The sequence below is a fragment of the Mycobacterium sp. NGS18 genome (assembly GCF_059813185.1).
Genome location: NZ_JCALEC010000002.1, coordinates 402,733 through 459,042, shown reverse-complemented (window position 1 = coordinate 459,042; position 56,310 = coordinate 402,733). Strand labels below are relative to the sequence as shown.

Here is a 56,310-nt window from a genome sequence, read left to right as displayed (position 1 = left end):
CCGGGCCGAGAAGCGGGCCGAACGCAGCGTCGCCGGCTGGTTCCTGGCCGCCGGCGGCTTCGGGCTCGCCCTGCTGCTGATCTTCCTGTTCTGGCCGTGGGAATACGCCCCGGTGGAGTCCCCGGAGGGGTTCGCCTACTCGTTGGCCACTCCGCTGTACGGGCTGACCTTCGGGCTCTCGGTGCTGCTGATCGGCGTCGGCGCGGTGATGTTCGTCAAGAAGTTCATCCCCGAAGAGATCACCATCCAGCAACGCCACGACGGCAGCTCCGCCGAGCTGGACCGTAAAACGGTGGGCGCCCAGCTGACCGACGCATTCGAGGGCTCCACGATCGGGCGGCGCAAGCTGCTCGGCGCATCGCTGGGCATCGGCTTCGGCGCGTTTGGCCTGGGCACCTTGGTGGCCGGGGCCGGCGGCCTCATCAAGAACCCCTGGAAGCCGGTCGTCGACACCGCCGAGGGCAAAAAGGCCATGCTGTGGACCTCGGGCTGGACCCCGCGCTATCACGGCGAGACGATCTACCTGGCCCGGGCGACGGGCCACAGCACCAACTCCCCCTTCGTCAAGATGCGCCCCGAGGACCTCGACGCCGGCGGCATGGAGACCGTCTTCCCGTGGCGGGAGTCCGACGGCGACGGCACCACCGAGGAATCGCGCGAAAAGCTCAACGAGATCATGATGGGCGTACGCAATCCGGTGATGCTGATCCGCATCCGGCCCGACGACATGCCCAAGGTGGTCAAGCGAGCGGGCCAGGAGAGCTTCAACTTCGGCGACTTCTTCGCCTACACGAAGATCTGCTCGCACCTGGGTTGCCCGTCGTCCCTGTTCGAGCAGCAGACCTACCGGATTCTGTGCCCGTGCCACCAATCGCAGTTCGACGCACTGCACTTCGCCAAGCCGGTCTTCGGCCCGGCGGCGCGCGCACTGGCACAGCTGCCGGTCACCATTGACGCCAACGGCTATCTGGTCGCCAACGGCGACTTCGTCGAACCTGTCGGACCGGCCTTCTGGGAGCGCACCTCATGAGCCCTGCAATCGGCGACCTGCTCGCCCGTCAAGCAGACGACATCGACACCCGTTACCACCCGGCGGCCGCGCTGCGACGCCAGTTCAACAAGGTCTTCCCCACGCACTGGTCGTTCCTGCTCGGTGAGATCGCGTTGTACAGCTTCATCATTCTGCTGCTGTCCGGCGTCTACCTGACGCTGTTCTTCGACCCGTCGATGGCCGAGGTCATCTACGAGGGCGTCTACCAGCCGCTCAACGGTGTGCAGATGTCGCGGGCCTACGAGACGGCACTGAACATCTCCTTCGAGGTGCGCGGCGGCCTGTTCGTCCGGCAGCTGCACCACTGGGCGGCGCTGATGTTCGCCGCGTCGATCATGGTGCACCTGGCGCGCATCTTCTTCACCGGTGCGTTCCGCCGGCCGCGCGAGGCGAACTGGGTGATCGGGTCGCTGCTGCTGATCCTGGCCATGTTCGAGGGATACTTCGGCTATTCGCTGCCCGACGACCTGCTGTCCGGCATCGGTATCCGGGCCGCGCTCTCGTCGATCACGCTGGGCATGCCGGTCATCGGCACCTGGCTGCACTGGGCGCTGTTCGGTGGCGACTTCCCGGGCACCATCTTGATCCCCCGGCTCTACGCCCTGCACATTCTGCTGCTCCCGGGCATCATCCTGGCCCTGATCGGCGTGCACCTGGCGCTGGTGTGGTTCCAGAAGCACACCCAGTTCCCCGGACCCGGACGCACCGAGAGCAACGTCGTCGGGGTGCGCGTACTGCCGATCTTCGCGATCAAGTCCGGTGCGTTCTTCGCGATCATCACCGGCATCCTCGGCCTGATGGGCGGCTTGCTGCAGATCAACGCGATCTGGAACCTGGGCCCCTACCGGCCTTCGCAGGTGTCGGCGGGCAGCCAGCCGGACTTCTACATGATGTGGACCGAGGGGCTGGCCCGGTTGTGGCCGGCGTGGGAGTTCTACTTCTGGGGTCACACCGTGCCCGGCCCCGTCGGGGTCGCGCTGATCATGGGTCTGGTCTTCATCCTGCTGACCATCTACCCGTTCCTGGAGAAGCGGTTCACCGGGGACTACGCGCACCACAACCTGCTGCAGCGTCCCCGGGACGCACCGGTCCGCACCGCGATCGGCGCCATGGCGATCAGCTTCTACATGGTGCTGACCCTGGCTGCGATGAACGACATCATCGCCTGGAAGTTCCACATCTCGTTGAATGCGACGACCTGGATCGGCCGCATCGGGATGGTGGTACTGCCGCCGATCATCTTCTTCGTCACCTACCGGTGGTGCATCGGGCTGCAGCGCAGTGACCGTGACGTGCTTGAGCACGGTATCGAAACCGGCATCATCAAGCGGCTGCCGCACGGTGCCTACATCGAGCTGCACCAGCCGCTGGGCCCGGTCGACGAACACGGCCACCCGATTCCGCTGGAATACGCCGGCGCAGCACTGCCCAAGAAGATGAACACGCTCGGTTCGGGCGGTGCTCCCGGCCGGGGCAGCTTCCTGACGGCCGACCCGGTCGACGAGGACGCCGCGCTCAACGAGGCCGCACACGCCAGCGAGCGGCGTGCGCTGACCGCGCTTGCCGAGCGTCAAGACGGTAACGGCAACGGCCAGCAGCACTAGGCCACAGCCGCCGACGGGCAGCCTGCGCGCTTTGCTGCGCGGGCTGCCCGTTTTGGTTGGATGCGCGCCGGAGTTCGATCCGGTGCGGGCGCCCGACGATCCGGTGAAGTTGTTCACCGCGTGGCTGCTGCATGCCGTCGACAGCGGAGTCACCGAACCGCACGCGATGACGGTGTCGACCGTGTCCGGGTCGCGGCCGTCGGCGCGGATATTGATCCTCAAGGACGTCGATAGCGCCGGGTGGCATTTCGCGGTCAGCTCGGCGAGCCGCAAAGGTGCCGAGCTCGCCCGCAATCCTGCTGTGGCACTGACGTTTTACTGGCCCGCAGTGGGCCGCCAGGTCCGGGTGGAGGGCATCGCGCAGGCCGACCCGCCGCAGGTGGCCGCCGACGACTTCCTGGCCCGCTCCGAGGGCGCCCGGACGATGGCACTGACCGGGCGCCAGAGCGAGCCCTACTGCGATGCCGCGGAGATCAGTGCGGCGTTGGCGAAGGCTCGTCTGGAACTCGAGCGGTCCCCCGCCCTGGTCCCCGCCGACTGGGTGTCGTATGCGGTGCGGGCCGACACGGTCGAATTCTGGCAGGCGGACCCGGATCGCCGGCACCGCAGATTGCGTTATGAACGCGACGGCGCGGACTGGTCAGCGACTCGGCTCTGGCCGTAAGCGCGGCGTCAGCCGAACCGGGACGGCAGCTCCAGCACCTCGCCCAGGCGCCGCAGGTACAGCCACGGGATCACCGGCATGGCCAGGGTGATCGCCCCGGCCAGCCCGTAGCAGACCCATGAGCCGGTGTCCTTGCCGACTGCCATGAGATAGGTCGCTGCGGCGACCAGGGTCAGGGCGCCGCCGACGGCGCTGGCGAGCACGGTGACGCCACGCAGCAGCACCCGGTCCACCTGGGCCTGGTTGGGCAGCGCCGGGCGCTCGGTAGCCGCCCGCCGCCCCGGGGCGTCGAATCCGCGTTGCGGCAGCGGCGCACCCGGCCGCGCCGGCGTTCCGGCCCGGGGTGCGAAGTCGGCGCCTGGTGGGCCGGCTGCGCGGGCCCGCAGCAACACCGGGACAGCGGCCAGGATGACCAGCGCGGAGACACCGATGACGATGTACAGCAGGCCGTTGTGCGAGCTCTCGGCCGGCTGTTCAAAACCGCGCCCGAGATCTACCAGCGCGACCATCGCCGCCACGCTCATGCCCAGCAGCGTGAGCCAGATCGCGGCGCAGACACCGAGCAGCACCCGGTCGGTGACCTCCGGGGACTGGCCCGGGCGGGCGAAACGGTCTGCGATGTTTCGGCCGACCATCAGCAGCTCGTCGCCGGTGCGTCGTTGCTGTTGGAGGACAGCACCCTACCGTCGCTGCTGGTGATCGAGCAGTTGAGCTTGCTCAGCCGCAGCATGCTGGATGCCTCCACCGAGCCGACCTCCGACTGGGAGATCGGCGTCAACGTCAGCGACCACGGGATGTAGGCGTTGCGTTGAGTCCGGCGTTGTCCGGAGGCGTCGACGTAGGTAATCGTGATCTGGTCGAACGGTGCCTTGGTGCCGGTCACCGAGTAGGTCACCTGCATCGGCTTGGCCTGGGTGGTCGTGGTGGGCTCCGTTGTCGTAGGGGATGGTTCGGGAGATGGGGTCTCGGCCGGTGGCGGCGGGGGCGGTGGCTCCTCGCTGGACGGCGGTGGCGGTGGGGGCTCCTCGCTGGACGGCGGCGGAGGCGGCGGCAGCGTGGTGGTCGGGTGGCTGGTTCGGGTGATCTCATCCTGCACCGGCGGCTGCGACACCGTGGTGCTCGTCGTGTCGGGCGTGGCCAAGTCGTGGGTCTCACTGCGGGCGAACAGCAGCGCCACCGAGACCACCAGGGAGATCGCGGCGATGATCACGGTGACACCGACCACCCAGGGCCAGCGTGGCGTCTTGGCGTGCGGATCCGGCTCTTCGGGGGTGTCGTAGTTGTCGTACTCGTACAGCCGCGGATCCACCGGCACGTAGGGGCCGCTCAAGAACTGCTCGGACTCGGGAGCCGAATAGGCCTGCGAGTATGCCGTGTTGTTCGGCGTGGCCGCGGCTATCTCATCGATCGCCGGGATATCCGCGTCAGCGGCGGCGCCCGAGACGGCGTCTGAGGACGGCTGACCGGTGCCGGGGTCCTCGGCTTCAGAGCCCGCCTCCGGGGGATTCGGCCCGCTCATTCCCGCCTATCCTGTTCCACCGCGGCGCCCACGCGCGCCACACCCACCGCGGCCGAAATCAACCGCCGTTGGTCATTGTGCACCGGCAACCCTACCCAAGCGGGTTGACACGGCGGTGCGTGCGGACCGGCTCAGTGTTTCTCGGCGCCGATGTAGTACTCGAAGACCAACCCGGCCACGCTCGCCAGCACCATCGCCACGCCGCCCGCGATCAGCCACGGGAGCCACAACGCGATCGCGACGGCGACCACCGAGCCCGACAGCGCGATCAGGATCGGCCACCAGCTGTGCGGACTGAAGAAGCCCAATTCCCCGGCGCCGTCACTGACTTCGGCGGCCTCATAGTCCTCGGGGCGGGTGTCCAGCCGGCGGGCCACGAACCGGAAGAAGGTGGCCACGATCAGGGCCATCACCCCGGTGAGGATCAGGGCCGTGGTACCGGCCCACTCCACCCCGCCGGTGGCGAACAGTGTCGTCAGCGCGGCGTAGATGATCCCGACCACCACGAAGAAGGTGGCCACGAACTCGAACAGCCTGGATTCGATGCGCATGAGGTTGTCCCTACTTGTCGCTGGCGTTGGGGGCGAGCAGCCCGCGGCGGCTATCGAAGGGGTACGTGGTGATGGCCAGCGGCTCCTGCTTGATCGCCTCCAGCGCCTCGGCGTTGCTCTTCCCGGCCATGCGCTGGCCGAGGTAGGCCTTGAAGTCGTTGGGCGAGACCACCCGGACTTCGAAGTTCATCATCGCGTGGTAGGTGCCGCACATCTCGGCGCAGTGGCCGACGAACGCCCCTTCCTTGGTGATCTCGGAGACCTGGAAGGTGTTCACCTGGTTGTTGCGCTCGGGCCAGGCGATGACGTCACGCTTGAACAGGAACTCCGGCACCCAGAAGGAGTGGATGACATCGGCGGAGTTCAACACGAACTCGATGCGCTTGCCGCTGGGCACCACCAGCACCGGGATCTCGCTCGTGGTGCCGAGCGTCTCGACCTTGTCGAAGTTGAGGTAGGTCCGGTCGTCGGTGTTGAGTCCGCGGACCGGTCCGACCAGTTCCTCGCCGTGCTTGTCGACGCCTTCGGGCTTGGAGGCCATCGCGTCCTTGCGCTCCTGGTCGGCGCCCTCGTAGCTCAGCGTCCCGTCGTAGAAGTTGACCTTCTGGTAGCCGAACTTCCAGTTCCACTGGAACGCGGTGACGTTGACGACCACTTCGGGGTCCGGCTCGTGGTGCAGCATCTTCTCCTGCACCACGACGGTGAAGTAGAAGATCACCGCGATCGCCAGGAACGGCAGGACGGTGAGGCCGAGCTCCAGGGGCATGTTGTAGCCGAACTGGCGCGGGAGTTCGGTGTCGGTCGCCTTCTTGCGGTGGAAGATCGTCGACCAGAAGATCATTCCCCAGACGAGCCCGCCGATCGCGACCGAGGCGATCACCATGCCCAGCCACAATTTGTAGTTGGCCTCGGCCTCCGGGGTGATGCCCTTGGGCCAGCCGAAACCGACGACGTCGGTCCAGTCGAAGCTGCAGCCGCTGAGCGTCACCGCCAGCAGTCCGAGCGCGCCGGCCCCCGCCAGCGGTCGACGCAGACGGCTAAGCACAACGCCCTGCCCGCGACGTGTCACGTTGGTGCCTCCTCGAGTCACAGACCGGCCCGGTTCGAACCGGCGGAGCAGTCGAATACTACGCAGCGTAGACCACCCGGATGACCGAGGTTCGCGAGACCTGCCGGTTGGCCGATCGCGCTGGGTACCCGCCGCGCGGCCGCCCCACTCAAGTACCCGCCCTGCGCAGGCCCGCGCCGATGCCGGTGCGGCATACTAGGACCCGATGTGTGGACTGCTGGCCTTCGTGTGTGCCCCGGCCGGCACCGCCAACCCCGGCGCGGTCCCCGCCACCGACGTCAGCGACCTCTCCGGCATCGCCGCACGGGTCGAACGGGCAGCGCACCTGATGCGCCATCGAGGGCCCGACGAGCTGGGCACCTGGACCGGTGACGGCGTGGCCCTGGGCTTCAACCGGCTGTCGATCATCGACATCGAACATTCGCACCAGCCACTGCGCTGGGGGCCCGCCGAGCAACCGGACCGCTACGTGCTGGTGTTCAACGGCGAGATCTACAACTACCTCGAGCTGCGCGCCGAGTTGGCCGCGGCCCACGGCGCGGTTTTCCACACCGATGGCGACGGCGAGGCGATCGTCGCCGGCTACCACCACTGGGGCGCCGACGTGCTGCCGCGGCTGCGCGGCATGTTCGCCTTCACACTGTGGGACACCCTGCGCGGTGAGCTGTTCTGCGCCCGCGACCCGTTCGGGATCAAGCCGTTGTTCGTGGCGAGCGGACCGGGCGGCACCGCAGTGGGCAGCGAGAAGAAGTCACTGCTGGACCTGGCCGACTTGGTTGGTTTCGAGACCGGCGACGCCGGCATCGATATCCGCGCGCTGCAGCACTACACGGTGCTGCAGTACGTACCCGAACCCGAAACCCTGCACCGCGGGGTGCGCCGGCTGGAGTCGGGCTGCTGGGCGAAGATCAGCCCGGATCGGCCGGTTCCCGAGATCACCCGCTACTTCACGCCGCGCTTCGACGCCACGCCGATCACCCGCGACACCGAGCAGGCGCGCTACGACGAGATCACCGCGGTGCTCGAGGACTCCGTGGCCAAGCACATGCGGGCCGACGTCACCGTCGGCGCCTTTTTGTCGGGAGGGATCGACTCCACCGCGATCGCCGCGCTGGCGATACGCCACAACCCGAAGCTGATCACCTTCACCACCGGCTTCGAGCGGGAGGGCTTCTCCGAGGTCGACGTGGCCGCCGCGTCCGCCGAGGCGATCGGCGCCCGGCATGTGGTCAAGGTGGTCAGCCCGGCCGAGTTCGTCGCCGCCCTGCCCGAGATCGTCTGGTACCTCGATGACCCGGTCGCCGACCCGGCCCTGGTGCCGCTGTACTTCATCGCCCGCGAAGCCCGCAAGCACGTCAAGGTGGTGCTCTCCGGGGAAGGCGCCGACGAGTTGTTCGGCGGCTACACGATCTACCGCGAGCCGCTGTCGCTGCGGCCGTTCGACTACCTGCCCGCACCGGTGCGCCGGTCGATGGGCAAGGTGTCGCGGCCGTTGCCCGAAGGAATGCGCGGCAAGAGCCTGCTGCACCGCGGGTCGCTCACACTGCAGGAGCGCTACTACGGCAACGCGCGCAGCTTCTCCGACGAGCAACTGCGGGCGGTGCTGCCCGGCTTCTCCCCCGACTGGACCCACACCGACGTCACCGCGCCGCTGTATGCAGAGTCCGCCGGCTGGGACCCGGTGGCCCGCATGCAGCACATCGACCTGTTCACCTGGCTCCGCGGCGACATCCTGGTCAAAGCGGACAAGATGACGATGGCCAACTCGCTGGAGCTGCGGGTGCCGTTCCTGGACCCCGAGGTGTTCGCGGTGGCGTCACGGCTGCCGGTGTCGGCCAAGATCACCCGCACCACCACCAAGTACGCGCTGCGCCGCGCGCTGGAGCCGATCATCCCCGCCCACGTGCTGCACCGGCCCAAGCTCGGCTTCCCGGTGCCGTTGCGGCACTGGCTGCGCGCCGGTGAGCTGGTGGAGTGGGCCTACGCCACGGTGGCCGCCACCGGCGCGGACCACCTGATCGATGTCGCCGCGGTGCGCGCGATGCTCGACGAGCACCGCAGCGGGACCGCCGATCACAGCCGCCGGCTGTGGACCGTGTTGATCTTCATGCTGTGGCACGCGATCTTCGTCGAACACTCCGTGGTGCCGGCCATCAGCGAGCCGGCCTACCCGGTGCAGCTCTAAACGCTTCTCCTAACGTGCGGTTTCATCCGCAACGCGCCGCAGCGCACGTATGAAACCGCACTTCCGCGTAGGTGGAAACTATTTGAGCGCGGTGCCGATGTCGGCGGCCGCCGCGTCGCCGTAGGCGTCGGCCAGCCGGGCCAGCGCGCCGTCGCGGTCCCACGACCACTCCTGGGTTCCGGTGGACTCCAGCACCAGCACCGCCACCAGCGATCCCAGTTGCGCCGAGCGCTCCAGGCTCAGCCCGGCACTGCGGCCGGTGAGGAAACCGGCGCGGAAGGCGTCACCGACTCCGGTCGGGTCGGTCTGGGCCTTCTCCGGAACCACGCCCACGTGGACGCGGGAGCCGTCCGGGTGGACGATGTCGACACCGTTGGCACCCAGGGTGGTGACCCTCATCCCGACCTGCTTCATGACGTCGGCCTCGGTCCAGCCGGTCTTGGACAGCAGCAGGTCCCACTCGTAGTCGTTGGTGAACAGGTAGGCCGCGCCGTCGATGAGCCGGCGGATCTCCTCGCCGGTCAGCCGGGCCAGCTGCTGGGAGGGGTCGGCGGCGAACGCCAGGCCCAGCTTGCGGCACTCCTCGGTGTGCAGGAACATCGCCTCGGGGTCGTTGGCCCCGATGATCACCAGTTCGGGGTTGCCGACGTTCTCGACCACCTTGGCCAGCGAGATATTGCGGGCCTCGGACATGGCGCCGGGATAGAACGAGGCGATCTGGGCCATGTCGACGTCGGTGGTGCAGGTGAAGCGCGCCGTGTGCGAGGTCGCGGAGACCAGCACGTTGTCGCAGTTGACGCCGTGCGACACCAGCCAGTCGCGGTAGTCGACGAAGTCGTCGCCGGCCGCGCCGACCAAGGCGGCGTCACCGCCGAGCACGCCGATCGCGTAGGCGATGTTGCCGGCCACCCCGCCGCGGTGCACCACCAGGTCTTCGACCAGGAAGCTCAGCGAAACCTTCTGCAGGTGATCGGCCAACAGCTGTTCGGAGAACCGACCCGGAAAGCGCATCAAATGGTCGGTTGCGATCGAACCGGTCACCGCAATCGTCACTGACTATCCCCCTCGTGTGTGCACCGTGGACCTGAATGTGGGTTCCCACGGTAGCGGCCGGTGCAACCCGGTCCGTCGCCGGGCAGCGCCTAGCCGTCAGGCCGAGGGGCGGTTGCCGATGGTCAGTTGAACGAGTCGCCGCACGAGCACGAGCCGCCGGCGTTGGGGTTCTCGATGGTGAAGCCCTGCTTGTCGATCTGGTCGGCGTAGCCGATCTCCGCACCTTGCAGGTACGGGGCGCTCATCCGGTCCACGGCCAGCTTGACCCCGTTGAAGTCGGTGATCACGTCACCGTCGAGGGTGCGGTCGTCGAAGAACAGGTTGTAGCGCAGGCCGGCGCAGCCGCCCGGTTGGACCGAGATGCGCAGGGTCAGGTCGTCGCGGCCTTCCTGGGCCAGCAGCGACTTCACCTTGGCCGCGGCTTCATCGGTCAAGACCACGCCCTGAGACTCGGTGGTCGACTGGTCCTGAACAGTCATTGCGTCTCCCTATTGCGGTTGATTCGGGGCGGGCTCGCCTCGACTCGAAGCATCCAAGCCCACCGTCACAACGATACCGTGCGCCGAGGTGTTCCCTACTGAGCCGCCGGATCGGGGGAATCCGCCGGCCGGCTGCCGATCTGCGCCGCAAGCACCGTGGTCAGCCCGATCAGTTGGTTGGCCGCGTCCACCAGGGCCAGCCGCACGGATCCGGCGTGGTCGGCGATCGCCCGGGCGGCCACCACGCCGGCCGACCGCAGCGCCGGTTCGTCCAGGTCGATCTGACCGGCCAGCACCAGCACCGGCAGCTCCCGCGCCCGGGCCGCGGTGCACAGCGAACCGATCACCTTGCCGTGCAGGGACTGCTGGTCGAACCGGCCCTCACCGGTGACGAGGACGTCGGCATCGGCGAGGGCGGCCGCCAGACCGGTGTGGCGTGCCACGATGTCCGCCCCCGCTTCGGCGGTGGCACCCAGCGCGAGCAACGCCGCGCCGATCCCGCCGGCAGCGCCGGCCCCGGAGGCGGCGCTCACCTGCCGTCCCGCCGCGCTGTCCAGTTCGTTCGCCCACGCGCTCAGGCGGCTTTCGAGCACGGCCACGGTGGCAGCATCGGCACCCTTCTGCGGGCCGAACACCCGCGCCGCGCCCCATGGCCCCAGCAGCGGGTATTCGACGTCGCAGGCCGCGATCAGTTCTACCTCGGCGAGCCGCTGCCGGGCGGTCACCAGGCCGCCCAGTTCGTCGACCATCCCCCGCCCGCCGTCGGTGCTGGCACTGCCGCCGAGTCCGACCACGATCCGCTCGGCACCGGCCGTCAGCGCCGCCTCGATGAGCTGACCCACTCCGGCGCTGTGGGCGCCCAGCGCGGTCTGCGGCGACGGCGGGCCCCCCATCAGCGCCAAGCCGCAGGCCTGCGCACACTCCAAATAGGCGGTCTTGGATGCGACGTCCCAGAGCCATTCGGCGTCGGCCGGCTCGCCCAGCGGCCCACTGACCCGGCACCGCTGCACCGTGCCCGAACCGGCGGCGTCCAACCCGGCGGCCAGCACCGCGACGAACCCGGGGCCGCCGTCGGATTGCGGGGCGATCGCCAATCGGTCGCGGGGTCGGCTGCGGTGCCATCCGGTCGAGATGGCGGCGGCGGCCTGCACCGCGGTCAGGCTCTCGCCGTAGCAGTCCGGTGCGATCAGCACCCGCAGCACGGCCGTCCCCGGGGCGGCGGAGGTGCCGGGACCGGGGTGGTCAGCCATACCGGCAGGGTATCGAGCCACACGGACGCCGTCGGCGGCCGGGCAAGTAACCTGGCGGGCGTGAAGTTGCCGGGACGCAGGAAAGATGGGGCGGGTTCAGCGGGGGCCGCTGAACTCGTGAGTGGCGCCGTCGACCTCGACAGCGTCGATGCCGGGGACTCCGCTCGTTCCCGCGGCACCGCACCCAAGGGCCGGCCCACCCCCAAGCGCAACGCCGCCGCCAAACGTCGCGGCCCGGTGGCGCCGGCGCCGATGACCGCCGCCGAAGCCAGGGCCAGGCGCAAAAGCCTGGCCGGCCCGAAGCTGAGCAAAGAGGAGCGCCGGGCCGAGAAGGCCGAGCGGCGCGAGCGGATGGCCCAGCGCCGGGAGCGGATGATGGCCGGCGACGAAGCGGCCCTGCTCGAGCGTGACCGCGGCCCGGTACGCCGGTACGTGCGCGACATCGTCGACGCCCGCTACAACCTGCTCGGCCTGTTCATGCCGGTAGCGCTGGGCCTGATGTTCATCATGATGGCGGTCCCGCAGGTCCAGTTCTACATCTCGCCGGCGATGATGCTGCTGATGGTCGCGATGGCCGTCGACGGCGTCCTGCTGGCCCGCAAGGCCGGCAGGCTGGTCGACATCAAGTACCCGGACAACACCGAGGCCCGGTGGAAACTGGGCATCTACGCCGCCAGTCGGGCATCGACGCTGCGCCGGATGCGGGCACCGCGTCCGCAGGTGCGCCGCGGCGAACGCCTCGGCTGAGTTCGGCGCAGGGGCCGACAGCCGTGGACTCCGCAGAATTCCCGCCGGTCAGCCCGCCTGATGCGACGGTAGCTACCGCCGCCCGCGCACGGCAGAACGCCCTGACCAAGCCGGTGGGCTCGCTGGGGCGCCTGGAAGATTTGTCAGTCTGGGTGGCAGCCTGTCAAGGCCATTGCCCGCCAAGGCAATTCGACCGGGTCCGGGTGGTGGTGTTCGCCGGCGACCATGGTGTGACCCGCGCAGGGGTGTCCGCCTACCCGGCGGAGGTGACCGCGCAGATGGCCGTCAACATCGACCGGGGCGGCGCCGCCATCAACGCGCTGGCCGTCGTCGGCGGCGCCGGCGTGCGGGTGGTGGACATGGCCATCAACAGCGATGTCGGCGACTTGAGCGCCTACAAGGTGCGCCGCGGCAGCGGCGACATCGCCAGCGAAGACGCCCTGACCGCCGAGCAGACCGTGGCCGCGGTGGATGCGGGCCGCCGGATCGCCGACGAGGAAGTCGACGCCGGGGCCGACCTGCTCATCCCCGGCGACATGGGCATCGGAAACACCACTGTGGCAGCGACTTTGATCGCGGCACTGACCGGCGCCGAGCCCGTCGAGGCGGTCGGTCACGGGACCGGCATCGACGACGCCGGTTGGGTGCGCAAGACCGCGGCGGTGCGCGATGCGCTGTTCCGCTCTCGCGGGGTGTCCGATCCGCTGGGGTTGCTGCGCTGTTGCGGTGGTGCCGACCTGGCGGCACTGGCCGGGTTCTGTGCGCAGGCGGCGGTGCGGCGCACCCCGGTGCTGCTCGACGGTCTGGCGTCGAGCGCCGCCGCTCTGGTGGCCGACCGGCTGGCCCCCGGCGCGCGGGCGTGGTGGCAGGCCGGTCACCGCTCCCCCGAGCCGGCCCACGCGCTGGCCTGCGCGGCGCTGGGTCTGGAGCCGATCCTCGACCTGCGGATGCGGCTGGGCGAGGGCACCGGTGCGGCGGTGGCGCTGCCGGTACTGCGCGCGGCGGTGGCGACATTGGCCTCGATGTCCACCTTCGCCGAGGCGGGCGTTTCCGGGCCCGCCGCGGAGGCGCACGGGTGATCCGGTCGCTGGCCTCGGCGGTCGCGTTCGGGACGGCCGTGCGACTGGGCGGCGCCGGCGGTCCGCCGGGACGTGGGACGTTGACGGCCCTTCCGGTGGTCGGCGCCGTCCTGGGCCTTGTGGCGGCCGGGGTGGTCTGGGCCGGCGGGTTCGCATTCGGTCCCGGTAGCGCCTTGACCGGGCTGCTCGCGGTGGCGGTGTTGCTGGCCGCGACCCGCGGGCTGCACATCGACGGGGTGGCCGACACCGCCGACGGGCTGGGCAGCTACCGGCCCGCCGCGCAGGCACTGCAGGTGATGCGCGACGGCTCGACCGGACCGTTCGGCGTGGTCGCGGTGGTGCTGGTGATCGGCCTGCAGGCCTTGGCGTTGCCGATGCTCGATCCAGCGGGTATCGTGGTCGCGCTCTGCGCGGGGCGGGTGGCGGCGGTGCTGGCCTGTCGGCGTTCGGTGCCCGCCGCGTTGGGCAGCACGCTGGGTGCCACCGTGGCGGGCAGTCAGCCGCTGCCGGTGGCGATGGCCTGGGTGCTGGTGCTGGCAGCCGGGTCGACGGTCGCCGGTTCGGCGCCGTGGCAGGGGCCGGTGGCCGTCGCGGTGGCGCTGGGCGGCGCGTCGCTGCTGGTCAAGCATTGTGTGCGCCGCCTCGGGGGGATCAATGGCGATGTGCTGGGCGCCGCCGTCGAGTGGACCACGGCGCTGCTCGCGGTGCTGCTGGCCGCGCTCTAACCTCGCCCCGATAAGTAACAATTCTCCGAACAGATAGACATTTCTCCCCCCGGCGGGCTTATTCCCAGAGTAGGTTTGTATAAATGCCGCATTAACGGCTGGCCCACGGGAGAGGACTGACTCCGATGGCTCGGCACCACCGCTACAGCAAGCGGAGTCGCGAATCCCGCAAGGCGATGACCGAGGGCAGCAGCGACCCAGCGGACTATCCCGACGCCGATGATGCCGCGGCCGAAGATTGGCAGATGGGAACCGACGAACCCGACCCCCCGCCCGGTCCCCCACATTGAACCCGGCGGTCCAGCGAGGCTCGACGGAGGAGAGGCGAAGCTGGGACCGCCACATTGAACCCGGCGGTCCAGCGAGGCTCGACGGAGGAGAGGCGAAGCTGGGACCGCCGCATTAAACCCGCCGGTTCAGTCCAGCCGGGCCATCCAGCCGTGGGTGTCGGCGAAGGTGCCGCGCTGGATGCCGGTCAGGGTGTCGCGCAATGCCATGGTGACCTCACCAGGTGAGCCGTCGGCGATGGTGAACTCCCCGTCGGCGGACTTGACGTGTGACACCGGGGTGATGACGGCGGCGGTGCCGCAGGCGAAGACCTCGGTGATCTCGCCGGCGGCGGCCTTCTTCTGCCATTCGCCGACGTCGATCTTGCGTTCCTCGACCGCGAACCCGGCGTCAGTGGCCAACTGCAGCAACGAATCCCGGGTAATGCCGGGCAGCAGTGAGCCGGACAACTCCGGGGTGACCAGCCGCGCCGAGCCACCGGTGCCGAACACGAAGAACAGGTTCATCCCGCCCATCTCTTCGACGTAGCGCCGCTCGGCCGCATCCAGCCACACCACCTGATCGCAGCCGTTGTCGGCGGCCTGCGCCTGGGCAACCAGCGAGGCGGCGTAATTACCGCCGAACTTGGCCGCTCCGGTGCCGCCCGGGCAGGCCCGCACGTACTCCGTGGAGAGCCAGACGCTCACCGGTTTGATGCCGCCCTTGAAGTACGCGCCGGCCGGCGAGGCCATCACCAGGCAGCGGTACTCGTTGGCCGGCCGCACCCCAAGTCCCGGCTCGGTGGCGAAGATGAACGGGCGCAGGTACAGCGACTCCTCGCCGCCGGGCGCCGGCACCCAGGCCCCGTCCACGGCGATCAGCTGCCGCAGCGATTCGATGAACAGTTCGTCGGGAAGTTCCGGGATCGCCAGCCGCCGAGCCGACGCGCGCATCCGGGCGGCGTTGGCCTCCGGCCGGAACGACACGATCTCCCCGTCCGTCCAGCGGTAGGCCTTCAGTCCCTCGAAGACCTCTTGCGCGTAGTGCAGCACGACCGCCGACGGGTCCAGTTCGATCGGCCCGTAGGGCATGACCCGCGCATTGTGCCAACCGGCGTCGACGGTGTAGTCGATCGACACCATGTGATCGGTGTGGTACTTGCCGAAACCCGGTTCGGCCAAGATGGATTCGCGTACCTCGTCAGGAGTCGGGTTCGCTGTGACCGACACATGGAACTCGAGGAGGCCGCTTTTCATGCAGCGATTGTATAACCGGTGCGCTAGCGGGTTTTTGCCGTCACGAACGGCGGCTGTACCACCTCGCACTCCACCGCGCGACCTCGCACGTCGACGGTGAGTTGCGCGCCGGTATCGATGCCGGCATCGGCATCGATCAGCGCCAGCGCGATACCGGCCCGCAGCGTCGGCGAGAAGGTGCCCGAGGTGGTGATCCCGACCTGCCGGTCGCCGTCGAGCACCGCCAGATCGGCGCGCAGCACTCCCCGACCCGTGGCGCGCAGCCCGCGCAGCAGCCGGGCGGGACCGGCAGCCTTCTCCGCCAGCAGCGCGTCGCGACCGAAGAACGATTCCTTTTTCCACCCGATCGCCCAACCGCAGCGGGCCTGCAGCGGCGAGATGGCCGGCGACAATTCGTGACCGTGCAGCGGATAGCCCATCTCGGTGCGCAGCGTGTCGCGGGCGCCCAGCCCGGCCAGCTCGCCCCCGAGCTCGGTCACCGCAGCCACCAGTGCGTCGAACACCACGCCCGCCTTCTCCCAGGCCGGCAGCAGTTCGTAACCGTGTTCGCCGGTGTAGCCGCTGCGGCACACCCGCACCGGCACGCCCGCATACGAGGCATCGGCGAAGCCCATGTAGTCCATCTCGGTGGGCAGGCCCAAACCGGCCAGTACCTCGGTCGATCGCGGCCCCTGCACCGCCAGCACCGCGCGCGAACGGTGCTCGTCGGTGATGGTCACTCCGGCCGGCGCAGCCTGGTGTAGTGCAGCCACCACCGCCGCGGTGTTGGCCGCGTTGGGGACCAGAAAGATCTCGTCGTCGGCCACGTAGTAGGCGATCAAATCGTCGATGACACCACCGGATTCGTTGCAGCACAACGTGTATTGCGCCTTGCCCGGTCCGATCCGGTTCAGGTCGTTGGTGAGCGTGGCGTTGACGAACGCCGCCGCACCGGGGCCGCGAACCGTCGCCTTGCCCAGATGGCTGACGTCGAACAGGCCCACCGCGTCGCGGGTGGCGTTGTGCTCGGCCACCGTGCCGGCGTAGGACACCGGCATAAGCCAGCCACCGAACTCGGCGAAGCTGGCGCCCAGCTCACGGTGGCGGTCTTCCAGGGGTCCGTGTTGCAGTTCGCTCACGACGAGCCAGCCTAATCGGCACACTTGTGTACGTGGTTGATTGGGACGCGCTCGAAGCCGCGGGAATCGCCGACGCGCGGAGTCGCGCCGACCTCATCGAGTACCTCGACGCCCTCGGCTTCACCACCGAGCAGATGGTCGAGGCCGAGCGGCAGGGCCGGCTGTTCGGCCTGGCCGGCGACGTCGTCGGGCGCTCGGGCCCGCCCAGCTACACCCTGCGGACCGCCGCCGAGGCGTTGGCCGTGCCGGTCGGCGAGGTCGAGCGGGCCTGGACGATGCTCGGGTTGAGCGTCCCGAGTCCGGACACGCCCGCCCTGAGCCAGGCCGACGTCGACGGGCTGGCCACCTGGGTCGAGATGCGGTCCTACCTCGGCGAGCCGGTCGACGGCTTCCTGCGGGTGCTGGGGTCGACGATGGCGCGGCTGGCCGAGGCCGAGTCGTCGATGATCCGGATCAGTGAGCCCGACGTCTGGCTGGGCCACACCTTCGATGAGCTCACCACCGCGCGGGCCTGGCGCTCCGTCGCGACGTTCATCCCGCGCCTCGGCGCGATGATCGACGCCGTGCACCGCCAGCACCAGGTCAGCGCCCGAACGTTCCTGGAGGGGCTGGCGGCCGGGCCGACGTCCAGCATGGTCTGCGGCGTCGGCTTCGCCGACCTGACCGGCTTCACCGCCCTGACCCAGGTCCTCACCTCCGAGGAGCTGGCGAGCCTGCTCACCGACTTCGGCGGCAGCGTCGCCGACGTGGTGCACGCCGACGGCGGGCGGGTGGTCAAGTTCATCGGCGACGCCGTGATGTGGGTCAGCGCGAACGCGGAGCTGCTGGCGAAGGCCGCGACCGACCTGGTCAACCACCCGAAAGCCCGCAAAGTGGGCCTGCAGGTGCGCGCCGGGTTGGGCTACGGCGAACTGCTGGCCATCAACGGCGACTACTTCGGCACCCCGGTGAACCTGGCCGCGCGCCTGGTGGATGCCGCCGCCCCCCGACAGGTGCTGGCCTGCGCCGGCGTGGTCAAGGAGTTGTCCGGGTGGCCGGTCATCGCGCGAGGGCCGTTGACGCTCAAGGGATTCGAAGAGCCCGTCCCGGCATACGAGCTGGCCCTGGCCCCCGATCGTTAGGGTGGGTGCTTGTGAGCACCCAACCCGGATATCCCGCCCCCACCGTCACCGTCACCGACTCGCTGCCCTTCGAAACCAAGGGAGCCGCCGACGAGGCCGTGCTGATCGTGCCGGTCGTGTCGCCCGGCGACGAGTCTGAGCCCGTGGTCGCCGCGACCGAGCCGGCGCTTCCCGCCGAAGCGGTCGCCGAGATCGAGTCCGGGCTGCGGGCGCTCAACGCCAAGGGCGGCAGTGAGCAGGTGAACCGGCTGGTGGTGGCGTCGCTACCGGTGGCCAGCGTGCTGACCGTCGGACTGGGCAAGGCTCGCGACTCCTGGCCCGCCGATCTGGTCCGGCGCGCCGCAGGCACGGCGGCACGCTCGCTGAACGGCACCGCCGAGGTGGTCAGCACGCTGGCCGGGTTGCCCGGCGAGCCCGATGAGGATGTGGTGGCCGCCGCCGTCGAGGGTCTGCTGCTGGGCGGCTACCGCTTCACCGCGTTCCGCACCGACAAGACCGCCCCGAAAGATCCGGGTCTGCAAGCCGTCACCGTGGTCTGCGCCGCGGGCGACGCCGAGACGCGCGCGAGCCACGGCGCCGACGTCGCCGCCGCGGTCGCCACCGCGCGCGACTTCGTCAACACCCCGCCGAGTCACCTGTTTCCGGCTGAATTCGCCGAGCGGGCCCGCGCGTTGGGGGAAGCCGCCGGCCTGGACGTCGAGGTGCTCGACGAGCAGGAACTCACCGACGCCGGCTACGGCGGGGTGATCGGTGTCGGCAAGGGCTCCGCGCGCCCGCCGCGACTGGTGCGGCTGATCCACCGGCCCGCGGAGGCGACGTCAACCAAGCGGGTGGCGCTGGTCGGCAAGGGCATCACCTTCGACACCGGTGGCATTTCGATCAAACCGGCCGCCTCGATGCACCACATGACCTCCGACATGGGCGGGGCCGCTGCGGTGATCGCGACCGTGGTGCTGGCCGCGCGGCGACGGCTGCCGATCGAGGTGATCGCGACCGTGCCGATGGCCGAGAACATGCCGTCGTCCACTGCGCAGCGTCCCGGCGATGTGCTCACCCAGTACGGCGGCACCACCGTCGAGGTGCTCAACACCGACGCCGAGGGCCGGTTGATCCTGGCCGACGCGATCGTGCGGGCGTGTGAGGACGACCCGGACTACCTGATCGAGACGTCGACGCTGACCGGTGCACAGACCGTGGCGCTCGGCTCGCGCACCCCGGGGGTGATGGGCAGCGACGAGTTCCGCGACCGGGTGGCGGCGATCTCGCAGGCCGTCGGCGAGAACGGCTGGCCGATGCCCCTGCCCGACGAGCTCAAAGAAGACCTGAAGTCGACGGTCGCCGATCTCGCCAACGTCAGCGGGCAGCGCTTCGCCGGGATGCTGGTCGCCGGGGTGTTCCTGCGTGAGTTCGTGGCCGACGGGGTGGCCTGGGCACACATCGACGTCGCCGGCCCGGCCTACAACACCGCCGGCGCGTGGGGCTACACCGTCAAAGGCGGCACCGGCGTGCCGACCCGGACCATGTTCGCGGTGTTGGAGGACATCGCCGCAAACGGATAACGCCCCGCCGCGAGTCAGGCGCTGTCGTCTGCGCTCCCGGTGTGCTGCGCGGGGCGGTACGGGGTTTCCACCCCTTGTTGAAAAGACAGCGCAGCACTTTGAATCAGCATCAACACGGCGAAAACGACGACCCATACCCAGGCTTCTGTCGAGCTGAGGTGGGCTGTCACATCGGTTTTCGGCAGCGCCGCCATGGCGCGGACGATCGCCGCGATGATGACGACGGTGCTCAAATACGGAAACGCCGTCCGGATGCGCCCAGCCATGGGCCCGATCGGCGATTCGCTACGCCGTCGCCGGCGCCCGAGGAACCATCCGAGCGCGCAGACGACCCCGACGACCGCCGTGATGGGCAGCGACAACTGGTTGGCCTGATCCCACAGCGGCTGCAACGGCCGACGCGTCTGCGGATCACCGAGCGAGAGCGCCAAGTCGGTCAACGTCGCTTCCACGAAGAACACCGCGATCGGCGGGACCAGGACCGCCACGATGAACACGCAGTGTCTGATCAGTGCGCCGGCGGCACCCGAGACGAATTGCACGATGGCGTACAGCAGGATGTAGAGCGCGGCCACAAAAGATATGCCGCCCAACAGTTCCGCGGACGTGGCACGCCCGCTGGTCACCGCACAACCCTGTTCGCCCGACAGCAGACTGTATTGCGCCGCAGCCAGGAACAGCCCGAGGAATGCGTTCATCAGTGCTACGCCGGTGAGGGTTTCATGCTCGACCTCGCGTGCGTCCGGAACACCGTCGGTACGACGCCGATACGCACGATCCAGCACTAGATTGATGACGACGAACGCGAAACCGGCCAGCAGACCTGCCAGTTGCGCATAGTTACGGGCCACGATCGATATGTCGAAGCCGGTCCACAGCTCACAAGCCTCGGCGATCTGCTCAGCGGGCACCCGCGAGATATTAATGACGTGTCAGCGGCGGCAACGGTGGTTTAGCAGACTGCGTCGAGAACCGCCCGACCGCCACCTCGGTGTGTGCGCGCGATGGCGCAATGACAGGATGGTTTTCGACAGTCCACCTGGGCACCGCCCCTCCTCACCACTGACGTGGTATTCATGGGACGACGTGCAGCGACCGACCGATCGAGGAGTCAACAGCGATGGCGTTCTCAGTCCAGATGCCAGCACTCGGTGAGAGCGTCACCGAAGGAACCGTGACCCGCTGGCTCAAGAAGGAGGGCGACACCGTCGAGGCCGACGAGCCACTGCTGGAGGTCTCCACCGACAAGGTCGACACCGAGATCCCAGCGCCGGTGTCGGGCGTGCTGACCAAGATCGTCGCCGAGGAGGACACCACGGTCGAGGTCGGCGGCGAGTTGGCGCTGATCGGCGACGCCGGCGAAAGCTCCGGAAGTGCCGAGGAGCAAGCCCAGCCGGCCGAACAGCCTGCCGCTGCGGAGCCCGAGCCTGCTGCGGAGTCCGAACCGGCCGAGCCCGAGCCTGAGCCTGAGCCCGCTGCGTCCAAGCCTGCGGCGGCGGAATCGGGCGATGGCGGCACCCCGGTGCTCATGCCCGAGTTGGGCGAATCGGTCACCGAGGGCACCGTGACGCGCTGGCTGAAGCAGGTCGGTGATTCGGTGGAGGTCGACGAACCGCTGGTGGAGGTCTCCACCGACAAGGTCGACACCGAGATCCCCTCGCCGGTGGCCGGCACCCTGCTGTCGATCACCGCCGAAGAGGACGCCACCGTCGAGGTCGGCGGCGAACTGGCCAAGATCGGTTCGGCGTCGCAGGCCGCCCCGAAAGCAGAGCCCGCACCGGCACCCGAGCCGGAGCCGGAGCCGCAGGCCGAGCGCAAGCCCGAGCCGAAGCCAGAGCCGAAGCCCGAACCGAAGCCAGAGCCGGCAGCGCGGCCCGAACCCAAGCCCGAACCCGAAGCCGAGCCCGCGGCGCAGTCCTCCCCCAGCACCGACGCCACGCCGTACGTCACCCCGCTGGTGCGCAAGCTCGCCACCGACAACAACGTCGACCTGAGCCAGGTCACCGGCACCGGAGTCGGCGGGCGGATCCGCAAGCAGGACGTGCTGGCCTTTGCGGAGAAGCAGAAAGCACCGGCCGCCGAGCGTCGCTCGGCCCCGGCACCCGCGGCAGCCCCGACGCCGGCCCCGGTCTCGGCGCTGGCGCACCTGCGCGGCACCACGGCCAAGGCCAACCGGATCCGGCAGATCACCGCCAAGAAGACCCGCGAATCCCTGCAGGCCACCGCTCAGCTCACCCAGACCCACGAGGTCGACATGACCAAGATCGTGGCGCTGCGGGCCCGAGCCAAAGCCGACTTCGCCGAGCGTGAGGGCGTCAACCTGACCTACCTGCCGTTCATCGCCCGTGCGGTGATCGACGCGCTCAAGGCACACCCGAACGTCAACGCCAGTTACGACGAGGACGCCCGTGAGATCACCTACTTCGACGCCGAGCACCTGGGCTTCGCGGTGGACACCGAGCAGGGTCTGTTGTCCCCGGTGATCCACAACGCCGGCGACCTGTCGCTGGCGGGCTTGGCCCGGGCCATCACCGACATCGCCGACCGGGCGCGGTCGGGCGGCCTCAAACCGGACGAACTGTCCGGGGGCACTTTCACGATCACCAACATCGGCAGCCAGGGCGCGCTGACCGATACCCCGATCCTGGTTCCGCCGCAGGCTGCCATGCTCGGCACCGGGGCCATCGTCAAGCGGCCGCGCGTCGTCGTCGACGAGGCCGGCAACGAGTCGGTCGGGGTCCGGTCGATCTGTTACCTGCCGCTGACCTACGACCACCGCTTGATCGACGGCGCCGACGCCGGCAGGTTCGTGACCACGATCAAGAACCGCCTCGAAGAAGGCGCGTTCGAGGCAGAGCTGGGGCTGTAGCGGTCTAGGAGCTTTGGGAAGGGCGGCAAGAGGTTTCAGCTGTGGGCAACCCCATCGTCGCGATCGCCGGGTCGTCCGGGCTGATCGGTTCCGCTCTGGTGTCGGCCCTGCGTGCCGCCGACCATCGGGTGCTTCGGATCGTGCGCCGGGCACCGGCCAACGCCGGGGAGCTGCGCTGGGATCCCGAGGCCGGCGACATCGACGTGGACGCCCTGGCCGGAGTCGACGCGGTGGTCAATCTGTGCGGCATCGGCATCAGTGACCGCCGCTGGTCGGGGGCGTTCAAGCAGACCCTGCGCGACAGCCGGATCACCCCCACCGAAGTGCTGTCGGCGGCGGTGGCCGAGGCCCAGGTGCCGGTGCTGATCAACGCCAGCGGGGTCGGCTTCTACGGTGACACCGGCGCCCGCACGGTCGACGAGTCCGCCCCGGCCGGCGAGGGGTTTCTGGCCCGGCTCGCACAGGACTGGGAGTCGGCGACCGACACCGCCCGGAACGCCGGCGCCCGGGTCGTGCTGGCCCGCACCGGCCTGGTGCTAGCCCGTTCCGGCGGGCTCTTGGGCCGGCTGCGTCCGTTGTTCTCGCTGGGGCTGGGCACCCGGCTGGGCAGTGGCCGCCAATACATGTCCTGGATCAGCCTCGACGACGAAATCCGGGCGCTGCGGTTCGCCCTGGCCGAGTCGGCGATCACCGGTCCGGTCAACCTGACCGGGCCGGCCCCGGTCACCAACGCCGAGTTCACCGCCGCGCTCGGCCGGACGCTGAACCGGCCGGCACCGCTGCTGCTGCCCGGGTTCGCCGCCCGGGCCGCCTTCGGCGAACTTGCCGACGAGGGACTGCTCACCGGTCAGCGCGCCATTCCGGCCGCGTTGGAGCAGGCCGGCTTCCAATTCCGGCACAACACCATCGGCCAGGCGCTCAGCTACGCCACCGCCCGCCCTACCCCGCTTTAGCCCCGGGTAGCCTGCGAGCATGAGGTCCATCCGGTCCAGCACCGCGCCGCTGGATGTGCGCCAACTCGGCACCGTCGACTACGGCACCGCTTGGCAGCTGCAGCGTGACCTGGCCGACGCCAGGGTGGCCGGTGGCCCGGACACGCTGTTGCTGTTGGAGCATCCGCCCGTCTACACCGCCGGTCGGCGCACCGAGCCGCATGAGCGCCCGGTGGACGGCACGCCGGTGGTCGATACCGACCGCGGCGGCAAGATCACCTGGCACGGCCCCGGCCAGCTGGTGGGCTACCCGGTGATCGGCCTGACCGAACCGCTGGACGTGGTCAACTACGTACGGCGCCTTGAGGAATCACTCATCGAGGTGTGTAACACCTTGGGCCTCAATACCGTTCGGGTCGACGGCAGGTCCGGCGTGTGGTTGCCGGCCGACGGTGTCCGTCCCGCTCGCAAGGTCGCGGCGGTCGGCGTACGGGTGGCCCGCGCGACCACGCTGCACGGGTTCGCGCTCAATTGTGATTGTGACCTCAGTGCGTTCGGCTCGATCGTGCCGTGCGGGATCACCGACGCGGGCGTGACGTCGTTGTCCGCGGAGTTGGGCTTTGTGACCAGCGTGGACGATGTCCGGCGAGCGGTCGCCGGCGCGGTCGTCGACGCGCTCGACGGTGTGCTGCCGGTACGCGACCATCTCGAGCCGCGCGTAACATCGACCCGGTGAGCGCCGTCGAAGAAGGCCGTAGGTTAAGCCGTGCTGAGGCACGCAACGCCGAGACGCCGATCGAGCGCAAACCGCCGTGGATCAAAACCCGGGCCCGGATGGGGCCGAATTTCACCGAGCTCAAGGTCTTGGTGAAGCAGGAGAAGCTGCACACGGTGTGCGAGGAGGCGGGCTGCCCCAACATCTACGAATGCTGGGAGGACCGGGAAGCCACCTTCCTGATCGGCGGCGAGGTCTGTACCCGCAACTGCTCGTTCTGCTTGATCAAGTCCGGTAAGCCCCCCGAGCTGGACCGCGACGAGCCGCGCCGGGTCGCCGAGAGCGTGCAGACGATGGGCCTGCGGTACTCGACGGTCACCGGTGTGGCCCGCGACGATCTGCCCGACCAGGGTTCCTGGCTCTACGCCGAGACGGTGCGGGCCATCAAGGCCCTCAACCCGTCAACGGGTGTCGAACTGCTGATCCCGGACTTCGGCGGGCGGCCCGACCTGCTGGGCGAAGTATTCGAAACGCGCCCGGAAGTGCTGGCGCACAACGTCGAAACCGTGCCCCGCATCTTCCGGTTGATCCGGCCGGGCTTCAACTACGAGCGCAGCCTGAGCGTGTTGACCCAGGCCCGTGACGCCGGTCTGGTCGCCAAGAGCAACCTCATTCTGGGCATGGGCGAGACCCCCGAGGAGATCCGGGAGGCGCTCGCCGCTATCCACGAGGCCGGCGCCGAGCTGGTCACCATCACCCAGTACCTGCGCCCCTCCGAACGGCACCACCCGATCGACCGGTGGGTCAAGCCCGAGGAGTTCGTCGAGCACGCCCGGTATGCCGAGGAGCTCGGGTTCGCCGGGGTGATGTCGGGTCCGCTGGTTCGCTCGTCGTACCGAGCCGGCCGGCTCTACAAACAGGCCATGGCTCGTCGCGCCGAGCTGAACGGGATCGCAGCCCACGGCTGACAGCGGTCGGGGCTGCGTATCCTTGGTAGCTATGCCCAGACCGCGCACCTCCGCCGAGAACAAGGCTGCCCGGGCGGCGGCCAAAGCCACCCGCAAGGCAGCCGGCAAAGAGCGCCGCACCCAGCTGTGGCAGGCCTTCCAGCTGCAGCGCAAAGAGGACAAGCGGCTACTGCCCTACATGATCGGCGCCTTCGTGCTGGTCGTCGGGGTCACCACCGCGCTGGCGCTCAACGGCGGCACCTTCGCCAAGGTGACGACGATTCCGCTCGGCGTACTCCTGGGTGCGCTGGTGGCGTTCGTGATCTTCGGCCGCCGCGCCCAGCGGTCGGTGTACCGCAAGGCCGAGGGGCAGGCCGGTGCGGCGGCGTGGGCGCTGGACAATCTGCGCGGCAAGTGGCGGGTCACCCCCGGGGTGGCCGCCACCGGCCAGCTCGACGCCGTGCACCGCGTGATCGGACGGCCGGGCATCATCTTTGTCGCCGAGGGCTCGGCCTCCCGGCTCAAACCACTGCTCGCCCAAGAGAAGAAACGCACCGCCCGGCTGGTGGGAGACGTTCCGATCTACGACGTGGTGGTGGGTGCCGGTGACGGCGAGGTTCCGCTGGCCAAGCTGGAACGATTCCTGACCAAACTCCCGGCCAACATCTCGGCCAAGCAGATGGATTCCCTGGAATCGCGGCTGGCCGCGCTGGGTTCGCGGACCGGAACCGCGGCGATGCCGAAGGGGCCGATGCCGGCTGGGGCGAAGATGCGCGGTGTGCAGCGCGCGGTGCGCCGGCGCTAGCGGCTGCGCACCACGGCGGTCGCCGTTGCCCGGTCTTGCAGGCCGCGGCCGTCGGCGTCGGTGAACAGCGCCGGGACCACCAGCGCGATCAGCAGCCCACGGACCACGGCGCGCACGATCCCGACTCCCGGGCCGGCGCCGTCCACCGGGATCACCCGCAGCCCGCAGGCGTACTGGCCCGGTGTGAAGCCGAACAGCCGCAGCGCAGCCGCCCCGAGCACCACCCAGACGGCCAGCACCGCGGTCGCCAGCAGTTCCTGGCTCACCACGCCCAGCGCCAGGCCCAGGCCGGCGATCCCGTAGGCCACCAGCCAGTCGACGACCAGGGCCAGCACCCGACGCCCCGTCGAAGCCAACGAGCCGGGGCCGCTGGGCGGCAGACCCAGGACCTCCCCCGGGGCGCTGTCGGAGGGCTGCGGTCCGGCCGACTCCGGCCCGGACAGCCACGATGAGAAGGTGCGGCTCATGCCCCCTACGATAAGCGGGTTGGAACCCGACCCGGCTTCGGCGGGTCCTGCCGTCGTTGCGTAACCTCAGCAGCGGCAACCCCGGGCCCGACCGGGGCTACCAGCGGAGGAGAACACTTCTGTGACCGACAAGACGGCCGACGACATTCTCAAACTCGTGGCCGATGAGAACGTGGAGTACATCGACATCCAGTTCTGCGACTTGCCGGGCATGATGCAGCATCTGACGATTCCGGCGTCCACCCTCGACTCGAGGGTGTTCGAGGACGGGTTGGCCTTCGACGGTTCCTCGATCCGCGGCTTCCAGTCCATCCACGAGTCGGACATGATGCTGCTGCCGGACTTCTCCACCGCGCAGATCGATCCGTTCCGGGCGGCCAAGACCCTGAACCTGAACTTCTTTGTGCACGACCCGTTCACCCGCGAGCCCTATTCGCGGGACCCGCGCAACATCGCCCGCAAAGCCGAGAGCTACCTCACCAGCACCGGCATCGCCGACACCGCCTACTTCGGCGCCGAAGCCGAGTTCTACATCTTCGACTCGGTGAGCTTCGACTCGCAGATGAACGGCACCTTCTATGAGGTCGACTCCGATTCGGGCTGGTGGAACACCGGCTCGCCGACCGAGATCGGCGGCGGTGTCAACCGCGGCTACAAGACCCGCCCGAAGGGCGGCTACTTCCCGGTGGCGCCCAACGACCATTACGTCGACCTGCGCGACGCCATGACCACCAACCTCGCCAACGCCGGCCTGACCCTGGAGCGCGGACACCACGAGTGCGGTTCCGGCGGGCAGGCCGAGATCAACTACCGGTTCAACACGCTGCTGCACGCCGCCGACGACCTGATGCTGTTCAAATACATCATCAAGAACACCGCCTGGGCGCACGGCAAGACCGTCACCTTCATGCCCAAACCACTCTTCGGCGACAACGGCTCGGGCATGCACGTCCACCTGTCGCTGTGGAAGGACGGCGATCCGCTGTTCTACGACGAGGCCGGTTACGCCGGGCTGTCGGACATGGCGCGTCACTGCATCGGCGGCATCCTGCACCACGCCCCGTCGCTGCTGGCGTTCACCAACCCCACCATCAACTCCTACAAGCGCTTGGTGCCGCACTACGAGGCGCCGATCAACCTGGTCTACAGCCAGCGCAACCGCTCCGCGTGCGTGCGCATCCCGATCACCGGCACCAACCCGAAGGCCAAGCGGCTGGAGTTCCGTTGCCCGGACTCCTCGGGCAACCCCTATTTGGCCTTCGCGGCGATGCTGATGGCCTGTATCGACGGCATCAAAAACAAGATCGAGCCGGCCGCCCCGGTCGACAAGGACCTCTACGAGCTGCCGCCCGACGAGGCCGCCGACATCCCGCAGGCCCCGGCCACGCTGGCCCAGGTGATGGACAACCTGGAAGCCGACCACGAATACCTCACCGAGGGCGGCGTTTTCACTCCGGATCTGATCGAGAACTGGATCCGCTACAAGCGGGACCATGAGATCACGCCGATCAATCTGCGCCCGCACCCCTACGAGTTCGCGCTGTACTACGACTGCTGAGTCGAGACACTCAGAACGCGAGGTTGAAAAGGTCCGACGCATCGATCGCGTCGTCGAAGAGGCTGCCGATCCACACGACGGGGGTGGACGCGATCGCCGCCGGGATAATCTGGAAGAAGTCGACCCCGATTATCTGGAGTTGAGCCGAGATCGCATCCGACAGTGAGCCGTCCCCGATCGCCGTGTCGAACGCCTGGGTGGCACTGAGGATGGAATCGCTGGCGTTCTCCCACTGCTGGTTGAGCGGCGCGAAGAACAACTGGTCGATCAACTCCGACAGGGAGCCGGAATTCTCGAGGATGCTCGTTTCGGCCGGCACCAGATGGCCGTCCAATAGGGTTACCGTCCTGCCCAGCAGGTCCGGCAGGCGATGGAGTGCCTCAACCGCGGACAGCAGGTCGCCGGACAGGTCCGAACTGTCGATCCCGGTAAGGATGTCTTTGGCGTCGAGAAAATTCGTGCCGGCGATGCTCAACAGGTCGGTCGAATCGGCGCTGCTGCCGGCGACGGCGATACCGGCGAGCTGATCGGCGGCATCGGCGTGGGCGCCGCCCAGCCCGATCGTCAAGGCAACCGCTACCGTCCCACCGATCAAGCCGGCTCCAACACCACAGCGGTGGACGCGACCAGACATCTCCCTGCCCCCTCTGTTGTGCCGAGCCGCCGATACGCTTCAGCCGCCCCGACATGAACGTTTCCAAAGAAAAACCGTAACAGATGTTCGGAACAATTCACTGGTTTTCCGAACCGGCCGATTGCTTCGGTTGTCCACAGTTGCGGTTTCGTCCACTATTGGGTCTTTTGTCGGCCCGTGGTCCAGAGAGTGCGTCCCCGGGCTCAATCCACCACGTCACGCGCCCAGGCCGGCATGATGAATACGCCTTCGGCTTCGACCGTGACCCCGGACGCGTCGGCGATATGACCGCGGGCATACGTCTTGATGCGCTCCCGGCGGTACACCGAGGCTTCCGCGCGCAGCGGCCCCAGTGGTGTGCCGCGCAGATACTTCACGGTGATGGTGCCGGTAAACAGCGGCTTGGTCAGTCCTTCGCTGGCCGCCTCACCGAGCAGATGGTCGAGCACCAGCGCGCTCACGCCGCCGTGGACCAGCGACGGCGGACCCTCGTAAGCCGCGCCGAGATGAAAGTCGCTCCAGCAGTGACCGTTCTCGCCGTGCTCGATCACCAACGGCGGGGCGATCGGATTGCGCAGACCCACCACGGCGTTGCCCCACGCCAACGGCCGCCCGTCGACGACGTAACGCAATCCCGGTGACTCGCTGAGGATCCCGGCATGCAGCCGCTCGGTCATCTGGCGCACCGCAGTGGTCACCTCCCGGATGGTGGAGTCGTCGGCCTGAGTGCGGATGGTGGCATCGATCAGCTCACGTACCGCCTGCGCCAGCGGCCCATAGCGCTGAGAAAGCAGCGCGCTCTCGTCGGCGCTGATCGTGGGCACGTTCGAGCCCGGTCCGAAATCCACCACAGATGTTCTCCTCTAATCTCCGAATACCTTGCGCGTCACGGCCTTCGCCCGGCGCGTCACCCGCAGGTAGTTATCCAGGAACTCACCGCCGTCACCGTCGGGCCAGCCGGCGGCCACCGCTACCGCGTTCAGCGCGCGCCCTGCCCCCGGCAGCTGGTCGGTGGGTTTGCCGCGAACCAGCACCAGCGCATTGCGCGCCCGGGTCGCGGTCAGCCAGGCCTGCCGGAGCCGGTCCACGTCGTCTTCCTCGAGCAGCCCGGCCGCGGCGATGGCGTCCAGGGTCTCCAGCGTCGACGTGTTGTGCAGCGCCGGGACCCGGTGGGCGTGGCGCAGCTGAAGCAGCTGCACGGTCCACTCGACGTCGGCCAGCCCGCCCCGGCCCAGCTTGGTGTGCGTGTTGGGGTCCGCGCCCCGCGGCAGCCGTTCGGCGTCGACGCGCGCCTTGACCCGGCGGATCTCGCGCACCGCATCGCCGGACACCCCGCCGGCCGGGTACCGGGTCTCGTCGACGATCAGCAGAAACCGCCGGCCCAGGTCCGCATCACCGGCGACCCAGTGCGCCCGCAACAGCGCCTGGATCTCCCACGGCTGCGCCCACTGGTCGTAGTAGGCGGTATAGGAGGCCAGGGTGCGCACCGGCGGGCCGTTGCGGCCCTCCGGCCGCAGGTTGATGTCGACCTGCAGCGGAGGGTCGACACTGGCGGTGCCCAGCAGCGCCCGGACCTGTTCGGCGATCGAGGTTGCCCAGCGCACCGCGTCGGTGTCGGTGACCCCCTCATTGGCCTCGCAGACGAACATCACGTCGGCGTCCGAGCCGTAACCCAGTTCGCGACCACCGAGCCGGCCCATGCCGATGACGGCGATGCGCGCCGGCGCCGACTCGCCCTCGTCGCCGGGCAGGTTGACCCGGATGATCGCGTCCAGGCTGGCCTGCAGCACCGCCACCCACACCGCGGTCAGCGCCTTGCAGACGTCGCGAACCTCGAGCATGCCGAGCAGGTCCGCCGAGGCGATGCGGGCCAATTCGTGGCGGCGCAGGCTGCGCGCGGCGGCGATCGCGCGGACCGGGTCGGCGTAGCGGGCCGCCGACGCGATCAGTGCCCGCGCCACCGCGTCCGGCTCGGAGTCGAGCAGCTTCGGTCCGGCCGGGCCGTCGCCGTAGGCCTGGATGACATCGGGTGCGCGCATCAACAGTTCGGGGATGTACGCCGAGGTGCCCAGCACTCGCATCAACCGCTTGGCGACGGCGCTGCTGTCACGCAACGTGCTCAAATACCAGCGGTGGGTGGCCATCGCCTCGCTGAGCCGGCGGTAGGCCAGCAGGCCGGCGTCGGGATTGGGCGTGTCCGACAGCCAGTACAGCAGCTTGGGCAGCAGCACCGTCTGCACCCGGCCGCGGCGGCCGCTCTGATTGGTCAGCGCCGCCAGATGCGTCAGGGCGTTCTGCGGCGCCTCGTAGCCCAGTGCAGCCAGCTGTCGTTCGGCGGCGCCGGGGGTCAGGCCGCCGGCCAGCTCGAGGCCCGCGGGGCCGACCGCTTCCAGCAGCGGTTGGTAGAACAGCTTGGCGTGCAGCCGCGATACCCGCATGTTCTGGGCTTTGAGCTCCTCGCGCAGCACCCCCAGCGCGTCGTGACGACCGTCCGGCCGGACGTGGGCGGCGCGGGCCAGCCAGCGCAACGCTTCGTCGTCGTCGGGCGGCGGCAGCATGTGGGTGCGCTTGAGCCGCTGCAGCTGCAGCCGGTGTTCGAGCAGCCGGAGGAACTCATACGACGCGGTCAGGGTCGCCGAGTCCTCCCGGCCGATGTAACCGCCGGCGCCCAATGCGGCCAGTGCGTCGACCGTGGACGCCACGTGTAACGACTCGTCGCTGCGGCCGTGCACCAGCTGCAGCAGTTGCACCGCGAACTCCACGTCACGCAGCCCCCCGGGGCCGAGCTTGATCTCGCGGTCCCGGATCTCGGCGGGAACCAGCTGCGCCACCCGGCGGCGCATCGCCTGGACGTCGGCGACGAAATCCTCACGCTCGCAGGCGGTCCAGACCATCGGCAGCAGCGCGTCGACGTAGGCTCGGCCCAGTTCGGCGTCACCGGCGGCGGGGCGCGCCTTGAGCAGCGCCTGAAATTCCCAGGTCTTGGCCCAGCGCTGGTAGTAGGCGATGTGCGACTCCAAGGTCCGTACCAGCGTGCCGTGCCGGCCCTCCGGGCGCAGCCCGGCATCTACTTCGAAGAACGCCTCGCCGGCCACGTGCATCAGTTCGCCGGCGACCCGGGTGCTGACCGAGTCCGCCTCCTCGGCGACGAAGATGACGTCGACATCGCTGACGTAATTCAGTTCCCGCGCACCGCATTTGCCCATCGCGATCACGGCCAGCCGCGGCACGGCGGCGGCCTCGTGGGTGCCGCACACCGTCCTCTCGGCCACTTGCAGCGCAGCCCCCAGCGCAGCGTCGGCCAGATCGGACAGGTGCGCACCGACGGTCACGAACGGCAGTTCCGGCAGGCTCTCGATGGCCGGCGCCAGATCCAGCGCCGCCAACACCAGCAGCCGGTCGCGATACAGCGCCCGCAGCCCCTCGACGTAGGCGCCGTCGGTGATCTCGGCGACGCGCTCGGCGAACATGGCGCGCAGCGCATCCGCCGACGGCAGGGTCAGCGTGTAGTCGTCGGTGCCCTCCGGGCTCGCCAGCAGGTTCCAGGACTGCGGGTGGGCGATCAGGTGGTCCCCCAGCGCCAAGGAGGATCCCAGTATCCCGAATAACCGCCCGCGCAGACCGCGATCGGCCAGCAGCGCCGCGCTCAGCTCGTCCCAATCGATTCCCGGCGCCTCCGACAGTCGGACCAGCGTGCGCAGCCCGACATCGGCGTCGGGGGCTCGCGACAGCGCCCAGAGCACGTCGACGGTCGGTTGGTTGTAGGAGCTGTACCAGCCCAGGTGGGTCAGGTCCGCCGCGGCGTAGCGGTCGACCAAACCGAGCCTCCCGACGCTGGGCAGCTTGCGGCGCTGCGCTCCGGGGTAGGTCACGACCGTCCGGGTCAGAGGGCCAGGTAGTTCTGCAGCTCGTAGGGGGTCACGTGGCTGCGGTAGTTCGCCCACTCCTGACGCTTGTTACGCAGGAAGAAGTCGAAAACCTGCTCCCCCAACGCTTCCGCGACCAGCTCGGAGTTCTCCATCTCGCCCAGGGCGCGCTCCAAGGTGCCGGGCAGTTCGCGGTAGCCCATCGCGCGGCGCTCTTCGGGCGTCAGCGCCCACACGTTGTCCTCGGCCTCCGGGCCCAGTTCGTAGCCCTTCTCGACTCCGCGCAGGCCGGCGGCCAGCAGCACGGCGAACGTCAGGTAGGGGTTGCACGCCGAGTCCGGGCTGCGCACCTCGACGCGCCGCGACGAGGTCTTGTGCGGGCTGTACATCGGTACCCGCACCAGCGCTGAGCGGTTGGAGGCACCCCAGGACGCCGCGGTGGGCGCTTCCCCGCCGTGGATCAGCCGCTTGTAGGAGTTGACCCACTGGTTGGTGACGGCACTGATCTCATTGGCGTGCTCGAGAATTCCGGCGATGAACGACTTGGCGGTGGCCGACAGCTGCAAGGGGTCGTCGGGACTGTGGAAGGCGTTGACCTCCCCCTCGAACAGGCTCATGTGGGTGTGCATGGCTGAACCGGCGTGCTCCCGGAACGGCTTGGGCATGAACGACGCCCGCACCCCTTCCTTGAGCGCGATCTCCTTGATCAGGTAGCGGAAGGTCATCACGTTGTCGGCCATCGACAGCGCGTCGGCGTAGCGCAGGTCGATCTCCTGCTGGCCCGGCGCGTTCTCGTGGTGGCTGTACTCCACCGAGATGCCCATGGTTTCCAGCGCCTCGATCGCATGCCGGCGGAAGTTGGCGGCCGAGCCGTGGATCGCCTGGTCGAAATAGCCGGCGTCGTCGGCCGGAACCGGTGTCGTCCCGTCGTAGGGGCCGGGCTCGAGCAGGAAGAACTCGATCTCGGGATGCACGTAGCAGGCGAAGCCCAGCTCACCGGCCTTGGCCAGTTGCCGGCGCAGCACATGCCGGGACGACGCCCAGGCCGGGGAGCCGTCCGGCATGGTGATGTCGCAGAACATCCGGGCCGAGTACTGCCGGCCGTTGTCCGAGGTCCATGGCAGCAACTGGAACGTGGACGGGTCGGGGTGGGCGACCATGTCCGATTCGAAGACCCGGGCGAAGCCCTCGATCGCCGAGCCGTCGAAGCCCACGCCCTCTTCGAACGCGCCCTCGAGCTCGGCCGGCGCGATCGCGACCGACTTCAGGTATCCGAGGACGTCGGTGAACCAGAGCCGGACGAAGCGGATGTCGCGTTCCTCCAGCGTGCGGAGCACAAACTCCTTCTGACGGTCCATACCGCGAAGCGTATCAGCGGTCAGCACTTCGCATCGGTTGGCGGCAATGTGCCGTCGACCAGGTAACGCGTGGCGTAGCCGTCGACGCATTCGTTGCCCTGGAACACCACCGTGTGCTGGGTTCCGTTGAACGTCAGCAGACCTCCGCGCAGCTGCTTGGCCAGATCCACACCGGCCTGATAGGGGGTGGCCGGGTCGCGGGTGGTGGACACCACCATCGTCGGGGCCAGGTCGGGTACCGAGATGGTGTGCGGCTCGGTGGTCGGCGGTACCGGCCAGAACGCGCAGGTGCTCAGCGGCGCGTCGCCGGTGAACTTCCCATAGCTCATGAACGGCGCCATCTCACGCGAGCGCCGGTCTTCGTCGATCACCTTGGCGCGGTCGCTGACCGGCGGCTGGTCGACGCAGTTGACCGCCACCCGGGCGTCGGTGGCGTTGGTGTAGTGGCCGTTGGCGTCACGGCGCATATACAGGTCGGCCAGTCCGAGCATGATGTCGCCGCGCCCGTCGGCCAGATCCGACAGGCCGTCGTTGAGGTGCGTCCAGAACGTCGGCGAGTACAGCGCCATGATGGTGCCGACGATGGCGTCGCTGTAGCTGAGCCCACGCGAATCCTTGGTCTTGGCGCGCTTGTCCACCAGCGGGTCGACCAGGCTGTGATAGACGTCGACGGCCTTGTCCGGCTCGGTTCCCAGCGGACACTCCGGTTCCTTGGCGCAGTCCGCCGCGAAGTCGTCGAACGCCCCCTGGAAGGCCTGCGCCTGGCGCAGGTCCTCCTCGATCGGGTCGGCGTTCGGGTCAACGGCGCCGTCGAGGATCATCGCCCGGACGTTCTGCGGATAGGCCTCGGCGTAGGCCGAGCCGATCCGGGTGCCGTAGGAGTAGCCCAGGTAGGTCAGCTTGTCGTCGCCCAGGCCGGCCCGGATCGCGTCGAGGTCGCGGGCGACGTTGACGGTGCCGACATTGGCCAAGAACTCCTTGCCGGTCTTCTCCAGGCAGCGTGCGACGTAGTCCTTGGTCTCGTTCTCGATGCGCTCCACGCCCGCCGGGCTGTAGTCAACCTGGTTGAGGGCTCGCAGCCGGTCGTTCTCCTTATCGGAGTTGCACCAGACCGCCGGTCGCGACGACGCCACCCCGCGCGGGTCGAACCCGACGAGATCGAAGCGCTCGCGGACTTTGCGCGGCAGCGTCGAGACCAGGCTGACGGCGGTTTCGATCCCCGATTCGCCCGGGCCGCCCGGGTTGATCACCAGTGAGCCGATCTTGTCCCTGGTCGCCGGGAATCGGATCATGGCAAGCCGCGCGACGTCGCCCTGCGGTTTGGCGTAGTCGACGGGCACCGCGATGAATCCGCACTGGGCGTCGTCGGGCACCTTGATGTTGGTGTCGGCGGTGAACCGGCACTTGTCCCACTGGACCGGCTGGCCGACCCGCGGCGCGGCCAGCACCGCGTGGCCCGGCGTCATCCGGGTGCAACTGCCGACCGTCAGGACCACCACCGCGATCGCGAGGCAGGTCAGGGTGGTACGCGCGATCCTGTCGCGGCGGGTCGGCGGGGTCATGACACCACATGCTGCCATGCACAGCTGGGCGCAGCCGGACACCGGGCGCTCAGCGCGTGGCGTCGACCAGTTCCCTCATGCCCAGGTCGAAGTCATCGGCGAGTTCCCACAGGTCCGGCAGGAGCTCGGGACAGCTGATCACCCCGACGTTGAGGTGCCCGTTCAACGACATCACGGTCACGTTCAGCCCCGAGCCGTGGAAGATCGGTCCCAACGGGTACATCGCGGCGATCTCGCAGCCCAGGTAGTACAACGGCATCTGCGGGCCCGGGACGTTGGAGACCACCACGTTGTGCACCGGGCGGGCGGAGGTGAGCCGGCTTTTGGCATAGACCCGCATCGCGACACCGAACACCGCCGGCGCGGCGAACTGCGACCAGTCCTGCAACAGGGTCGCACCGATGGCCGAACTGTGCTGCTTGGCCACCGCGTTGGCCTCGGAAATGGCCTTGAGCCGCTCGACCGGGTCGGCGATCTGCGTTTCCAGCCGGGAGAACATCCCAGACACCTGGTTGCGGCCCGGACGGTCGGACTTGCCGTGCACCGATACCGGCACCATGGCCACCAGCGACGACTCCGGCAGCTCGCCACGGGCGCTCAGAAACTGCCGTAACGCCCCCGACACCAGGGCCATCACCACGTCGTTGACCTTGACGCAGAAATGGTCCTTGACCTTCTTGACGTCCTCCAGATCGAGCTGGGTGTAGGCGACGTTGCGGTGGCCGCTCACATTGGCGTTGAACGCGGTCTGGGGCGCGGCGAACGGCGCGGCCATCGTCTCGCCGGTACGCACCCGCTGCACCGTCTTGGCCACCGACGACACGGTGCGCGGCAGCACGTTGACCAGGTTCAGGGGCCGGCTCACAAACCGGGCCAGCCCGCCTGCCACGATCGCCAGCCCGCTGGCGTCGCCGGCGCCCTCGACCGGCTCCGGGCGCGGCGCGTCGACCTCGGTGCTGCACATCTGCGACAGCATGTTGGCACCGGTGACCCCGTCAACACCGGCGTGGTGCATCTTCGTCAGCACCGCGATGCGGCCGCCCTTGGCCGCGTCGGTCCCGTCGAGCCCCTCGATCACCCACGACTCCCACAGCGGCCGGGTGCGGTCCAGTGGCAGCGAGACGATGTGCCCGGCGATCTCGGACAACTCCACCCGCCCGCCCGGCGGGGGCAGCCCGATGCGGTGCACGTGGTGGTTGATGTTGAAGTCGCGGTCCTCCACCCAGACCGGGTGGTCGAGGTTGAGCGGGTTGTCGGCGAGCTTTTCCCGGAACTGCGGCATCGCGGTGATGCGCTGCGCGAGTTCGTCGCGGAGCCGGTCGAAGCTGTAGCCGCCCGGCATGGTGGCGGCGTCCAGCTCCAGGATCGAGCAGACATGCAGGGGCTGTTGCGGCGTCTCCAGGTAGAGGAAGCTGGCGTCGAGTCCGCTGAGCCACTGCATGTCGCCGATCGTAGGCCGGTGTGACGGATCGGGTGTGAGGAAATGCACTCCACCTGTCGGTTCAGCTGCAGCGCCGCAGGTGGCACACTGGCTGATGTCAGACGACCCGGGGACCCGGCATGGGCTTCGAGGATCGACCCGACCACTTCGAGGGACAACGATGTCTGAGCACGTCTATGGCGCTTCGCCCGAGCCTGTCCGTATTGCTCCGCAGACCCGCGTTCACCATCTGCAACAGATGAAGGCCGAGGGCCGCAAGTGGGGCATGCTGACGGCCTACGACTACTCCACCGCCCGAATCTTCGACGACGCCGGCATTCCGGTGCTCTTGGTCGGTGACTCGGCCGCCAACGTGGTCTACGGCTACGACAGCACCGTGCCGATCTCCATCGACGAACTGATCCCGCTGGTCCGCGCGGTGGTTCGCGGCGCTCCGCATGCGCTGGTGGTCGCCGACCTGCCGTTCGGCTCTTATGAGAGCGGCGCCGCGATGGCGCTGGCCACCGCCACCCGCTTCATGAAGGAGGGCGGCGCGCACGCGGTCAAGCTCGAAGGCGGGGAGCGGGTGGCCGACCAGATCGCGACGCTGACCGCCGCCGGCATCCCGGTGATGGCCCACATCGGATTCACCCCGCAAAGCGTCAACACCCTCGGTGGCTTCCGGGTGCAGGGTCGCGGTGATGCCGCCGAGCAGACCATCGCCGATGCGATCGCGGTGGCCGAAGCGGGTGCGTTCGCGGTGGTAATGGAGATGGTGCCGGCCGAGCTGGCCACCCAGATCACCGGCAAGCTGACGATTCCCACCGTCGGGATCGGCGCCGGCCCCAACTGCGACGCCCAGGTTCTGGTGTGGCAGGACATGGCCGGTATGACCACCGGCAAAACCGCCCGATTCGTCAAGCGCTTCGGCGATGTGGGAGCTGAATTACGTCGCGCGGCAACGCAATACGCCGACGAGGTGGCTGCCGGGACGTTTCCCGCCGAGGAGCACTGCTTCTAGGCCGACTGCTTTGAGAACGCGGTGTCCGGGCGGTCGGGATGTGACAGGCTGGAGGCGTGTCGGCAACCGACCCGAACACCGCTCAATATCGCGAGGTGGAACGCAAATTCGACGTTGACGCGTCGGCCATCTCGCCGTCCTTCGACGGCATCGCCGGGGTCGCCCGAGTTGAGCAGTTGCCGGAACAGGCCCTGGCGGCGGTGTACTTCGATACACCCGGCCACGACCTGGCGGCCCGACGAGTCACATTGCGCCGGCGCACCGGCGGTTCCGACGCCGGCTGGCACCTGAAACTTCCGGCCGGGCCGGACACCCGCACCGAGGTGCGCGCACCCCTGGGCCCGAAGATTCCGGACGAACTGCTCGACGTGGTGACGGCAATCGTCAGGGATCGGCCGCTGGCACCCGTGGCACGAATCTGTACCGCCCGCAGTGTGGTGGTGCTGCGCGACGATCGGGGTGAAGTGCTGGCTGAGTTCTGCGACGACCAGGTCACCGCGTCGGCCGAAGGCTCCGAGCACGAGCAAGCCGAACAGCACTGGCGGGAATGGGAACTGGAACTGGGCTGCGGGGACCTCGAGTTGCTGGACCGGCTGAGCCACCGGCTGCTCGACACCGGCGCCGAGCCGGCCGGCTACGGCTCCAAACTGGCCCGGGTGCTCGGAGCGCCGGCGGTGCCCGCGCACCCGACCGACCGCCTGCATCGGGCGCTGGCCGAGCAGATCGAGCAACTGCTGGTCTGGGATCGCGCAATGCGTGCCGACGCCGATGATGCGGTTCATCAGATGCGGGTGACGATCCGACGGATCCGCAGCCTGTTGCACGGCGAGGAGTCGGCCCACGCCCGGCTGCTCGGCGAACTGCAGGAATTGGGTGCGGTGCTCGGTGTCGCCCGCGACGCCGAGGTCCTGGCCCAGCGCTATCAGCAGGCGCTCGACGAGCTGAGGCCTGAGCTGCTCCGTGGGCCGGTCGGCGAACGGCTGGTCGGCGGTTCGCTGCGCCGCTATCAGGCGGGACGACGGCGCAGCCTGGCCGCGATGCGCTCCCCGCGCTACTTCCGGCTGCTCGACGACCTCGACGATCTGATCAGCGCACCTGCCGCCGAGCAGTACGCCACCGTCGACATCGCCTACCGGCGGCTGCGCAAGGCGGCCAAGGCCGCCAAGACGGCCGCCGACCGCGACGCGGCGCTGCACCGGATCCGCAAGGCCGCCAAGCGGCTGCGCTACGCCGCCGCAGCCGCGGATAAGAAGAAGATCGCCAAACGGGCGAAGACGATTCAGAGCCTGCTCGGCGACCACCAGGACAGCGTGGTCAGCCGGGCGCATCTGCTTCAACAGGCCGATGCCGCGGCGGCCGCCGGCCAGGACACCTTCACCTACGGGCTGCTGTATGCCCGCGAGGCCGACCTCGCCGCGCAGAGTCGGGCGAAGTTGCGGCCCGCGCTGCGCAAGCTCGACCGGGCGGTTCAGTGAGACTCGCGGAGGAGAGGCGAAACTGGGACCGCCCCATGAACCGGGCGATCTAGGCGGACGAGCCGGCCGGTAAACCGGATTGTGTTCCCGGAGTGAATGCCGCACGGCAGCGCCGCCACCCGGCCCAGCGGCACAGATCAACCAACGAAATACGCTGTGTCAAAAAGCATTTGAAGCGGGCTATTCCCCGGCGGATATGCCCGCCAGGGCGTCCAGTACCCGATCGATGAACCGGTCGGCGTTACCACGAAGGCTGTCGTTCGCGTGTTGGGTCGTGTCGACCTCAATCGGATTCCCGGATGCAAAGCGCACCACCATGGCGCGCCGATACGTTCGCTGCCCGAAAGCGTCCGCCGAACCATAGGCGTTGACGTCGACCCCAGTGATCTGGCTCAGCGGGCGGATCAGCGCAACCAGATCCTGCTCCTCCGCAGCGTCCGCGATGTAGTCCAGCTGTCCGATCGCGTGCCTGTCGATCCACACAAGACGGCGCTGCTGATCTGGCAACGTCTCGCGGGCGAAGCCTTCAACCGGCCATCGCCTAACCAGCTCGCCGATCTGCTCAACCACGATCCTGGGCGGCCGCGACCAGTCCGGAAATACGTCCCGGGCTATCCGCCGGAGTTGTTCTTCGTTCGTCATGGACGACAAGTTAACCCGCAATGCTCTCTCCCGCAGTCCACCACGCAGCCCCTGGAATATGCAGCAGTGGCCGTTCCGAACCGTCCGTACACCGTGGCGCGCACCCTCGGTGCTGCACTTGGCGGAATTTCGCTTGCCCCGGGGGGCAAAGCATCTCCCCCGCAAGGGATTTCATAGCTAGTCTGCTCCGCATGACGCCCCCGCCCGAACCCGAACCGACCGCCGCGCAGAACCCTGGGCGGGCTGTCCGGCGCCTCTCCGCGGAGGAAGGGCACGCCATGGCAGAGCAGATTCGCACCAAGCGGGTTAGCCAACGCCCCCCGGCCAACCCGCCGTTGGACATCCCTGAGGCGTTCTCCACGCCCGAGCCGGTGCGCACCGGGTCGGACAGGCTCCGCCGACCGCCACCACTCCAGCGCAACGCCGCAATCAACAAAAGGGCTAAACGCGCCGGTCAACGTTGCAGGGCGGACGAGTTGGCCTGTAAGCCGGATTCTGTTCCGCACCGCTTACGCGGTGCGGCGGCGACCATCCATCTGGGCACACCGTCGCCGGGTACCTCAAGCGGCCTACCCGCAGATTCGGGCGAGCAGCCCTCGAACACCTGCGCGACCGCACCGTAATGCGGTCTTCTTGGCCTTGCTTCGGGTGGGGTTTACCGAGCCGCCCCGGTCACCCGGGACGCTGGTGCGCTCTTACCGCACCGTTTCACCCTTACCACCTCACGGTGGCGGTCTGTTTTCTGTGGCACTATCCCGCGAGTCACCTCGGATTGCTGTTAGCAATCACCCTGCTCTGTGAAGTCCGGACTTTCCTCGACCCGCTTGTGGCGAGCCGCGGCCGCCCGGCCAACTCGTCCGCGCTGATCACCGTACCGGCAAGCGTCGGTGCAGGCCAACCGGCATGATGACGCTGTGGGAGCACACGCGACAACACCGTGGCGGCGGCGGGTGGACGCCGGCGACTGGGACGCCATCGCCGCCGAGCTCGACGACTGCGGCGGCGCGCTGTTGCCCCGGCTGCTGACGGTGTCAGAGGCCGCGCGGCTACGCGGTGTCTACTCCGACCATGAGCGCTTCCGCGCCACCGTCGACATGCAGCGCCATCGGTACGGGTCCGGCCAGTACCGCTACTTTGCGGCACCGATGCCCGAACCCGTCGATCACCTCAAGCGGGCGCTGTATCCGCACCTGCTGCCGATCGCCCGGGACTGGGCGGCCCGACTGCGGCGAGAGGCACCCTGGCCGGACGACTTCGACGAATGGCTGGATCGCTGCCACCGGGCCGGGCAGACCAAACCCACCGCACTGATGCTGCGTTACGGTCAAGGTGATTGGAATGCACTGCACCGGGACCTTTATGGCGAGCTGGTATTTCCACTGCAGGTGGTGATCAACCTCAGCGACCCGGCCACCGACTACACCGGCGGCGAATTCCTGCTGGTCGAACAGCGTCCGCGAGCCCAATCCCGGGGCACTGCAACGCAATTGCCGCAAGGGCACGGCTATGTGTTCACCACCCGCGACCGGCCGGTGCGCTCCACCCGCGGCTGGTCGACGGCGCCGGTGCGCCATGGCGTCTCGGCCATCCGCTCCGGCGAGCGTTATGCACTGGGTCTGATCTTTCACGACGCCGGGTGACCAACCTGCCGTCGCAGCAAGATCACGTTGTCGATCAGGGTGGCGGCCTGCCCGTCGGGCCCGACCGCGTCGCGCTCGACGGTCTCCGCCCGCAGCCGTTCCCACTGCTTGTCGTCGAGCGCCAACCCCGCCAGGACCTCGTCGACCGTGGCGAAGTGATGCTCGTGAGCCTGCTCACCTGCCCACGGCGGCGCGGCGCCGTGATCGACGATCAGCAGCCGCCCACCCACCGCCACGGCATCGGCGGCGCGACGCAGCACCGTCTCGCGGTCCAGCCGCGCCGGGGAGTGCAGGAACTGCGCCGAGACCAGGTCGAACCGGCCGGCGGGGAAGCTGGTGGACAGGTCGTGGCGCTCGAAGCGGATGCGTGAGGACACATCTCGTTGTGCCGCCGCGGTCCGCGCTCGCCTTAACGCGTTGTCGGAGACGTCGACGGCGACCACCTGCCAACCGTCCTCGGCCAGCCAGACCGCATCCGCGCCCTCACCGCAACCCAGGTCCAGCGCCCGGCCCGGCGCCAGATCAGCGGTGACCTCGGCGAGGTGGGCGTTGACGTGCCCGCTCCATATCCGCTCATCGCCGCCGTAGAACTGCTCCCAGAACTCCCGGGCGTCCTGCACCGGCTCAGTCATCGCTCGACGCTCCCGGGCAGCGGTAAGCCGTAATCTTCGGCCGCCAGGCTCTGCACCACCGCCGCTGCGGCCCGAGAGCCTGCAGCGACGGCTGCGGCGACCTGTGGCATCTCCCCGGTCAGATCCCCGGCGGCGAACACCCCGGGAACCGAGGTGCGACACAGCGGATCCACGTTAACCGGGTCTTCGGCGGCGGGGCCGGGTCCGGTGATGTCCACGCCGAGCCGCTCGGCGAGCTGATCCCGCTGCCGCAGGCCCGTCGCGACCAGTAGCCCGCGGCGCGGAAGTCGGCTGCCGTCGGCGAACACCACCGCCGCCAATTCACCATCAGCTGCCTGCAGCGCCGCTACCGGCCGCTCGTCGACCTCGATGCCGGCACCGGCCAGTCGGGTTCTGCCTGCGTCGTCGAGATCGGCGGAACCGTCGCAGAGCACCACGATGTCGTCGCTCCAGCACCGCAACAACAGCGCCAGATGCACCGCCCGGTCGCCACCAGCCAGTACCGCCAGCGGCTGGTCGGCCACCTCCCAGCCGTGGCAGAACGGGCAGTGGAAAACCGAACGGCCCCATAGGCTGTCCAAGCCGGGCAACTCCGGCGGCAAGTAGGCCATGCCGGTGGCCAGCAGCACCCGGCGGGTCCGCTGGCTGGTCCCGTCGGCCAGGTGCACGGCGAAAACCCCGTCGACGCGGCCGACGTCGGCCACCTCGGCGGCGTGGACTTGTACACCGTAGGAGGCGAGCTCGCGGCGGCCGAGCGCGTAAAGCTCAGCGGGTGGGCGGCCGTCGTGCCCCAACAAACCGCCGATGCCGGGTGCGGTCAGGTTGCTCTGCTCCCCCGCGTCGATCACCAATGTCTTGCGCCGGGCGCGGCCCAGCACCAGGCCCGCGCTCAGCCCGGCCGCCCCGCCGCCCACCACGATGCAGTCCCAGATTTCGTTCATGCATCCGAGCCTGCAGGCCAGCCGGCAGAATTGGCAAGGCGATTTGCCAACTGGGCAAGTCCGCCGGGTGCCGGTCGACCGGCGTGACAGCGCCCACGCCGGTGCGAGGCGAGGCGTTCTTCTGGCCCGTCCGCCGCCACAGCGAACCCGACTCCTAGCATCGTTGAGTGGGTCTATTCGGGCGTAGCCACGAAGTACCGGACGAGCAGCGAGAGATAAGGTCTCTTATGGGCAGGATCTACGACAACGTCGCCGAACTGGTCGGGCACACCCCGCTTGTGCGGCTCAACCGGGTGACCGACGGGCTCGGCGCCCAGGTCGTGGCCAAGCTGGAGTTCTACAACCCGGCCAGCAGCGTCAAAGACCGCATCGGGGTGGCGATCATCGATGCTGCCGAGCGATCCGGTGAACTGCGGCCCGGCGGCACCATCGTCGAAGCGACCAGCGGCAACACCGGCATCGCGCTGGCGATGGTCGGTGCGGCACGCGGGTACAAGGTGATCCTCACCATGCCGGACACGATGTCCACCGAACGCCGGGTGATGCTTCGCGCCTTCGGCGCCGAGATCGTCTTGACGCCCGGCGCCGAGGGCATGTCCGGCGCGGTGGCCAAGGCCAAGCAGATCATCGCCGACACCGACAACGCCGTCGCCGCCGATCAGTTCGCCAACCCCGCCAACCCGCAGATCCATGCGACGACGACCGCTGAGGAGATCTGGACGGACACCGCGGGCGCCGTCGACGTCTTCGTCGCCGGCATCGGCACCGGGGGAACGCTGACCGGGGTGGGCCACGCCCTCAAAGAACGCAAGCCCGAGGTCAAGATCGTCGGCGTCGAGCCCAAGGAGTCCGCGATTCTCAACGGTGGCGACCCCGGGCCGCACAAGCTCCAGGGCCTCGGGCCGAATTTCGTACCCGAGGTGCTGGACCGGGACGTCTACGACGAGATCATCGATGTCGGATTCGAGGACGCCATTCGGGTGGCCCGCGAGCTCGGCACCGACGAAGGCATCCTCGGTGGAATCTCTGCGGGTGCAAATGTCTGGGCCGCTCTGGAACTGGCCAAACGCCCCGAGAATGCCGGCAAGCTCATCGTCGTGGTCATCCCCGACTTCGGCGAGCGATACATCTCCACACCGCTGTTCGAGCACATCAGGGAATGACCACTCAATGAGCCTGCTATCGGCTATCCGCGAAGACCTGCGCAACGCGCGCGCGCACGACCCGGCGGCACGTGGGGACGTGGAGAATGCGCTGGTCTATTCGGGTCTGCATGCTATCTGGGCGCACCGTGTGGCACACCGGCTTTGGTCCCGGCCGGCACTGCGCGGCGTCGCCCGGCTGCTGTCCCAGGCCACCCGTCTGGCCACCGGGATCGAGATCCATCCAGGCGCAACCATCGGCCGGCGGTTCTTCATCGACCACGGTATGGGCGTCGTGATCGGCGAGACCACCGAGATCGGCGACGACGTGATGCTCTACCACGGGGTGACGCTCGGCGGCCGCTCGCTGAAGCGGGGCAAACGGCACCCTACGGTAGGTGACAGGGTGACCATCGGCGCCGGCGCAAAAGTGCTGGGGCCGTTACGAATCGGCGACGATTCCGCGATCGGCGCCAATGCGGTCATCACTCATGACGTGCCGGCGAATTCGATCGCCACCGGAATTCCCGCGGTGGTGCGCGCCCGCACCGAGAACCAGCGCGAACCCGGCGTGGACCCGACGTCCTACATCGACCCGGCGATGTACATCTGACATTGCACGGCCCCGCCATCTGCTGGCAAGCTGATTTGCCATGTCGGCAAATGACGAGGAAAGCGGTGTCGATCTGCGGGTACGGCGACGGCTGCGCGAGCTGCGCACGCAGCAGGGCCTGACGCTGGAGGACGTGGCCACTCGCGCCCGCATCGACGTCTCCACGCTGAGCCGCCTGGAGTCCGGCAAACGGCGCTTGGCGCTGGATCATCTGCCCCGGCTGGCCGAGGCCCTCGCGGTCACCACCGACGAGTTGCTGCGCGCCCCTGAACGCCCCGACCCGCGGGTGCGGGGTGCCTCGCAGACCCACCATGGCATCACCTACTGGCCGCTGACCCGGCACGGGCCGGCCGGTGGTCTGCACGCCTTCAAGATCCGGGTCAGCGTGCGGCGCCGCCGCCCGGCCGAGTTACCGGTGCACGAGGGCCACGAGTGGATGTACGTGCTGTCCGGGCGCCTGCGACTGGTGCTTGGCGACGACGACTTCCTGATCGGCCCGGGCGAGGCCGTCGAATTCTCCACCTGGACCCCGCACTGGTTCGGTGCGGTCGACGGGCCCGCCGAGGCGATCATGCTCTTCGGCGCCCACGGTGAACGAGTGCACCTGCACGATTGAGGCCGACTAGAGATAGGCCGTCTGGTTCACCAGCCGCACCGAAGCGGGCCCGTCTGCGAAGAACTCGGCGATGCTCAGCGACGCCAGATCCAGGTGCAGCCGGTAGAGGATCGCCGGACCGGCGTCCAGCGCCAGGCGCAGGACGGTCTTGATCGGGGTCACGTGCGACACCACCAACACGGTGGTACCGCGGTGTTCGGCGACGATCCGGTCGCGCGCCCGTCCCACCCGCTGCTGCACCGCATCGAAGCTCTCCCCCTCCGGTGGCTGCGTGGAGGTGTCCTTCAGCCACCGCCGGTGCAATTCCGGGTCGCGTGCAGCCGCCTCGGCGAAAGTCAGCCCCTCCCAGGCCCCGAAGTCGGTTTCGGTCAGGTCCTCGTCGACGGTCACGTCCAGGTGCAGCAACTTGGCCGCCGCGGTGGCCGTGTCATAACAGCGCTGCAGCGGCGAACTGATCACCGCCGAAATGCCGCCGCGCCCAGCGAGATAGCGTGCCGCCGCATCGGCCTGCGCCCGACCGGTGTCGGTCAGCGGCGGGTTGCCCCGTCCGGAGTAGCGGCGCTGCACCGACAGTTCGGTCTGCCCGTGCCGCAGCAGCAAAAGTCGGGTGGGCGTTCCTGTTGCGCCCGTCCAGCCCGGCGCCGTTGGCGGTGAAGGCTTTTCGGGCTTCTCCTGGACCGGTTTCACGGGCTCGGCCGAAGCCGGCTCAGCACCGGCCAACGCGGCCGCGGCGTCCATCGCCTGGTTGGCCAGCCGGTCGGCGTGCGAGTTCTTCTCCCGCGGAATCCAGCTGTAGCGGACGTGGTCGAACTTCGCGGCCAATTCGCGGGCCTGCCGATGCAGGGTGATCAGGTCGGGATGCTTGACCTTCCACCGCCCGGCCATCTGCTCGACCACCAGCTTGGAGTCCATGAACACCGCGACCTCGGCGGCGCCCAACCGTGCCGCCTCGGTCAGACCGGCGACCAGGCCACGGTATTCGGCGACATTGTTGGTGGCCGTGCCGATCGACTCCCGAGCTTCGGCCAGCACCTCGGCGCGATCCGCGGACCACACCACCGTTCCGTAGCCGGCCGGCCCCGGGTTGCCGCGCGACCCGCCGTCGGCTTCGACGATGACCTTCATCCCACGACCTTCATCGGCGCCGCACTAACCAAAGTCCTTGACCCGCAGCAGGATCGCACTGCACTCCGGACAGCGCAGCACCTCCTCCGGCGGAGCCGCCGAGATCCGCGCCAGCTCGCCGCGGTCGATCTCGATCCGGCAGGCCCCGCACTGGCCGCCCCGTAGCGGTCCGGCACCGACGCCGGCGGATGCGCGCTGCCGCTCATAGAGCGCCAGCAGCTCGGCGTCGATTGCTGCGGCCAGCTGCTCGCGGCTCGCCGCACGCTGGGCGCGGGTGGCCTCGATCTCCCCCGAGGCGGTGTCCAGCGTCTGCTGCACCCGGGCCAGGTCGGCGGCCAGTCCGTCGATCACGGCCGACTCGGCGGTCGCCTGGGCCTGCAATTGCTCGCGCTGCTCCAGCAGCTCCAGCAGCGAATCCTCCAGGCTGGCCTGGCGGCGCTGCAACGTCTCCAGCTCGTGCTGCAGGTCGGTGACCTGCTTGGCGTTGACCTGCCCTGAGTCCAGTAGGGCGCGGTCACGGTCCTCGCGCTGGCGCACCGCGTCGATCTCCGACTCGAAGCGGGCGGCCTGGGCGTCCAAGTCCTCCAACGCCAGTTCCAGCGCGGCCATCCGGTCGGAGGCGGTGGTGTGGTCGGCCTGGATGCGCATCCGGTCCTGCTGTTCGGGCAAATGACCGGCCCGGTGCGCGAGCCGGGACAGTTCGGCGTCGATCTCCGACAATTCCAGCAGCGAACGTTGCTGTGCCACTTCGGCCTTCATTGCCGGTCTCCTTCGCAAGCGAGGTTCCAGGGGTCGGTGCGCAGCGCGCTGACGCGCACCGGCACGGCCGCACCGAAGTGCGAACGGAGCACGTCGGCGGCTTGCGCGCACCAGGGGTATTCACTGGCCCAGTGCGCCACGTCGACCAGCGCCACCGGTGACCGTCGGGAGTGCTCGTCGGCCGGGTGGTGGCGCAGATCCGCGGTGAGGAAAACCTGGGCGTCGGCCTTGGCCGCCGCATCCAGCAGCGAGTCTCCGGCACCGCCACAGACCGCGACCCGCGACACCGGCAGATCCGGATCCCCCGCCGCGCGCACCCCCCATGAGGTGGCGGGCAGCCGGGCAGCGACCCGGGCGACGAAGGCGCTCAGCGGCTCCGGCGCTGCCAAGGTGCCGATCCGGCCGATCCCGACACCGGCCGGTAGCGGCTGCAACGCGAAGACGTCGAACGCCGGCTCCTCGTAGGGGTGCGCAGCCAGCAGCGCCGCACGGACCCGGCCGCGGAACCGGGCCGGCGCCACCACCTCGACGCGGTCCTCGGCGACGCGCTCCACCGCGCCCACCTGGCCGATCGTGGGCGCCGCCCCGTCGCCGGGCAGGAACTGCCCGGTGCCGGTCACGCTCCAGCTGCATTGCGCATAGTCACCGATGTGCCCCGCCCCGGCGGCGAACACCGCGGCCCGCACCGCCTCGGCGTGCTCGGTCGGGGCGTAGATCACCCACTTGTCGGTGTCGGGCGCACTCGGCGCCGGTTCCAGCACGGCCTCCACGGTCAGCCCCAGCGCCTCGGCCAGCGCATCCGATACCCCGGGGTTGGCCGCGTCGGCGTTGGTGTGAGCGGTGAACAAGGCACGTCCGGAACGGATCAGCCGGTGGATCAGGGCTCCCTTGGCTGTGCTCGCCGCCACGGTGTCCACCCCGCGCAACAGCAGCGGATGATGGGCCAGCAGCAGGCCACCGTCGGGAACCTCATCGACCACCGCGGCGGTGGCGTCGACGGCGACCGTCACCGAGCTCACCAGCTCGTCCGGATCGCCGCAAACCAGCCCGACCGAATCCCAGGACTGGGCCAGCTCCGGCGGGTAGGCGGCGTCCAGCACGTCGATGACGTCAGCCAGCCGCGCAGTCACACTTCAAGACAGTAGTGCGCCACCCGGCGGGCTCGCCGCGCACGTCGGGGACAATGGGCTCGTGACGCGCACGACCACTGCCACCGCCGAGCTGGTGATCTTCGACCTGGACGGCACCTTGACCGACTCCGCCGCCGGGATCGTCGCCAGCTTCCGCCACGCGCTGGACCACATCGGGGCGCCGGTGCCCGGCGGCGATCTGGCCCAGTGGCTCGTCGGCCCGCCGATGCACCACACGCTGGCCGCGATGGGCCTCGGCGAACAGACCGACGCGGCGATCGCCGCCTACCGCGCCGATTACACCAGCCGCGGCTGGCGGATGAACACCATGTTCGACGGCGTCACCGCGCTGCTGACCGACCTGCGGGCCGCCGGCGTGCGGCTGGCGGTGGCCACCTCCAAAGTCGAGCCGACCGCACGCAAGATCCTGGCCCACTTCGGGCTCGACGGGTTTTTCGACGTGGTCGCCGGCGCCAGCGTCGACGGCAGCCGCGCGGCCAAGTCCGACGTGCTGGCCCACGCGCTGGAGCAGCTGGCGCCGCTGCCGGACCGGGTGCTGATGGTGGGCGACCGGCGCCACGACGTCGACGGGGCGGCCGCGCACGGTATCGATACCGTGCTGGTCGGCTGGGGTTACGGGCAGGCCGATTACGACGACGCCGAGACGGGTCCGGCCGCCCGCGTCCAGACCGTCGCCGAGTTGCGGGAGGTGCTCGGTGTCTGAGCCGGCATTGCATGTCACGTTCGTCTGCACCGGCAACATCTGCCGTTCCCCGATGGCCGAGAAGATGTTCGCCCATGAGCTTGCGCAGCGTGGCCTGGGTGATGCGGTGCGCGTCACCAGCGCCGGGACCGCGGATTGGCACACCGGAAAGGGCGCCGACGAGCGCACCAATCGGGTGCTGCTCACCCACGGCTATCCGGTGGAGCACAGCGCCGCCCAGGTCGACGCCGACCACATGTCGGCCGATCTGGTAGTCGCGCTGGGGCGCAACCACGTCGGCTGGCTTCGCGGGCTCGGGGTTCCGGCTGAGCGGATCCGGATGCTGCGTTCCTTCGATCCGCGTTCGGGCGCGGCCGTCCCCGACGTCGAGGATCCCTACTACGGCGGCCACGACGATTTCCAGCGGGCTTTTGATGTCATCGCGGCCGCACTGCCGGGCCTGCACGATTGGGTCGACGCGCAGCTGGCGGGCGGCGAGGGCGGCTGATGCGGCGGCTGGCCTTCCTGCTGCGCCCGAGCTGGCTGGCCCTGGCGGTGGTGGTGCTGGCCTTCGCCTACCTGTGTTTCACCGTGCTGGCACCCTGGCAACTGGGCAAGAACACCACCACGTCGCGGGCCAACAGCCAGCTCGAACACGCGCTGACCGCGGAGCCGGTGCCGGTGACAACGCTGTTGCCGCACCAGGATTCGTCGGCCCCGGATGATCAGTGGCGGCCGGTGAGCGCCACCGGGCACTACCTTGCCGAGGCGCAGGTGCTGGTGCGGTTGCGGCTGGTCGAGGGGGTGCCGGCGTTCGAGGTGCTGACGCCGTTCGCGGTCCACGGCGGGCCGACCGTACTGGTCAACCGCGGCTATGTGCGCACCGACGACGGCGGCTCGCGGATGCCGCAGATCCCGCCGCCACCGGACGAGCAGGTCACCATCACCGCGCGGCTGCGGGATCCGCAGGAGACGATTCCAGGCAAGAATCCGTTCAGCGAGAACGGTTTCCGTCAGGTGTATTCGATCAACACCGAACAGGTCGCGGCATTCACCGGGGTTCCACTCACCGGCTCCTACCTGCAGCTGGTGGAGGACCAGCCGGGCGGGCTGGGACTGATCGCGCTGCCGCGCCGCGATAACGGGCCGTTCTTGTCCTACGGGATCCAGTGGATCGCGTTCGGGATCCTCGCCCCGATCGGACTGGGCTACTTCGCGTATGCCGAGATACGCGCCCGGCGGTCGGAGAGAGCTCTCGACGAACAGGCCGCCGAGGACCCCGACGCCGATGAGCCCGCGCCGCCGATGACCGTAGAGCAGAAGCTCGCCGACCGGTACGGCCGCCGGCGCTGATCATCGCCGGCGCCGCGTCACCATCGCCCAAGTGCGGCGTATCGGCCCCGGTGTTCGGGCATACTCCAGCCATGGGGCTGCCATGAGACGAACCACCAGGATCGTCGACCTGCTGAATCCCGCTGCGCTGCTGATGCCGGCCGCCAACGTGATCATGCAGCTCTCGCTGCCCGGGGTCGGCTACGGCGTGCAGGAAAGCCGGGTGGACAGCGGCAACGTGTACAAGCATCCGTTCAAGCGGGCCCGCACCACCGGCACCTACCTGGCGGTCGCCGCCATCGGCAGCGCGAACGACCGCGCGCTCTACCGCGCCGCCGTGGACACCGCCCACCGGCAGGTTCGTTCCACGCCCGAAAGCCCGGTGCGCTACAACGCGTTCGACCCCGAGCTGCAACTGTGGGTGGCGGCCTGCCTGTACCGCTACTTCGTCGACCAGCACGAGATCCTGCACGGCCCGCTCGACGACGCAGCCGCGGATGCGATCTACGCCGACGCCAAGAAGCTGGGCACCACCTTGCAGGTGCGCGATGAGATGTGGCCGAAGGACCGCGCGGCGTTCGACGAGTACTGGAAGCACTCGCTGCACGAGCTGCGCATCGATCCCCCGGTGCGTGCGCATCTGCGCGGGGTGGCGTCGATGGTGTTCCTGCCCTGGCCGCTGCGGCTGGCCGGCCCGCTCAACCTGTTCGCGACAACCGGGTTCTTACCCGCGGAGTTCCGCCAGCTGATGCAGCTGGACTGGTCGACGTCGCAGCAACGCAGGTTCGAATGGCTACTGTCGGGGCTGCGAGTGGCCGATCGGCTCATCCCCCACCAGGTCTGGGTGCTGGGTTATCGGGCGTACCTGTGGGACATGCGTTTTCGGGCCCGCTACGGCATGCCCGTCGTCTAGCGCGTCGGCGCCATGCCATCCTGGGGTCATGGTGAACATCACGGGTGTGGGAATCTGGAGTGCGCCGTTGCGCTACGGCGATCAGGGCGAGGCCGCCGAGGCGGCCGCCGAGCTGGAGGAATTGGGCTTCGGCGCACTATGGATCCCCGACGTCGGCGGCCCGGTGTTCGACTCGGTGGAAAACTTGCTGTCGGCCACCCGGCAGGCGGTCATCGCCACCGGAATCCTGAACCTGTGGATGCATGCCCCGGCCGACGTCGCGGCGTCCTACGCATCGCTGACCGCGGCCCACGGTGATCGGTTCCTGCTCGGCATCGGTGTCAGCCATGCCCCGCTGATCGACGCCGGGGATCCCGGGCGCTACCGCCGGCCGCTGCGGGCGATGACCACCTTCCTCGACGGTCTCGACGCCGCCGACACGCCCGTCCCGGTCGGGTCCCGGGTGCTCGCCGCACTGGGCCCGAAGATGCTGGAGCTGGCCGCCAACCGCAGCCGCGGCGCCCACCCCTACCTGACGACCACCGAGCACACCCGGTTTGCCCGCGAGCAACTGGGCGACGGCCCACTGCTGCTGCCCGAGCAGACCGCGATCTTGTGCTCGAGCCGTGACGAGGCACGCGTGATCGGCACCAAGTGGCTGGGCTCCTACCTGGCACTGCCCAACTACGCGAACAACCTGCTGCGCTCGGGATTCTCCGAAGACGACATCGTGGGAGTCAGCGACCGGCTCTTCGACGCGCTCATCGCCTGGGGCAGCCCAGAGACCATCACCAGCCGGATCGCCGAGCACCGGGCCGCCGGGGCCGACCACGTTTGTGTGCAGCTGTTGGATGCCGACCCGCGCGCCTTCCCGCGTGCACAGTGGCGCAAGTTGGCTGAGGCGCTGGGCTGATCTCAGCCGACCGAACGGTCTGCACCGGACCAGAATTGGGCGCGCACCGCCTTCTTGTCCGGCTTACCCAGCGCGGTCACCGGCAGCGATTCCGCGACGATGACCTGCTTGGGTGATTGGACCGAGCCCTTGCGCTCTTTGACCGCGGACTGGATCTCGGCCGTCATCGCGGCGATGGCCGCGGCACCGGTGTCGACACCGGCACGCAACACCACCACCGCGGTCACCGCCTCGCCCCACTTCTCGTCGGGGGTGCCGATCACGCACACCTGAGCCACCGACGGATGCTCGGCGATGACGTCCTCGACCTCGCGGGGAAACACGTTGAACCCGCCGGTGACGATCATGTCCTTGGTGCGGTCCACGATGTAGTAGAAACCGTCTTCGTCCTCACGAGCCAGGTCGCCGGTGTGCATCCAGCCGCCCTTGAACGTCTCGGCCGTGGCCTCCGGAAGATTCCAGTAGCCGCCGGAGAGCAGCGGCCCGGACACACAGATCTCGCCGACCTCGCCCTGGGCCACCGGAGTGCCGTCCTCGCCCAGTAGCGCCACCCGCGCGAACAGCGTCGGACGGCCACAGGAGGTGAGTCGCTTCTGGTCGTGGTCCCCCTTGGCCAGATAGGTGATCACCATCGGCGCCTCGGACTGACCGTAGTACTGGGCGAAGATCGGCCCGAACCGGTCGATGCCCTCCTGGAGCCGTACCGGGTTCATCGCCGAGGCGCCGTAGTACACCGTCTCCAGCGAGGACAGGTCGCGGGTGTGCGAATCCGGGTGATCCAGCAGCGCGTAGATCATCGACGGCACCAGCATGGTGGCGGTGATCTTCTGCTCCTCGATCACCCGCAGCACCTCGGCCGGATCGAACTTGGTCAGCACCACCAGCTGACCGCCTTTGACGATCGTCGGCACGAAGAACGCCGCGCCCGCATGCGACAACGGGGTGCACATCAGGAACTTCGGCTCTTCTGGCCACTCCCACTCGGCGAGCTGAATGGTCGTCATCGCGGTGATGGACGCGACGGTGCCGATGACTCCCTTCGGTTTTCCGGTGGTTCCGCCGGTGTAGGTGAGCCCGCCGATGTGGTCTGCGGCCAGATCGGCGGCCACCAGTGGCTGCGGCTCGAATTTGGCGGCTTCGGCGGCCAGGTCGACCGCCTTGCCGTCGAGCTCCGGTGGCACCGGCCCGATGGTCAGCACCTGTCGCAGCGAGGACACCTTGTCGAGCAGGCCGAGGGCACGCTCCACGAAGGCCGGGGTCGGGTCGATGATCAGCGTGCTGACCCCCGCGTCGGCCAGCACGTAGGCGTGGTCGTCCAACGACCCCAGCGGGTGCAGCGCGGTGCGCCGATAGCCTTGGGTCTGCCCGGCGCCGATGATCATCAGCACCTCGGGACGGTTCAGCGACAGCAGCCCGCAGGTGTCGGCGCCGAGCGCCTCGAAGGCCTGAATGTATTGGCTGATGCGCTCGGCGAGCTGGCCGCCGGTCAGCGTGGTGTCGCCGAGGGCCAGCACCGGTTTGTCCTTGTTGCGCTTGAGGGCGCCCACGGTCAGATGCCCGGAATGGATGGGGTGGCGCAATTCGTGCGTCGACATGGGCTTACCTCTGCTACTGCGCTGACGGGTTGTCGCTGGAGACTACCGAGAGCCCCGGAACGGGCCGAGGGTTGACACCCCACCGCCCCGAAGATCTATTATTTGCGTATGCATGCAGATAATGGTCCGGCCGACCGGCTGCCCGACGATCAGGTGGGCCTGATCGTCGAGGTGTTCCGGATGCTGGCCGACGCCACCCGGGTGCAGGTGCTCTGGGCGCTGACCAGCCGCGAGATGTCGGTCAACGAACTCGCCGAACACGTCGGCAAACCGGCCCCGTCGGTCTCACAGCACCTGGCGAAACTCCGGATGGCACGGCTGGTGCGCACTCGCCGGGAAGGCACCACGGTCTTCTACAGCATGGAGAACGAGCACGTCTGCCAATTGGTCACCGACGCCGTCTTCAACGCCGAGCACGCCGGACCCGGAGTGCCGCCACATCACCGTGGCGCCAACAACCTGCCGGCCGCTGCCGGCCAGGCGTTGCCCGCGCTGGGGCAACGAATCATCGAACAAAGGAGCTGAGCAGCCATGTCGCACCACAACCACGGCCATGACGCGCCGCATTCGCACGAGCACACCCACAGCGGGGAAACGCACGAACACGTTCACGACACCCATGAGCACGACCACGTCGAGCACGAACACGAACACACCCACGAGGACGGGACGGCACACAGCCATCCGCACGTGCATCAGGCCGGTCTCGAGGATGCGGGTCACGCGCATTCGCACTGAGTGCGGCTTTACGCGGGCGTCAGGCCGTTAGCACGATCAAGACGATGATGATCACGACCAGCACGGCCAGTCCCACCCAGAGCATCAGCCCTGGTGAGACCCCCGACCGGCCCGCCGGCGTCAGCTGCGAGCCGGTCGTAGGGGGTACGCCCGATGTGCCGGTCGGAGCCGCGCCGGGTGTTTCCGGAGCCGGAGGTGGGATCGAACCTTCGTCTGGCGGCAAGGGAGAGGTGGTCATAGGCGCTGCATTGACCGTCCACGACGACGTCAAACCACGCTGTGGGCGCGGACGGTATCGAACCGCCGACCGCTGGTGTGTAAAACCAGAGCTCTACCACTGAGCTACGCGCCCCTGCCTCGGGCAGGTTACCCGCCATGATGGCGGGCGCCCAAAACCGCGAGATTGCGCTGATGCCGGAAAAAATGCTGAAAACGCTGCGTCAGCGCAATCTCGCGGGGGAAAACGGCGGAGAACTACCCCTTCAGGGCGGCGAGAGCGTCGACCCACAGCTGCTGGTCGCGGGCCTCGCCAGGCGCCTTCATCTCGGCGAACCGGATGATCCCGGACTTATCGATGACGAAGGTGCCGCGGTTGGAGAAGCCGGTGTCGTCGTTGAACACCCCGTAGGACTGGCTGACCGCGCCGTGCGGCCAGAAGTCCGAGAGCACCGGGAACAGGAACCCGCTCTCGGTGGCCCAGATCTTGTGAGTGGGCGGCGGACCCACCGAGATGGCCAGTGCCACGCTGTCGTCGCCTGTGTAGGTGGGCAGGTGGTCACGCAGCTGGTCCAGCTCACCCTGGCAGATGCCGGTGAAGGCCAGCGGGAAGAACACCAGCAAAACGTTCTTCTCACCGCGGTAGCCGCTCAGGGTGACCTGCTGCTGATCCTGGTCTTTGAGGGTGAAATCCGGAGCTTCGGTACCCACTTCCAACATCAACGCTTTCCCGTCCTCGATTTGGGTTGAACCAATCGACTGGCACTCCAGTCGCCGAGATTGACCGACGAGGTCGGCATCAGCCCGGCGGTCGGCGCCGCCTCCGCGATCTCGGCGGGCTGAACATGGCCGGACTTGCCGGTCTTGGGCGTCAGCACCCAGATCACGCCGTCGTCGGCCAGCGCGGTAATCGCGTCCATCAGGGTGTCCACCAGGTCTCCGTCGCCGTCGCGCCACCACAGCAGCACCACGTCGACCACCTCGTCGGTGTCTTCATCGAGCAGTTCACTGCCACAGGCCTCTTCGACGTCGACACGGATGTCGTCGTCGGCGTCGTCGTCCCAGCCGAACTCCTGGACCAACTGCTTGTTTTCTATGCCCAATTTGCGGGCGAAGTTCGGGGCGTTATCCGCCGCGACCACCGTGTGACCTCCTTCGACTTTCACCGTGCTGAGTGTTGCGCATCATCGTTGCACAGCCGGGTCCGAAATGATCGGTGACCTCAGAAGGCTCGGCACAGCTGCATCCCCTTCTCCCGGGCCCGGTTGAGCTCGTCTTTGCGGGCGTTGTATACCGAGACCGGCGCCTTGGACGAAATCGCGGTCGCCACGCCGCGGGCGGCGTCGGCATAGGTGGTGAACGCGTCCTTGAGGTCCGTCGACAGCTTCTCGTTGATGGCGCCGGACACCTCGTCGGCGCTGTGGTTGAGCGCCTCGACCGCGGGCCCCGCGGTTCCGGGGATGTCACCGCCGCTGTTGAAGGCCTCCACGTACTTGTTCACGGTGTCGACGGCGTCGCTGCTGCTCGAGGCGAACCTGCCGCACGCGCCGCGCACCGCCTGGGTCGTCATCGACTGCTGGCGCTGGGTCTCGCGGATGCTCGAGGTCGCCTCCGAGGCCGACACCGACGCCGACACCGAGGAGCGGTACGCCGGCGCCGCCGAGGTGTCCGCCTCCGGCGTTCCGCCGATGATGCTGGTGCAGCCGACGACGCCCATCGCCACCGCCGCGGTTCCACCGGCCACCAGCGCACCCA

The 56,310-nt window shown here is 68.8% G+C and carries 55 protein-coding genes, 1 tRNA gene, 1 other RNA gene and 1 pseudogene (2 of these 58 cut by a window edge); 29 read left to right on the top strand and 29 right to left on the bottom strand.

The annotated features are described in order from the left end of the window. The 3 genes from qcrA to AC5Y31_RS05650 form a co-directional block, all read left to right on the top strand. Positions 1-1,030, top strand: the 3' portion of a protein-coding gene (gene qcrA, locus AC5Y31_RS05660) for a cytochrome bc1 complex Rieske iron-sulfur subunit (RefSeq protein ID WP_499978748.1). 143 nt of this gene lie to the left of the window's left edge; 1,030 of the gene's 1,173 nt are visible here — the last part of the coding sequence; its start codon lies off the left edge, out of view; its stop codon occupies positions 1,028-1,030. After that, positions 1,027-2,655, top strand: a complete 1,629-nt coding sequence (gene qcrB / locus AC5Y31_RS05655; protein WP_065024478.1) for a cytochrome bc1 complex cytochrome b subunit — start codon at positions 1,027-1,029, stop codon at positions 2,653-2,655. The genes qcrA and qcrB overlap by 4 nt, the downstream gene beginning before the upstream one ends. Positions 2,656-2,737: 82 nt before the next feature. After that, a complete protein-coding gene (locus tag AC5Y31_RS05650; RefSeq protein WP_499978744.1) occupies positions 2,738-3,319 on the top strand; it encodes a pyridoxine/pyridoxamine 5'-phosphate oxidase in 582 nt (193 codons plus the stop codon). Positions 3,320-3,327: 8 nt separating this feature from the next. On the opposite strand, the gene AC5Y31_RS05645 is transcribed toward AC5Y31_RS05650, so the two are convergent. The 4 genes from AC5Y31_RS05645 to ctaC all read right to left on the bottom strand — a co-directional run bounded on the left by AC5Y31_RS05645 (position 3,328) and on the right by ctaC (position 6,479). Then, positions 3,328-3,954, bottom strand: coding sequence for a DUF2561 family protein (locus AC5Y31_RS05645; protein ID WP_301636916.1), 627 nt, complete (start codon positions 3,952-3,954; stop codon positions 3,328-3,330). Next, positions 3,954-4,838 carry an MmpS family transport accessory protein gene (locus AC5Y31_RS05640; RefSeq protein WP_499978739.1) on the bottom strand — a complete coding sequence of 295 codons (885 nt, stop codon included), beginning with the start codon at positions 4,836-4,838 and terminating at the stop codon, positions 3,954-3,956. Before AC5Y31_RS05640 ends, AC5Y31_RS05645 begins: the two co-directional genes overlap by 1 nt. 131 nt (positions 4,839-4,969) lie before the next feature. After that, on the bottom strand, positions 4,970-5,389 hold the full coding sequence (locus AC5Y31_RS05635; protein WP_065025293.1) for a cytochrome c oxidase subunit 4: 420 nt from the start codon (positions 5,387-5,389) through the stop codon (positions 4,970-4,972). Positions 5,390-5,399: 10 nt separating this feature from the next. After that, on the bottom strand, positions 5,400-6,479 hold the full coding sequence (gene ctaC, locus AC5Y31_RS05630) for an aa3-type cytochrome oxidase subunit II (RefSeq protein ID WP_234787438.1): 1,080 nt from the start codon (positions 6,477-6,479) through the stop codon (positions 5,400-5,402). Between the two features lie 184 nt (positions 6,480-6,663). On the opposite strand from ctaC, the gene asnB reads away from it, so the two are divergent. Further along, positions 6,664-8,643: an asparagine synthase (glutamine-hydrolyzing) gene (asnB, locus tag AC5Y31_RS05625; protein ID WP_499978735.1), complete on the top strand. Its 1,980-nt coding sequence runs from the start codon at positions 6,664-6,666 to the stop codon at positions 8,641-8,643. 78 nt (positions 8,644-8,721) lie between these two features. On the opposite strand, the gene AC5Y31_RS05620 is transcribed toward asnB, so the two are convergent. The 3 genes from AC5Y31_RS05620 to AC5Y31_RS05610 form a co-directional block, all read right to left on the bottom strand. Continuing rightward, positions 8,722-9,696: a carbohydrate kinase family protein gene (locus AC5Y31_RS05620; protein ID WP_499978733.1), complete on the bottom strand. Its 975-nt coding sequence runs from the start codon at positions 9,694-9,696 to the stop codon at positions 8,722-8,724. Between the two features lie 122 nt (positions 9,697-9,818). Next, complete coding sequence (locus AC5Y31_RS05615; protein WP_065025289.1) at positions 9,819-10,175, bottom strand: HesB/IscA family protein; 357 nt, start codon at positions 10,173-10,175, stop codon at positions 9,819-9,821. 95 nt (positions 10,176-10,270) lie between these two features. Next, on the bottom strand, positions 10,271-11,425 hold the full coding sequence (locus AC5Y31_RS05610) for a glycerate kinase family protein (protein WP_499978730.1): 1,155 nt from the start codon (positions 11,423-11,425) through the stop codon (positions 10,271-10,273). A 60-nt stretch (positions 11,426-11,485) separates the two neighbouring features. Here AC5Y31_RS05610 and AC5Y31_RS05605 point away from each other — a divergent pair, with 60 nt between their 5' ends. The 4 genes from AC5Y31_RS05605 to AC5Y31_RS05590 all read left to right on the top strand — a co-directional run bounded on the left by AC5Y31_RS05605 (position 11,486) and on the right by AC5Y31_RS05590 (position 14,266). Then, positions 11,486-12,172, top strand: a complete 687-nt coding sequence (locus AC5Y31_RS05605) for a DUF3043 domain-containing protein (RefSeq protein ID WP_065025288.1) — start codon at positions 11,486-11,488, stop codon at positions 12,170-12,172. Between the two features lie 23 nt (positions 12,173-12,195). Then, the gene (gene cobT / locus AC5Y31_RS05600) at positions 12,196-13,251 is read left to right on the top strand and encodes a nicotinate-nucleotide--dimethylbenzimidazole phosphoribosyltransferase (protein ID WP_499978726.1); all 1,056 of its coding nucleotides are present in this window, start codon (positions 12,196-12,198) and stop codon (positions 13,249-13,251) included. Further along, positions 13,248-13,976, top strand: a complete 729-nt coding sequence (locus tag AC5Y31_RS05595; protein WP_499978724.1) for an adenosylcobinamide-GDP ribazoletransferase — start codon at positions 13,248-13,250, stop codon at positions 13,974-13,976. Before cobT ends, AC5Y31_RS05595 begins: the two co-directional genes overlap by 4 nt. 125 nt (positions 13,977-14,101) lie before the next feature. Beyond that, positions 14,102-14,266, top strand: coding sequence for a hypothetical protein (locus AC5Y31_RS05590; protein WP_165607353.1), 165 nt, complete (start codon positions 14,102-14,104; stop codon positions 14,264-14,266). A gap of 126 nt (positions 14,267-14,392) precedes the next feature. On the opposite strand, the gene AC5Y31_RS05585 is transcribed toward AC5Y31_RS05590, so the two are convergent. Then, positions 14,393-15,499 (bottom strand): branched-chain amino acid aminotransferase, encoded by a 1,107-nt coding sequence (locus tag AC5Y31_RS05585; RefSeq protein WP_301636904.1) that lies wholly within the window; start codon positions 15,497-15,499, stop codon positions 14,393-14,395. 23 nt (positions 15,500-15,522) lie between these two features. Continuing rightward, complete coding sequence (gene gcvT / locus AC5Y31_RS05580) at positions 15,523-16,617, bottom strand: glycine cleavage system aminomethyltransferase GcvT (protein ID WP_499978721.1); 1,095 nt, start codon at positions 16,615-16,617, stop codon at positions 15,523-15,525. 32 nt (positions 16,618-16,649) lie between these two features. On the opposite strand from gcvT, the gene AC5Y31_RS05575 reads away from it, so the two are divergent. Further along, on the top strand, positions 16,650-17,738 hold the full coding sequence (locus AC5Y31_RS05575) for an adenylate/guanylate cyclase domain-containing protein (protein ID WP_499978720.1): 1,089 nt from the start codon (positions 16,650-16,652) through the stop codon (positions 17,736-17,738). 11 nt (positions 17,739-17,749) lie between these two features. After that, complete coding sequence (locus AC5Y31_RS05570) at positions 17,750-19,297, top strand: leucyl aminopeptidase (protein WP_499978718.1); 1,548 nt, start codon at positions 17,750-17,752, stop codon at positions 19,295-19,297. Positions 19,298-19,311: 14 nt separating this feature from the next. Here AC5Y31_RS05570 and AC5Y31_RS05565 read toward each other — a convergent pair whose 3' ends face one another. Then, positions 19,312-20,208: a hypothetical protein gene (locus tag AC5Y31_RS05565; protein WP_065025886.1), complete on the bottom strand. Its 897-nt coding sequence runs from the start codon at positions 20,206-20,208 to the stop codon at positions 19,312-19,314. 209 nt (positions 20,209-20,417) lie between these two features. On the opposite strand from AC5Y31_RS05565, the gene sucB reads away from it, so the two are divergent. From sucB to AC5Y31_RS05540, 5 genes are read left to right on the top strand one after another with little or no spacing between them, the layout of a single operon-like run. Continuing rightward, positions 20,418-22,166, top strand: a complete 1,749-nt coding sequence (sucB, locus tag AC5Y31_RS05560) for a 2-oxoglutarate dehydrogenase, E2 component, dihydrolipoamide succinyltransferase (RefSeq protein WP_499978716.1) — start codon at positions 20,418-20,420, stop codon at positions 22,164-22,166. Between the two features lie 41 nt (positions 22,167-22,207). Further along, a complete protein-coding gene (locus tag AC5Y31_RS05555) occupies positions 22,208-23,119 on the top strand; it encodes a TIGR01777 family oxidoreductase (RefSeq protein WP_065025888.1) in 912 nt (303 codons plus the stop codon). 19 nt (positions 23,120-23,138) lie between these two features. Next, on the top strand, positions 23,139-23,834 hold the full coding sequence (lipB, locus tag AC5Y31_RS05550) for a lipoyl(octanoyl) transferase LipB (protein ID WP_065025889.1): 696 nt from the start codon (positions 23,139-23,141) through the stop codon (positions 23,832-23,834). Next, positions 23,831-24,781, top strand: coding sequence for a lipoyl synthase (locus tag AC5Y31_RS05545; protein WP_065025890.1), 951 nt, complete (start codon positions 23,831-23,833; stop codon positions 24,779-24,781). Before lipB ends, AC5Y31_RS05545 begins: the two co-directional genes overlap by 4 nt. A gap of 31 nt (positions 24,782-24,812) precedes the next feature. Next, on the top strand, positions 24,813-25,565 hold the full coding sequence (locus AC5Y31_RS05540) for a DUF4191 domain-containing protein (protein ID WP_065025891.1): 753 nt from the start codon (positions 24,813-24,815) through the stop codon (positions 25,563-25,565). On the opposite strand, the gene AC5Y31_RS05535 is transcribed toward AC5Y31_RS05540, so the two are convergent. Continuing rightward, positions 25,562-26,032, bottom strand: coding sequence for an RDD family protein (locus AC5Y31_RS05535; protein WP_499978714.1), 471 nt, complete (start codon positions 26,030-26,032; stop codon positions 25,562-25,564). The genes AC5Y31_RS05540 and AC5Y31_RS05535 overlap by 4 nt on opposite strands. Positions 26,033-26,153: 121 nt before the next feature. Between AC5Y31_RS05535 and glnA (AC5Y31_RS05530) the strand changes: the two genes are divergently transcribed. Beyond that, positions 26,154-27,590: a type I glutamate--ammonia ligase gene (gene glnA, locus AC5Y31_RS05530; protein ID WP_499978712.1), complete on the top strand. Its 1,437-nt coding sequence runs from the start codon at positions 26,154-26,156 to the stop codon at positions 27,588-27,590. Between the two features lie 10 nt (positions 27,591-27,600). Here glnA (AC5Y31_RS05530) and AC5Y31_RS05525 read toward each other — a convergent pair whose 3' ends face one another. From AC5Y31_RS05525 to AC5Y31_RS05500, 6 genes are all read right to left on the bottom strand, one after another. After that, positions 27,601-28,158 (bottom strand): hypothetical protein, encoded by a 558-nt coding sequence (locus AC5Y31_RS05525; protein ID WP_499978710.1) that lies wholly within the window; start codon positions 28,156-28,158, stop codon positions 27,601-27,603. 269 nt (positions 28,159-28,427) lie between these two features. Beyond that, a complete protein-coding gene (locus tag AC5Y31_RS05520) occupies positions 28,428-29,072 on the bottom strand; it encodes a PaaI family thioesterase (RefSeq protein ID WP_082966578.1) in 645 nt (214 codons plus the stop codon). A 15-nt stretch (positions 29,073-29,087) separates the two neighbouring features. Then, a complete protein-coding gene (locus AC5Y31_RS05515; protein ID WP_499978999.1) occupies positions 29,088-32,111 on the bottom strand; it encodes a bifunctional [glutamine synthetase] adenylyltransferase/[glutamine synthetase]-adenylyl-L-tyrosine phosphorylase in 3,024 nt (1,007 codons plus the stop codon). Next, the gene (glnA, locus tag AC5Y31_RS05510) at positions 32,108-33,448 is read right to left on the bottom strand and encodes a type I glutamate--ammonia ligase (RefSeq protein ID WP_065025896.1); all 1,341 of its coding nucleotides are present in this window, start codon (positions 33,446-33,448) and stop codon (positions 32,108-32,110) included. The genes AC5Y31_RS05515 and glnA (AC5Y31_RS05510) overlap by 4 nt, the downstream gene beginning before the upstream one ends. A gap of 20 nt (positions 33,449-33,468) precedes the next feature. Further along, positions 33,469-35,010 (bottom strand): alpha/beta hydrolase, encoded by a 1,542-nt coding sequence (locus tag AC5Y31_RS05505; RefSeq protein ID WP_499978708.1) that lies wholly within the window; start codon positions 35,008-35,010, stop codon positions 33,469-33,471. A 49-nt stretch (positions 35,011-35,059) separates the two neighbouring features. Further along, positions 35,060-36,451: a WS/DGAT/MGAT family O-acyltransferase gene (locus AC5Y31_RS05500; protein ID WP_065025898.1), complete on the bottom strand. Its 1,392-nt coding sequence runs from the start codon at positions 36,449-36,451 to the stop codon at positions 35,060-35,062. Between the two features lie 160 nt (positions 36,452-36,611). Between AC5Y31_RS05500 and panB the strand changes: the two genes are divergently transcribed. Together panB and AC5Y31_RS05490 are read left to right on the top strand one after the other, a co-directional pair. Further along, the gene (gene panB / locus AC5Y31_RS05495; protein WP_499978704.1) at positions 36,612-37,451 is read left to right on the top strand and encodes a 3-methyl-2-oxobutanoate hydroxymethyltransferase; all 840 of its coding nucleotides are present in this window, start codon (positions 36,612-36,614) and stop codon (positions 37,449-37,451) included. A gap of 56 nt (positions 37,452-37,507) precedes the next feature. Then, on the top strand, positions 37,508-38,926 hold the full coding sequence (locus AC5Y31_RS05490) for a CYTH and CHAD domain-containing protein (RefSeq protein WP_499978702.1): 1,419 nt from the start codon (positions 37,508-37,510) through the stop codon (positions 38,924-38,926). Positions 38,927-39,106: 180 nt separating this feature from the next. On the opposite strand, the gene AC5Y31_RS05485 is transcribed toward AC5Y31_RS05490, so the two are convergent. Beyond that, a complete protein-coding gene (locus tag AC5Y31_RS05485; protein WP_499978701.1) occupies positions 39,107-39,568 on the bottom strand; it encodes a hypothetical protein in 462 nt (153 codons plus the stop codon). A 468-nt stretch (positions 39,569-40,036) separates the two neighbouring features. Then, positions 40,037-40,424, bottom strand: an RNA gene (rnpB, locus tag AC5Y31_RS05480) — RNase P RNA component class A. Between the two features lie 58 nt (positions 40,425-40,482). Here rnpB and AC5Y31_RS05475 point away from each other — a divergent pair. Beyond that, positions 40,483-41,208, top strand: coding sequence for a 2OG-Fe(II) oxygenase (locus tag AC5Y31_RS05475; protein ID WP_065025929.1), 726 nt, complete (start codon positions 40,483-40,485; stop codon positions 41,206-41,208). Here AC5Y31_RS05475 and AC5Y31_RS05470 read toward each other — a convergent pair. Both AC5Y31_RS05470 and AC5Y31_RS05465 read right to left on the bottom strand, forming a co-directional pair. After that, entirely contained in the window at positions 41,193-41,840 is a 648-nt protein-coding gene (locus AC5Y31_RS05470) for a class I SAM-dependent methyltransferase (RefSeq protein ID WP_082966573.1), read from the bottom strand. The two genes, AC5Y31_RS05475 and AC5Y31_RS05470, sit on opposite strands and share 16 nt — an antisense overlap. Further along, positions 41,837-42,781, bottom strand: coding sequence for an NAD(P)/FAD-dependent oxidoreductase (locus AC5Y31_RS05465; protein WP_499978699.1), 945 nt, complete (start codon positions 42,779-42,781; stop codon positions 41,837-41,839). The genes AC5Y31_RS05470 and AC5Y31_RS05465 overlap by 4 nt, the downstream gene beginning before the upstream one ends. A 227-nt stretch (positions 42,782-43,008) precedes the next feature. On the opposite strand from AC5Y31_RS05465, the gene cysK reads away from it, so the two are divergent. The 3 genes from cysK to AC5Y31_RS05450 are packed head-to-tail and all read left to right on the top strand — an operon-like array spanning position 43,009 to position 45,152. Further along, positions 43,009-43,944, top strand: a complete 936-nt coding sequence (cysK, locus tag AC5Y31_RS05460; protein ID WP_065025903.1) for a cysteine synthase A — start codon at positions 43,009-43,011, stop codon at positions 43,942-43,944. Positions 43,945-43,951: 7 nt separating this feature from the next. Then, complete coding sequence (gene epsC, locus AC5Y31_RS05455; protein WP_499978697.1) at positions 43,952-44,536, top strand: serine O-acetyltransferase EpsC; 585 nt, start codon at positions 43,952-43,954, stop codon at positions 44,534-44,536. Between the two features lie 40 nt (positions 44,537-44,576). Further along, entirely contained in the window at positions 44,577-45,152 is a 576-nt protein-coding gene (locus tag AC5Y31_RS05450) for a helix-turn-helix domain-containing protein (protein WP_065025905.1), read from the top strand. 6 nt (positions 45,153-45,158) lie between these two features. Here AC5Y31_RS05450 and AC5Y31_RS05445 read toward each other — a convergent pair whose 3' ends face one another. From AC5Y31_RS05445 to AC5Y31_RS05435, 3 genes are read right to left on the bottom strand one after another with little or no spacing between them, the layout of a single operon-like run. Then, positions 45,159-46,277 carry a bifunctional RNase H/acid phosphatase gene (locus tag AC5Y31_RS05445; protein ID WP_499978695.1) on the bottom strand — a complete coding sequence of 373 codons (1,119 nt, stop codon included), beginning with the start codon at positions 46,275-46,277 and terminating at the stop codon, positions 45,159-45,161. A gap of 24 nt (positions 46,278-46,301) precedes the next feature. Next, positions 46,302-47,036 (bottom strand): zinc ribbon domain-containing protein, encoded by a 735-nt coding sequence (locus tag AC5Y31_RS05440; protein ID WP_065025907.1) that lies wholly within the window; start codon positions 47,034-47,036, stop codon positions 46,302-46,304. After that, the gene (locus tag AC5Y31_RS05435) at positions 47,033-48,166 is read right to left on the bottom strand and encodes a Nif3-like dinuclear metal center hexameric protein (RefSeq protein ID WP_499978693.1); all 1,134 of its coding nucleotides are present in this window, start codon (positions 48,164-48,166) and stop codon (positions 47,033-47,035) included. The genes AC5Y31_RS05440 and AC5Y31_RS05435 overlap by 4 nt, the downstream gene beginning before the upstream one ends. 61 nt (positions 48,167-48,227) lie before the next feature. Between AC5Y31_RS05435 and AC5Y31_RS05430 the strand changes: the two genes are divergently transcribed. The 5 genes from AC5Y31_RS05430 to AC5Y31_RS05410 all read left to right on the top strand — a co-directional run bounded on the left by AC5Y31_RS05430 (position 48,228) and on the right by AC5Y31_RS05410 (position 52,006). Beyond that, positions 48,228-48,890 carry an HAD-IA family hydrolase gene (locus AC5Y31_RS05430; RefSeq protein ID WP_499978691.1) on the top strand — a complete coding sequence of 221 codons (663 nt, stop codon included), beginning with the start codon at positions 48,228-48,230 and terminating at the stop codon, positions 48,888-48,890. Continuing rightward, complete coding sequence (locus tag AC5Y31_RS05425; protein ID WP_499978689.1) at positions 48,883-49,377, top strand: low molecular weight protein-tyrosine-phosphatase; 495 nt, start codon at positions 48,883-48,885, stop codon at positions 49,375-49,377. The genes AC5Y31_RS05430 and AC5Y31_RS05425 overlap by 8 nt, the downstream gene beginning before the upstream one ends. Next, positions 49,377-50,222 (top strand): SURF1 family cytochrome oxidase biogenesis protein, encoded by an 846-nt coding sequence (locus AC5Y31_RS05420; protein WP_499978687.1) that lies wholly within the window; start codon positions 49,377-49,379, stop codon positions 50,220-50,222. Before AC5Y31_RS05425 ends, AC5Y31_RS05420 begins: the two co-directional genes overlap by 1 nt. Before the next feature lie 82 nt (positions 50,223-50,304). Beyond that, positions 50,305-51,114: an oxygenase MpaB family protein gene (locus tag AC5Y31_RS05415; protein ID WP_499978684.1), complete on the top strand. Its 810-nt coding sequence runs from the start codon at positions 50,305-50,307 to the stop codon at positions 51,112-51,114. A 31-nt stretch (positions 51,115-51,145) separates the two neighbouring features. Continuing rightward, the gene (locus AC5Y31_RS05410; protein ID WP_499978998.1) at positions 51,146-52,006 is read left to right on the top strand and encodes an LLM class F420-dependent oxidoreductase; all 861 of its coding nucleotides are present in this window, start codon (positions 51,146-51,148) and stop codon (positions 52,004-52,006) included. Positions 52,007-52,008: 2 nt separating this feature from the next. On the opposite strand, the pseudogene fadD8 reads toward AC5Y31_RS05410, so the two are convergent. After that, positions 52,009-53,696, bottom strand: a pseudogene (fadD8, locus tag AC5Y31_RS05405) (fatty-acid--CoA ligase FadD8). A 13-nt stretch (positions 53,697-53,709) separates the two neighbouring features. Here fadD8 and AC5Y31_RS05400 point away from each other — a divergent pair. Together AC5Y31_RS05400 and AC5Y31_RS05395 are read left to right on the top strand one after the other, a co-directional pair. Then, the gene (locus tag AC5Y31_RS05400; protein ID WP_499978682.1) at positions 53,710-54,126 is read left to right on the top strand and encodes an ArsR/SmtB family transcription factor; all 417 of its coding nucleotides are present in this window, start codon (positions 53,710-53,712) and stop codon (positions 54,124-54,126) included. A 6-nt stretch (positions 54,127-54,132) separates the two neighbouring features. Next, positions 54,133-54,339: a zinc transporter Slc39a7 gene (locus tag AC5Y31_RS05395; RefSeq protein ID WP_301636855.1), complete on the top strand. Its 207-nt coding sequence runs from the start codon at positions 54,133-54,135 to the stop codon at positions 54,337-54,339. 280 nt (positions 54,340-54,619) lie between these two features. Here AC5Y31_RS05395 and AC5Y31_RS05390 read toward each other — a convergent pair. The 4 genes from AC5Y31_RS05390 to AC5Y31_RS05375 form a co-directional block, all read right to left on the bottom strand. After that, a tRNA-Val gene (locus AC5Y31_RS05390) sits at positions 54,620-54,691 on the bottom strand. A gap of 122 nt (positions 54,692-54,813) precedes the next feature. Then, positions 54,814-55,275 carry a peroxiredoxin gene (locus AC5Y31_RS05385; RefSeq protein ID WP_499978680.1) on the bottom strand — a complete coding sequence of 154 codons (462 nt, stop codon included), beginning with the start codon at positions 55,273-55,275 and terminating at the stop codon, positions 54,814-54,816. After that, positions 55,275-55,697 carry a DUF3052 domain-containing protein gene (locus AC5Y31_RS05380; protein WP_064855277.1) on the bottom strand — a complete coding sequence of 141 codons (423 nt, stop codon included), beginning with the start codon at positions 55,695-55,697 and terminating at the stop codon, positions 55,275-55,277. Before AC5Y31_RS05380 ends, AC5Y31_RS05385 begins: the two co-directional genes overlap by 1 nt. Before the next feature lie 80 nt (positions 55,698-55,777). Next, on the bottom strand, positions 55,778-56,310 hold the 3' portion of the coding sequence (locus tag AC5Y31_RS05375; RefSeq protein ID WP_065025918.1) for an Rv2240c family protein. Its footprint extends 55 nt past the window's final position; only the last 533 of its 588 coding nucleotides appear in the window; its start codon lies off the right edge, out of view; the stop codon is at positions 55,778-55,780.

Bases quoted from the DNA above. Each gene is read 5' to 3' on its own strand.
- qcrB (WP_065024478.1), top strand. From the start codon at position 1,027: ATGAGCCCTGCAATCGGCGACCTGCTCGCCCGTCAAGCAGACGACATC.
- AC5Y31_RS05645 (WP_301636916.1), bottom strand. From the start codon at position 3,954: ATGGTCGGCCGAAACATCGCAGACCGTTTCGCCCGCCCGGGCCAGTCC.
- AC5Y31_RS05640 (WP_499978739.1), bottom strand. From the start codon at position 4,838: ATGAGCGGGCCGAATCCCCCGGAGGCGGGCTCTGAAGCCGAGGACCCC.
- AC5Y31_RS05635 (WP_065025293.1), bottom strand. From the start codon at position 5,389: ATGCGCATCGAATCCAGGCTGTTCGAGTTCGTGGCCACCTTCTTCGTG.
- asnB (WP_499978735.1), top strand. From the start codon at position 6,664: ATGTGTGGACTGCTGGCCTTCGTGTGTGCCCCGGCCGGCACCGCCAAC.
- AC5Y31_RS05615 (WP_065025289.1), bottom strand. From the start codon at position 10,175: ATGACTGTTCAGGACCAGTCGACCACCGAGTCTCAGGGCGTGGTCTTG.
- AC5Y31_RS05610 (WP_499978730.1), bottom strand. From the start codon at position 11,425: ATGGCTGACCACCCCGGTCCCGGCACCTCCGCCGCCCCGGGGACGGCC.
- AC5Y31_RS05590 (WP_165607353.1), top strand. From the start codon at position 14,102: ATGGCTCGGCACCACCGCTACAGCAAGCGGAGTCGCGAATCCCGCAAG.
- AC5Y31_RS05585 (WP_301636904.1), bottom strand. From the start codon at position 15,499: ATGAAAAGCGGCCTCCTCGAGTTCCATGTGTCGGTCACAGCGAACCCG.
- sucB (WP_499978716.1), top strand. From the start codon at position 20,418: ATGGCGTTCTCAGTCCAGATGCCAGCACTCGGTGAGAGCGTCACCGAA.
- lipB (WP_065025889.1), top strand. From the start codon at position 23,139: ATGAGGTCCATCCGGTCCAGCACCGCGCCGCTGGATGTGCGCCAACTC.
- AC5Y31_RS05540 (WP_065025891.1), top strand. From the start codon at position 24,813: ATGCCCAGACCGCGCACCTCCGCCGAGAACAAGGCTGCCCGGGCGGCG.
- AC5Y31_RS05535 (WP_499978714.1), bottom strand. From the start codon at position 26,032: ATGAGCCGCACCTTCTCATCGTGGCTGTCCGGGCCGGAGTCGGCCGGA.
- glnA (WP_065025896.1), bottom strand. From the start codon at position 33,448: ATGGACCGTCAGAAGGAGTTTGTGCTCCGCACGCTGGAGGAACGCGAC.
- AC5Y31_RS05505 (WP_499978708.1), bottom strand. From the start codon at position 35,010: ATGACCCCGCCGACCCGCCGCGACAGGATCGCGCGTACCACCCTGACC.
- AC5Y31_RS05500 (WP_065025898.1), bottom strand. From the start codon at position 36,451: ATGCAGTGGCTCAGCGGACTCGACGCCAGCTTCCTCTACCTGGAGACG.
- panB (WP_499978704.1), top strand. From the start codon at position 36,612: ATGTCTGAGCACGTCTATGGCGCTTCGCCCGAGCCTGTCCGTATTGCT.
- AC5Y31_RS05485 (WP_499978701.1), bottom strand. From the start codon at position 39,568: ATGACGAACGAAGAACAACTCCGGCGGATAGCCCGGGACGTATTTCCG.
- AC5Y31_RS05470 (WP_082966573.1), bottom strand. From the start codon at position 41,840: ATGACTGAGCCGGTGCAGGACGCCCGGGAGTTCTGGGAGCAGTTCTAC.
- AC5Y31_RS05465 (WP_499978699.1), bottom strand. From the start codon at position 42,781: ATGAACGAAATCTGGGACTGCATCGTGGTGGGCGGCGGGGCGGCCGGG.
- cysK (WP_065025903.1), top strand. From the start codon at position 43,009: ATGGGCAGGATCTACGACAACGTCGCCGAACTGGTCGGGCACACCCCG.
- epsC (WP_499978697.1), top strand. From the start codon at position 43,952: ATGAGCCTGCTATCGGCTATCCGCGAAGACCTGCGCAACGCGCGCGCG.
- AC5Y31_RS05450 (WP_065025905.1), top strand. From the start codon at position 44,577: ATGTCGGCAAATGACGAGGAAAGCGGTGTCGATCTGCGGGTACGGCGA.
- AC5Y31_RS05445 (WP_499978695.1), bottom strand. From the start codon at position 46,277: ATGAAGGTCATCGTCGAAGCCGACGGCGGGTCGCGCGGCAACCCGGGG.
- AC5Y31_RS05440 (WP_065025907.1), bottom strand. From the start codon at position 47,036: ATGAAGGCCGAAGTGGCACAGCAACGTTCGCTGCTGGAATTGTCGGAG.
- AC5Y31_RS05420 (WP_499978687.1), top strand. From the start codon at position 49,377: ATGCGGCGGCTGGCCTTCCTGCTGCGCCCGAGCTGGCTGGCCCTGGCG.
- AC5Y31_RS05415 (WP_499978684.1), top strand. From the start codon at position 50,305: ATGAGACGAACCACCAGGATCGTCGACCTGCTGAATCCCGCTGCGCTG.
- AC5Y31_RS05400 (WP_499978682.1), top strand. From the start codon at position 53,710: ATGCATGCAGATAATGGTCCGGCCGACCGGCTGCCCGACGATCAGGTG.
- AC5Y31_RS05395 (WP_301636855.1), top strand. From the start codon at position 54,133: ATGTCGCACCACAACCACGGCCATGACGCGCCGCATTCGCACGAGCAC.
- AC5Y31_RS05385 (WP_499978680.1), bottom strand. From the start codon at position 55,275: ATGTTGGAAGTGGGTACCGAAGCTCCGGATTTCACCCTCAAAGACCAG.